The organism is Thalassolituus pacificus (assembly GCF_025318105.1).
GTDB lineage: Bacteria > Pseudomonadota > Gammaproteobacteria > Pseudomonadales > Oceanobacteraceae > Venatoribacter > Venatoribacter pacificus.
In genome coordinates, this window is record NZ_JAOANI010000022.1 from 115,236 (window position 1) to 172,906 (window position 57,671).

General features: G+C 51.8%; 50 protein-coding genes and 1 tRNA gene (2 of these 51 cut by a window edge). 22 read left to right on the forward strand and 29 right to left on the reverse strand.

The genetic code is table 11. The features are described from left to right. The 18 genes from NYR02_RS14175 to NYR02_RS14260 form a co-directional block, all read right to left on the reverse strand. A protein-coding gene (locus NYR02_RS14175) for a Na+/H+ antiporter subunit G (protein WP_260977007.1) crosses the window boundary here: on the reverse strand, window positions 1-23 show its start. Its footprint begins 337 nt before the window's first position; only the first 23 of its 360 coding nucleotides appear in the window; the start codon lies at window positions 21-23; its stop codon lies off the left edge, out of view. A 5-nt stretch (window positions 24-28) separates the two neighbouring features. Then, entirely contained in the window at window positions 29-313 is a 285-nt protein-coding gene (locus NYR02_RS14180) for a K+/H+ antiporter subunit F (protein ID WP_260977008.1), read from the reverse strand. Continuing rightward, window positions 307-795: a Na+/H+ antiporter subunit E gene (locus NYR02_RS14185; protein ID WP_260977009.1), complete on the reverse strand. Its 489-nt coding sequence runs from the start codon at window positions 793-795 to the stop codon at window positions 307-309. The genes NYR02_RS14180 and NYR02_RS14185 overlap by 7 nt, the downstream gene beginning before the upstream one ends. Then, entirely contained in the window at window positions 792-2,312 is a 1,521-nt protein-coding gene (locus NYR02_RS14190) for a monovalent cation/H+ antiporter subunit D (RefSeq protein WP_260977010.1), read from the reverse strand. Before NYR02_RS14190 ends, NYR02_RS14185 begins: the two co-directional genes overlap by 4 nt. Before the next feature lie 2 nt (window positions 2,313-2,314). Further along, window positions 2,315-2,638 carry a Na+/H+ antiporter subunit C gene (locus NYR02_RS14195; RefSeq protein ID WP_260977011.1) on the reverse strand — a complete coding sequence of 108 codons (324 nt, stop codon included), beginning with the start codon at window positions 2,636-2,638 and terminating at the stop codon, window positions 2,315-2,317. Next, complete coding sequence (locus NYR02_RS14200) at window positions 2,638-5,433, reverse strand: monovalent cation/H+ antiporter subunit A (protein ID WP_260977012.1); 2,796 nt, start codon at window positions 5,431-5,433, stop codon at window positions 2,638-2,640. The genes NYR02_RS14195 and NYR02_RS14200 overlap by 1 nt, the downstream gene beginning before the upstream one ends. A 254-nt stretch (window positions 5,434-5,687) precedes the next feature. Beyond that, window positions 5,688-6,755, reverse strand: coding sequence for a uroporphyrinogen decarboxylase (gene hemE, locus NYR02_RS14205; RefSeq protein WP_260977013.1), 1,068 nt, complete (start codon window positions 6,753-6,755; stop codon window positions 5,688-5,690). A 158-nt stretch (window positions 6,756-6,913) separates the two neighbouring features. Beyond that, on the reverse strand, window positions 6,914-8,782 hold the full coding sequence (locus NYR02_RS14210) for an Ig-like domain-containing protein (RefSeq protein ID WP_260977014.1): 1,869 nt from the start codon (window positions 8,780-8,782) through the stop codon (window positions 6,914-6,916). 162 nt (window positions 8,783-8,944) lie between these two features. Beyond that, on the reverse strand, window positions 8,945-10,363 hold the full coding sequence (locus NYR02_RS14215) for an FAD-dependent oxidoreductase (protein WP_260977015.1): 1,419 nt from the start codon (window positions 10,361-10,363) through the stop codon (window positions 8,945-8,947). A 30-nt stretch (window positions 10,364-10,393) separates the two neighbouring features. After that, a complete protein-coding gene (gltB, locus tag NYR02_RS14220; RefSeq protein ID WP_260977016.1) occupies window positions 10,394-14,845 on the reverse strand; it encodes a glutamate synthase large subunit in 4,452 nt (1,483 codons plus the stop codon). A gap of 204 nt (window positions 14,846-15,049) precedes the next feature. Then, the gene (locus tag NYR02_RS14225; protein ID WP_260977017.1) at window positions 15,050-16,576 is read right to left on the reverse strand and encodes an AAA family ATPase; all 1,527 of its coding nucleotides are present in this window, start codon (window positions 16,574-16,576) and stop codon (window positions 15,050-15,052) included. A gap of 30 nt (window positions 16,577-16,606) precedes the next feature. After that, window positions 16,607-17,698 carry a 3-dehydroquinate synthase gene (gene aroB / locus NYR02_RS14230; RefSeq protein ID WP_260977018.1) on the reverse strand — a complete coding sequence of 364 codons (1,092 nt, stop codon included), beginning with the start codon at window positions 17,696-17,698 and terminating at the stop codon, window positions 16,607-16,609. Window positions 17,699-17,703: 5 nt separating this feature from the next. Next, on the reverse strand, window positions 17,704-18,219 hold the full coding sequence (gene aroK / locus NYR02_RS14235; RefSeq protein WP_260977019.1) for a shikimate kinase AroK: 516 nt from the start codon (window positions 18,217-18,219) through the stop codon (window positions 17,704-17,706). Window positions 18,220-18,223: 4 nt separating this feature from the next. Then, complete coding sequence (locus tag NYR02_RS14240; RefSeq protein WP_260977020.1) at window positions 18,224-20,272, reverse strand: type IV pilus secretin PilQ; 2,049 nt, start codon at window positions 20,270-20,272, stop codon at window positions 18,224-18,226. 55 nt (window positions 20,273-20,327) lie between these two features. Continuing rightward, the gene (locus NYR02_RS14245; protein ID WP_260977021.1) at window positions 20,328-20,870 is read right to left on the reverse strand and encodes a pilus assembly protein PilP; all 543 of its coding nucleotides are present in this window, start codon (window positions 20,868-20,870) and stop codon (window positions 20,328-20,330) included. A 1-nt stretch (window position 20,871) separates the two neighbouring features. Continuing rightward, entirely contained in the window at window positions 20,872-21,516 is a 645-nt protein-coding gene (locus NYR02_RS14250) for a type IV pilus inner membrane component PilO (RefSeq protein ID WP_270049632.1), read from the reverse strand. Between the two features lie 4 nt (window positions 21,517-21,520). Then, window positions 21,521-22,069, reverse strand: coding sequence for a PilN domain-containing protein (locus tag NYR02_RS14255; protein WP_260977022.1), 549 nt, complete (start codon window positions 22,067-22,069; stop codon window positions 21,521-21,523). Next, the gene (locus tag NYR02_RS14260; protein WP_338055956.1) at window positions 22,069-23,166 is read right to left on the reverse strand and encodes a pilus assembly protein PilM; all 1,098 of its coding nucleotides are present in this window, start codon (window positions 23,164-23,166) and stop codon (window positions 22,069-22,071) included. The genes NYR02_RS14255 and NYR02_RS14260 overlap by 1 nt, the downstream gene beginning before the upstream one ends. 205 nt (window positions 23,167-23,371) lie before the next feature. On the opposite strand from NYR02_RS14260, the gene NYR02_RS14265 reads away from it, so the two are divergent. Beyond that, window positions 23,372-25,846, forward strand: a complete 2,475-nt coding sequence (locus NYR02_RS14265) for a penicillin-binding protein 1A (RefSeq protein ID WP_260977023.1) — start codon at window positions 23,372-23,374, stop codon at window positions 25,844-25,846. 83 nt (window positions 25,847-25,929) lie between these two features. Here NYR02_RS14265 and NYR02_RS14270 read toward each other — a convergent pair whose 3' ends face one another. Beyond that, window positions 25,930-27,333, reverse strand: a complete 1,404-nt coding sequence (locus NYR02_RS14270) for an FAD-binding oxidoreductase (protein ID WP_260977024.1) — start codon at window positions 27,331-27,333, stop codon at window positions 25,930-25,932. Between the two features lie 232 nt (window positions 27,334-27,565). On the opposite strand from NYR02_RS14270, the gene serA reads away from it, so the two are divergent. After that, window positions 27,566-28,795 (forward strand): phosphoglycerate dehydrogenase, encoded by a 1,230-nt coding sequence (gene serA / locus NYR02_RS14275; protein WP_260977025.1) that lies wholly within the window; start codon window positions 27,566-27,568, stop codon window positions 28,793-28,795. Window positions 28,796-28,896: 101 nt separating this feature from the next. On the opposite strand, the gene NYR02_RS14280 is transcribed toward serA, so the two are convergent. From NYR02_RS14280 to hisB, 6 genes are all read right to left on the reverse strand, one after another. Continuing rightward, window positions 28,897-31,071, reverse strand: a complete 2,175-nt coding sequence (locus tag NYR02_RS14280; RefSeq protein WP_260977026.1) for a TonB-dependent receptor plug domain-containing protein — start codon at window positions 31,069-31,071, stop codon at window positions 28,897-28,899. A gap of 354 nt (window positions 31,072-31,425) precedes the next feature. Then, on the reverse strand, window positions 31,426-31,839 hold the full coding sequence (locus tag NYR02_RS14285) for a hypothetical protein (RefSeq protein WP_260977027.1): 414 nt from the start codon (window positions 31,837-31,839) through the stop codon (window positions 31,426-31,428). A gap of 113 nt (window positions 31,840-31,952) precedes the next feature. Then, on the reverse strand, window positions 31,953-32,717 hold the full coding sequence (hisF, locus tag NYR02_RS14290; RefSeq protein WP_260977028.1) for an imidazole glycerol phosphate synthase subunit HisF: 765 nt from the start codon (window positions 32,715-32,717) through the stop codon (window positions 31,953-31,955). A 1-nt stretch (window position 32,718) separates the two neighbouring features. Further along, complete coding sequence (hisA, locus tag NYR02_RS14295; RefSeq protein WP_260977029.1) at window positions 32,719-33,459, reverse strand: 1-(5-phosphoribosyl)-5-[(5-phosphoribosylamino)methylideneamino]imidazole-4-carboxamide isomerase; 741 nt, start codon at window positions 33,457-33,459, stop codon at window positions 32,719-32,721. Window positions 33,460-33,487: 28 nt separating this feature from the next. Further along, window positions 33,488-34,132, reverse strand: coding sequence for an imidazole glycerol phosphate synthase subunit HisH (gene hisH, locus NYR02_RS14300; protein WP_260977030.1), 645 nt, complete (start codon window positions 34,130-34,132; stop codon window positions 33,488-33,490). A gap of 17 nt (window positions 34,133-34,149) precedes the next feature. After that, entirely contained in the window at window positions 34,150-34,740 is a 591-nt protein-coding gene (gene hisB / locus NYR02_RS14305) for an imidazoleglycerol-phosphate dehydratase HisB (protein WP_260977031.1), read from the reverse strand. 150 nt (window positions 34,741-34,890) lie between these two features. On the opposite strand from hisB, the gene NYR02_RS14310 reads away from it, so the two are divergent. The 7 genes from NYR02_RS14310 to NYR02_RS14340 all read left to right on the forward strand — a co-directional run bounded on the left by NYR02_RS14310 (window position 34,891) and on the right by NYR02_RS14340 (window position 42,162). Continuing rightward, entirely contained in the window at window positions 34,891-35,301 is a 411-nt protein-coding gene (locus NYR02_RS14310; protein ID WP_260977032.1) for a PanM family protein, read from the forward strand. A 109-nt stretch (window positions 35,302-35,410) separates the two neighbouring features. Further along, complete coding sequence (locus NYR02_RS14315; RefSeq protein WP_260977033.1) at window positions 35,411-36,052, forward strand: MlaC/ttg2D family ABC transporter substrate-binding protein; 642 nt, start codon at window positions 35,411-35,413, stop codon at window positions 36,050-36,052. A 428-nt stretch (window positions 36,053-36,480) separates the two neighbouring features. Beyond that, window positions 36,481-38,904 (forward strand): bifunctional diguanylate cyclase/phosphodiesterase, encoded by a 2,424-nt coding sequence (locus tag NYR02_RS14320; protein WP_260977034.1) that lies wholly within the window; start codon window positions 36,481-36,483, stop codon window positions 38,902-38,904. A 61-nt stretch (window positions 38,905-38,965) separates the two neighbouring features. Continuing rightward, window positions 38,966-40,069, forward strand: coding sequence for an A/G-specific adenine glycosylase (gene mutY / locus NYR02_RS14325; protein ID WP_260977035.1), 1,104 nt, complete (start codon window positions 38,966-38,968; stop codon window positions 40,067-40,069). After that, the gene (locus NYR02_RS14330) at window positions 40,066-40,344 is read left to right on the forward strand and encodes an oxidative damage protection protein (protein WP_260977036.1); all 279 of its coding nucleotides are present in this window, start codon (window positions 40,066-40,068) and stop codon (window positions 40,342-40,344) included. Before mutY ends, NYR02_RS14330 begins: the two co-directional genes overlap by 4 nt. 82 nt (window positions 40,345-40,426) lie before the next feature. Continuing rightward, window positions 40,427-40,502 (forward strand) — tRNA-Phe (locus NYR02_RS14335). A gap of 235 nt (window positions 40,503-40,737) precedes the next feature. Continuing rightward, window positions 40,738-42,162, forward strand: a complete 1,425-nt coding sequence (locus NYR02_RS14340) for a site-specific integrase (protein WP_260977037.1) — start codon at window positions 40,738-40,740, stop codon at window positions 42,160-42,162. Window positions 42,163-42,175: 13 nt separating this feature from the next. Here NYR02_RS14340 and NYR02_RS14345 read toward each other — a convergent pair whose 3' ends face one another. From NYR02_RS14345 to NYR02_RS19620, 3 genes are all read right to left on the reverse strand, one after another. Beyond that, a complete protein-coding gene (locus NYR02_RS14345; RefSeq protein ID WP_260977038.1) occupies window positions 42,176-42,922 on the reverse strand; it encodes a hypothetical protein in 747 nt (248 codons plus the stop codon). A gap of 204 nt (window positions 42,923-43,126) precedes the next feature. After that, window positions 43,127-43,588, reverse strand: coding sequence for a RadC family protein (gene radC, locus NYR02_RS14350; protein ID WP_260977039.1), 462 nt, complete (start codon window positions 43,586-43,588; stop codon window positions 43,127-43,129). Between the two features lie 49 nt (window positions 43,589-43,637). After that, the gene (locus tag NYR02_RS19620; RefSeq protein ID WP_414716588.1) at window positions 43,638-43,898 is read right to left on the reverse strand and encodes a helix-turn-helix domain-containing protein; all 261 of its coding nucleotides are present in this window, start codon (window positions 43,896-43,898) and stop codon (window positions 43,638-43,640) included. A gap of 113 nt (window positions 43,899-44,011) precedes the next feature. Between NYR02_RS19620 and NYR02_RS14355 the strand changes: the two genes are divergently transcribed. The 7 genes from NYR02_RS14355 (at window position 44,012) to NYR02_RS14380 (ending at window position 49,158) form a co-directional block, all read left to right on the forward strand. Beyond that, window positions 44,012-44,983 carry a tetratricopeptide repeat protein gene (locus tag NYR02_RS14355; protein WP_260977040.1) on the forward strand — a complete coding sequence of 324 codons (972 nt, stop codon included), beginning with the start codon at window positions 44,012-44,014 and terminating at the stop codon, window positions 44,981-44,983. Between the two features lie 2 nt (window positions 44,984-44,985). Beyond that, a complete protein-coding gene (locus NYR02_RS14360) occupies window positions 44,986-45,657 on the forward strand; it encodes a hypothetical protein (RefSeq protein WP_260977041.1) in 672 nt (223 codons plus the stop codon). Window positions 45,658-45,801: 144 nt separating this feature from the next. Next, a complete protein-coding gene (locus NYR02_RS19625) occupies window positions 45,802-45,948 on the forward strand; it encodes a helix-turn-helix domain-containing protein (protein WP_414716589.1) in 147 nt (48 codons plus the stop codon). Between the two features lie 134 nt (window positions 45,949-46,082). Then, window positions 46,083-47,465, forward strand: coding sequence for a primase-helicase family protein (locus NYR02_RS14365; protein ID WP_260977042.1), 1,383 nt, complete (start codon window positions 46,083-46,085; stop codon window positions 47,463-47,465). Between the two features lie 324 nt (window positions 47,466-47,789). Continuing rightward, window positions 47,790-48,365, forward strand: coding sequence for a recombinase family protein (locus NYR02_RS14370; protein ID WP_260977043.1), 576 nt, complete (start codon window positions 47,790-47,792; stop codon window positions 48,363-48,365). A 301-nt stretch (window positions 48,366-48,666) separates the two neighbouring features. Then, window positions 48,667-49,008 (forward strand): hypothetical protein, encoded by a 342-nt coding sequence (locus NYR02_RS14375; protein ID WP_260977044.1) that lies wholly within the window; start codon window positions 48,667-48,669, stop codon window positions 49,006-49,008. An 18-nt stretch (window positions 49,009-49,026) separates the two neighbouring features. Continuing rightward, window positions 49,027-49,158 carry a hypothetical protein gene (locus NYR02_RS14380; protein ID WP_260977045.1) on the forward strand — a complete coding sequence of 44 codons (132 nt, stop codon included), beginning with the start codon at window positions 49,027-49,029 and terminating at the stop codon, window positions 49,156-49,158. A 767-nt stretch (window positions 49,159-49,925) separates the two neighbouring features. On the opposite strand, the gene NYR02_RS14385 is transcribed toward NYR02_RS14380, so the two are convergent. After that, window positions 49,926-51,065 (reverse strand): aminotransferase-like domain-containing protein, encoded by a 1,140-nt coding sequence (locus tag NYR02_RS14385; protein WP_260977046.1) that lies wholly within the window; start codon window positions 51,063-51,065, stop codon window positions 49,926-49,928. Between the two features lie 155 nt (window positions 51,066-51,220). Between NYR02_RS14385 and NYR02_RS14390 the strand changes: the two genes are divergently transcribed. The 6 genes from NYR02_RS14390 to NYR02_RS14415 all read left to right on the forward strand — a co-directional run. After that, the gene (locus tag NYR02_RS14390) at window positions 51,221-52,090 is read left to right on the forward strand and encodes an AraC family transcriptional regulator (RefSeq protein ID WP_260977047.1); all 870 of its coding nucleotides are present in this window, start codon (window positions 51,221-51,223) and stop codon (window positions 52,088-52,090) included. 893 nt (window positions 52,091-52,983) lie between these two features. Further along, window positions 52,984-54,843, forward strand: a complete 1,860-nt coding sequence (locus NYR02_RS14395) for a Na/Pi cotransporter family protein (protein ID WP_260977048.1) — start codon at window positions 52,984-52,986, stop codon at window positions 54,841-54,843. Beyond that, a complete protein-coding gene (locus tag NYR02_RS14400) occupies window positions 54,840-55,103 on the forward strand; it encodes a VHS/ENTH/ANTH domain-containing protein (protein ID WP_260977049.1) in 264 nt (87 codons plus the stop codon). The genes NYR02_RS14395 and NYR02_RS14400 overlap by 4 nt, the downstream gene beginning before the upstream one ends. Before the next feature lie 118 nt (window positions 55,104-55,221). Then, window positions 55,222-55,896: a hypothetical protein gene (locus NYR02_RS14405; protein WP_260977050.1), complete on the forward strand. Its 675-nt coding sequence runs from the start codon at window positions 55,222-55,224 to the stop codon at window positions 55,894-55,896. Window positions 55,897-55,898: 2 nt separating this feature from the next. Beyond that, a complete protein-coding gene (locus NYR02_RS14410) occupies window positions 55,899-56,528 on the forward strand; it encodes a hypothetical protein (RefSeq protein ID WP_260977051.1) in 630 nt (209 codons plus the stop codon). 61 nt (window positions 56,529-56,589) lie between these two features. Next, a protein-coding gene (locus NYR02_RS14415) for a Dyp-type peroxidase (RefSeq protein WP_260977052.1) crosses the window boundary here: on the forward strand, window positions 56,590-57,671 show its 5' portion. 469 nt of this gene lie beyond the right edge of the window; only the first 1,082 of its 1,551 coding nucleotides appear in the window; its start codon is at window positions 56,590-56,592; its stop codon lies beyond the right edge, outside the window.

The window sequence follows — 57,671 nt, forward strand, 5'->3', positions numbered from 1 at the left end:
ATACTATGAACCACAGATTCCATAAACATTACTCGACGATGTCGCCCCGCAAAAGGTATTTACACAACGCCGCCGTGCTGACAAACCCCAGCATGGCAATCAGCAGCGCGCCTTCAAAATACAGTGCCGAACCGTTGTACAGTCCTAACAAAATAATCAGGGCAATACTGTTAATATAAAGCGTATCCAATGCCAGAATACGGTCGGTAATATCCGGCCCCCGCAGCATACGCCAGACATTTAAAATCAAGGCGATCACCACCAGGGCCGAAGTCAGCAACACCGCTCCCTGTAACAATTCCAGACTCAGCATGAAAAAATCTCCTGCAGGGGTTTTTCGTAATGCTGCTTAATATCGTCAATCAGTGCCTGCTCATCGGTAATGTGCAGAGCATGGATGTACAACCACTGCTTATCTTCTGAAAAATCCACGCTCACAGTACCCGGCGTCAATGAAATCGTACTGGCCAGAACCGTCAATGGAAAATCCCCCTGCAACGCCAGCGGAAAAGCGACAAACCCTGGTTGCAGGCTGTGATTCGATTTCAGTACACGGCGCGCCACATCGACATTAGACAGCACGATATCCAGTAACAAACGCAGAACATAACGGATAACCACCAGCGGTTTTCCGGCCCGGCTCTGGTGATCCGAATACGGTGCCGTCAGCACAGGAATCAACCACGCCAGAAATAAACCCAGAACAAAATGTCCGGCAGAAAAACCATTCAGCAACAGCCAGACCAGCAGCAGCAGCAGACTGTGCAGTGGCATCGGTAATAACCAGCGCTTCATGGCAACACCTCCGGTACAGCCATGTTTGCAGGAATAACCGGCAACGGCTGTTGATGCAGTTCATAAGCCGCAGACAAGCTGAGATCGGTCAGTGCACCGCCCCAGATCACCATCGCCGGTGATGTCAGCAATAATAAAATGATGGCCGTAATTTGCAGTGGATGTGCGACCACCTGATTCTGCGAGACTCCTTGCGCCCGCCAGAACAACGTCGTACCGGCACGGGAAAATATAATAAGCGCAGCCAGGCCGGAAATAAGAATTGGCGGCCATATCCAGGCGGCATCAGAGCCATCGCCCGCCGCCTGTAATAAAAGAATTTTGCCGACAAAACCCGACAACGGTGGCATACCAACCAGGGCCAGTGCTGCGATAAAAAACAAGCCGCCCAGTAATGCAGGTTGATTGACCGGGCGCGAGCGCACAAAACGATCCTGCGCCTGTCCGCGCTGCTCCTGTACCAGTCCGGCAATCAAAAACAAAGCCGCCGACATCAGCGTACTGTGGATTAAATAATACAGACCAGCCGCCGTCGCCTGCGGGGTATTCAGCGCAATCGTCAGCAGCAATGAACCCGCAGAAACCACCACCAGATTGGCCGCCAGCATTTTCAGCGTCTGACTGGCGAGCAACGCAATAATTCCGGCCACCAGCGTGGCCAGCGCTAATGGCCATAACCAGCCCACCGCGATATTCGCCAGTTCACCACCATGCTCACCAAACACGGCAGTATGAACACGCCACAAGCTGTAAATCCCCACCTTGGTCATAATGGCAAACAGAGCCGCAACCGGTGTCGAGGTGTTGGCATAGGTACGGGGCAACCAGAAGTGCAGCGGCAACAACGCAGCTTTGAGTCCGAACACAACCAACAGCAGCAATCCGCCCGCTTTCGCCAGAGCGATATCTTCGCTGTTTAACTGCGCTGCTTTGTACGCCATGTCCGCCATATTCAATGTGCCGAACGTGGCATAAATCACCCCGAGGCCAAACAGAAAAAATGCCGAACCCACCAGATTCAACAACACATAATGAACCGCGGCCTGAGTGCGCTGTTTACCACCACCGTGAATCAGCAGAGAGTAGGAAGCGATCAGCAGAATTTCGAAGAAGACAAAAAGATTAAAAATGTCACCGGTTAAAAAAGCGCCGTTAATCCCCATCAGCTGGAACATAAACAGCGGGTGGAAAAACGGGCCGCGCTGATCATCACCGGCACAGGCATATAAATGCACGGCAAAGCCAAGGACGGCACTGAGCAGCAACATAATGGCCGCCAGCTTATCGTTGACCAGAGCAATACCGAAAGGAGCCTGCCAGTCGCCCATCATGTACATTTGCGGTTCGTGCTGCAGGCTCTGCTGTAACAGCAATACGGCACTGACTAACAGCAGGGCATTAACCAGAAATACAGCTACGCGCTGCCGTCTTGCGTATCCCTGCAGCGGTGGCAGAAGTAAGAAAATACCGGCCAGTAACGGTAATAAAACCGGGAAAAAAATCAGATGCTGCAGCATATTCAGTCGTTATCTCCATCAACCTGATCATTACCCAGATCAGCACGGGCACGCAGTGCCAGAATCAATGCAAATGCGGTCATCGCAAAACCGATCACAATCGCCGTTAGCACCAGCGCCTGCGGCAAAGGATCGGCGTAGACTTCAGATTCACCCAGAATCGCCGCTCCATTCACAACCAGACGTCCGCTGGCAAACAAAAATAAGTTAACCGCATACGACAGCAGCGTCAGCCCCAGCACCACGGCAAAGGTATAACCGCGCAACACCAGAAATACGCCGCCAGCCGTCATAATGCCGACACAGATTGCATAAATTGTTTCCATTATTTTCCTCCCGGCAGCGGTCGCTCGCTGGTTGTTAACTGTCCCAGATTCGCCAGTATCAACAGCGTCGCGCCGATCACGGTAAAATAAACCCCCAGATCAAAGACCATTGCACTGGCCAGCTCAAATTTACCGACCCAGGGCAGTGAGAAATAATCAAACCAGGTGGTTAAGAACGGCCGCTCAAATAACCAGCTGCCCAGACCAGAGAACGTCGCTAACAACAAGCCGATGGCGATCAAACCGTGGTACGGGAAATTCAGCCTGACCTTCATCCAGGCAACACCGTGGGCAATGTATTGCTGGATTAATGCAATGGCAGTAATCAGACCGGCAATAAAACCACCACCCGGCATATTATGTCCGCGCAGGAAGATATAAGCAGAAACCAGCAACGCCAACGGCAGCAGACTCTGCGATACCAACGCCAGCATCATCGGGTTTTTATCTTTGGCCCATGGGCGGCCATCGGAATCAGCTGCCGGAACATACAGGCGCATACCGGCCAGCAGTTTATAAATACCCAGACCTGCAATGGCCAGCACCGTAATTTCACCCAGCGTATCGAAGCCGCGAAAATCCACCAGAATAACGTTAACGACATTGGTACCGCCGCCGCCGGTCTTGCTGTTGGCGATAAAGAATTCGGAAATGCTGTTGAGCGGCCGGGTCAGCATGGCGTAACACAGGGTACCGATGACTGCGCCAACCAGAGAGGAAATACTCAGATCGCGCACAATACGGCGTGGCGAACTGTCTCGCAGAGGTGTTTTTTGTGGCAGGAAATACAATGCCAGCAAAAACAGAATAATGGTCGCCACTTCAACTGACAGCTGAGTGAGCGCAAGATCCGGCGCCGAAAAATACGCAAAGGCAACAGCGACAATAAGCCCCACAATGGAAATCATAATCAGCGCCAGCAAACGCAGATGACTGAACATAACGGTGGCGAGCGTACCTACGATCAATATGCCTGCCGCAACCAATGCAACGCCATTCACCGGCAATTGTGGTCTGCTGCCTGCTGCACCTTCCAATTGCAACAGCGGCCAACCGGCGACCACCAGAGCAAAAACCACCAGCAGAAAGACGTAACGCTGCAGTGAGGCATTATCCAGCCAGCGGTGAATAACGGCGGCTTTCTCGGTGGTCCATTGAATGCCTTTTTCAAATTCAATTTTGGCATCAAAGTCGGTGAACTGCCCCTGAAAGGCAAACAGATGGCGGCGGTTGTAGTACAGCGTAATACCACCGGCGACCGCCAGCAGACTCATTAATAAGGGACCATTAAAGCCATGCCATACCGCCAGGCTGAAATCGGGTAGCGGCTTATGTAATACCGCACTGGCTGCAGCGTTCAGCAAATCACCCACAGCGAAATCGGGCACGATACCCACCAGTAAACAGAGCACCACCAGAATTTCTACCGGAACACGCATATAACGTGGCGGTTCATGCGGTGTACGTGGCAAATTAATGGGTTCACCATTAAAAAATACGTCGTGAATAAAACGCAGCGAGTAAGCCACTGCCAGAGCACCACCGATGGTCGCCAGTAATGGAATCAACCAGGATAACGAACCCAGCGTGGCCTGATGCAGCGTTTCGGCAAACAGCATCTCTTTTGATAAGAAGCCATTCAGCAACGGCACACCCGCCATGGATGCCGCAGCGACCATCGCTAACGTTGCGGTATACGGCATGTACTTCCACAAGCCATTCAGCTGACGCATATCACGCGAGCCGGACTCATGGTCAATAATGCCCGCCGCCATAAATAACGATGCCTTAAACACGGCATGGTTAATAATATGGAATACGGCCGCAATCGCGGCGAGCTCGGTATCCAGACCAAACAATAACGTAATAAGGCCAAGGTGACTGATGGTGGAATACGCCAGCAATCCTTTTAAATCGTGTTTAAACAGCGCGGTATAAGCGCCGAGCAGCAATGTTGCCAGACCCACCATACTGACAATCACAAACCATAAGTCGGTATCCGCCAACACCGGATAAAAACGCGCCAGCAAAAACACCCCGGCTTTCACCATGGTGGCCGAGTGCAGATAGGCAGAAACCGGAGTCGGAGCAGCCATCGCATGTGGCAGCCAGAAATGGAACGGAAATTGAGCAGATTTGGTAAAAGCGCCGAGCAGGAAGAGCACAATAATAATCGGGTACACCGCGCTCTCACGCAGCACATCGCCACTCGCCAGCACGGTGCGCAAATCATAACTGCCAACCGTCTGCCCCATCAGAATGAGGCCGCCAAGCAATGCCAGACCACCGGCACCGGTCACTGTCAGCGCCATGCGCGCGCCTTTGCGGGCGTCGCTTTTATGTGACCAGAAGCTGATTAACAAAAAAGAGCTGATACTGGTCAGCTCCCAGAAAAACCACAGCTGCAGCAGATTGTTGGATAACACCACGCCCAGCATGGCGGTCATAAACAGAATCAGGTATGAATAAAAGCGCCCCATATGATCGCTTTCAGACAGGTAATAACGCGCATAAAGAATGACCAACAGGCCAATACCTAAAATGAGCAGGCTGAACAATAAGCCCAGGCCATCAAGATGAAAGGCGAGGTTCAGACCGATCTGCGGAATCCACTCCGCCTGCCATGTTAATGCTTCCCCCGCAAAAATCGCCGGAATCGCCTGCACGACCAGCAGCAGCGATAGCGCTGGCAACAATGCCGTCAACGCGGCCGTCGCCGTTCGGCCAAAGCGATAACTGAGTAATGGCACCAAAGTCCCCAACAATGGCAGCAACGGAATCCAGAACAGATTCATAAAAATGAGAGCCTCATACCTGAAGGTTGCGGTCATCCACCATGACCTGACCCGCCAAAAGATAGCATGATCAGCGCCAGCGCTACACAAAAGCCGACATATCGATGCAAAGAATTGTCAGCCATCAGAGCCTGCAAACACGGGATAAGAACAAGTAAATCAGATAGTTACAAAAATCTTATGACAAAAAAGCCAGAGCACCCTGCGGTGCTCTGGCTTAGTGTAGTCAGGCTTTTTCAACCGTACTGCGGTCATCAGCCCTGGTGGTATTCCGGACTCAACTCCACGACGGCCTCAACAAAAGCTTTGGCGTGTTCCGGATCAACAAACTGATGAATGCCATGACCCAGGTTAAAGATATGACCACTGCCATTGCCGTAGCTGTCGAGAATCCGCTTCACTTCGGCACGGATGGTTTTTGGCGAAGCATACAATACAGAAGGATCCATATTGCCCTGCAAAGCCACACGGTTGCCCACACGACCACGGGCATTGCCTATATCGGTGGTCCAGTCGAGACCCAGCGCATCAGCACCGGTATCCGCCATGGATTCCAGCCACTGACCACCGCCTTTGGTGAACAGAATTACCGGGATTTTCTGGCCATCGTGCTCACGGATAAGACCAGAAACAATCTGCTGCATGTACTTCAGCGAAAACTCACGATAAGCCACATCACTCAGACTGCCGCCCCAGGTATCAAAAATCTGCACCGCCTGAGCACCGGCTTTGATCTGCGCGTTGAGATAATCAATCACAGACTTGGCCAGCACATCCAGCAACTGATGCATGACTTCCGGCGTGTCATACATCATCGCCTTCACGTGGCGGAAGTCCTTGGAAGAACCACCTTCAACCATATAGGTCGCCAGCGTCCATGGACTGCCGGAGAAACCAATCAGTGGTACGCGGCCATTCAGTTCACGGCGAATGGTGGAAACCGCTTTCAGCACGTAATCCAGATCGGCAGCGGTATTGACCACATTCAGGCTCTGTACATCGGCTTCGGTGCGGATGATTTTATTGAAGCGCGGGCCTTCGCCGGTCTCGAAATACAGACCCAGACCCATCGCATCAGGAATAGTCAGGATGTCGGAGAACAGAATCGCAGCATCCAGCGGGAAGCGGTCCAGTGGCTGAATGGTAACTTCACAGGCCAGTTCAGGGTTCTTACACAGCGACATAAAGTCACCGGCCTGAGCACGGCTGGCGCGGTATTCCGGCAAATAACGCCCGGCCTGACGCATCATCCACACCGGAGTGCGGTCAACCGGTTGACGGAGCAAAGCTTTAAGAAAGCGATCATTTTTCAGTTCAGACATGGAATACCTAAATCAGCACCAGAGAATTTGCGCGCTATCATACCAAAAAATCACCCACGCTATTTTTGACTTTGCGCAGCAAAGGGCAGAAGAACGACGGCAAGCGGATTGCAGACACAAAAAACCCGGCCGGGGCCGGGTTTTGAGTTATAACAGAATCAATTCAACTGCTCTTTGACGGTAAGATCACCGCTCGTGGCAGACACCTCGATAGAAACAGGCGTTGTTTCCGCTACATAACTGACCCGATAGAAAGCACCATAGCTTGGTAACCCCTGCACACCCGTCAGATCCAGTTCACCAACGGAATTACGAACCGGTCCGGCATCGGAGAAAATCTTATAACCGTCGCCGGATACCGCCAGAGTTGCACCATTGGCCGGAATGTTGCCATTGCCATCCTGCAACACGACATAAAACGTTCCACTCGCCGCTAATGCCGGGCCGCCAACGACTTCGGTATAAGTATTTGGACCAGTAGCATTGAAGTAACGGATGCGAACAGAATCAGCAAGCGACTGCATTAATCGTAAACTGCTGCGGACATTCATCAGACTCCCGCAATGGCCAACCCCCCTGGCTGCATCAGTACACATTACGCCCTGATAGGTTGTAGGGGCTGCATCGTATGTACTGTTGTTATTGAAATCAGAGAAGAATTCTACAGGGCGGGTATTCGTTCCCATATCAACAACGCTGTTAAAGTTATCATCCCGAAAGGCTTCCGGGAAGGTAACAAAAGGCTCATCCGCATCAAACAAACCGTTGTTGTTACTGTCTGTAAAACCACTTTCGCCTTGTGTATAAGCCAGGATGGTGGTCATACCGAATACGGTCGTACTCAACTGCTGGTCCGTCTCGTTGACGCGCTGTAAAGCGGCATCATGCTGGCCCGGGCGCACGCCAGAGCTGGACCATTTTACCGAGCAGGTACCAGCTGTCGTTGTACAGCTGGAACCAATAATTCCGCTCTCGGCCGTAAAGTTAACAATGCTGCCGTCAGCAACCGGGTTCTGAAACTGATCCGCCGCATAAGCGGTCACATTCACTTCAACGCCGGATACATTAAAGGCACCAGGGTTAAGAATATCGGCAGCAATGGCAAAACTGTCCTGATCAGCAATCCCGGTCGTCACTGAAATCGGCTGCGAGCTGGTAATAATGCTGGTTACGCCATCGTTCGCTAGCGTTGTCGCCCGGACTGAAGTCACTGTATGGGTCGTACCTGAGCGTACAATCGCTTTAACATCACCATTCTCATCAGTAATCCCGGAATTCAAAGCCAGGTTCACACCACCAGTTATGTTTGTCAGGGTGAAAGAAACTTCTTTACCACCAATAGGGTTGTTGGTGCGGTCAAGAACACGGAAAGTAACCGAAGAAAGTTTAGGCAGAACCGGATCACCGATTGTCGAAATAGAAATCGCTGGTGCGGAAGTTTCTACATAAGTGATCGCGCCAACTTCCGGAGCCTGAACGGTAATGGTACCGGTAGCACTGTGCAACACCTTCGTCTTATCAACGGTACCATCCGTAGATGCATAAAGCTTAAACGAGACAATATCAGTGCCTGAACACCCCTTTGCTTCGTAAGTAACCGATACTTCACCACTGGAAGTAATGCTTTCATCACGACTAAAAGACGCTTTGGCCGGGTCGGCTTCGGAGCAGGTTGAAGAGAATTCAACCCCATACTGCTGAGAAACAATTTTGGCATTACTGCGGTCAGCATCAACGATGGTTGCAGAAATATTGGTTGTACCACCGGCGCTCAGCGTTGTGTCGCTGATATCCAAAACACCAAGAGCAAAGCTTGTACCCGTACCATTACCTAAGCGTGGATTGGTAATATTGGTGCCGGTTGTTACATCGCTGGTAGTGCCATCGCCGTTATCAACGGTATCAGTTGTACCATCACTACCGGAATCCGTATTGGTTCCGCCGACCACCGAGCCACCACCATCGCCGCCACAGGCGGTTAGCAGCAAGGTCAGCAGAAAAGTAGTTAATGCAGTGGGCTTAAACATGCGCGCGCGCTCCATTTGAAATTGTCCCAACAGTATTCTTATTGCTGGCTAGGATAGCATTGGAGCAGTTAAAGAGGCCATAAACAAAAACGCGGCTACCCACCGGGTAAGCCGCGTTTTATGCCGTCTGTCACATTCTGCCCAATTGCGGCAGAAAATGGCTTATACGTCGAGGTAGTCGAGAATACCCTCGGCTGCGTTACGGCCTTCCCAGATGGCAGTAACCACCAGATCAGAACCACGCACCATATCGCCACCGGCAAACACTTTCGGGTTAGAAGTCTGGAACTTGAACTCCTGCTCTTCCGGTGCAACCACACCGTCCCAGCTGTTCAGTTCAATACCAAAATCCTTAAACCAGGGGGCCGGGCTAGGACGGAAGCCGAAGGCTACCAGGACCGCATCCGCTGGCAGGATCTCTTCAGAACCTTCAATTACCTCAGGACGACGACGGCCGTTTTCATCCGGCTCACCCATTTTGGTGGTCACAACCTTCACACCTTCAACCTTGTTTTCACCCACAATGGCAACAGGCTGACGGTTGAACAGGAAATTAACGCCTTCTTCACGTGCATTCACAACTTCGCGCTTGGAACCCGGCATGTTGTCTTCATCACGACGGTAAGCACAGGTCACTTTGGCTGCGCCCTGACGGATAGACGTGCGGTTACAGTCCATCGCCGTGTCACCACCACCCAGAACCACCACTTTTTTGCCTTTAACGCTGACAAAATCCGCGGCGTCTTTTTCGAAGCCAAGGTTACGATTAACGTTGGAGATGAGGAAATCCAGCGCGTCATGAACGCCTGGCAGATCTTCGCCCGGGAAGCCGCCCTTCATGTAGTTGTAGGTGCCCATCCCCAGGAACACGGCGTCGAATTCATCAACAATGCTCTGGAAATCGATATCTTTACCCACTTCAGTGTTCAGGCGGAATTCCACACCCATACCTTCAAAGACGTTACGGCGGTTAACCATCACACTCTTTTCCAGTTTGAACTCAGGAATACCGAAGGTCAGCAGACCGCCGATTTCCGGGTATTTATCGAACACAACCGGAGTAACACCATTACGTACCAGTACGTCGGCCGCACCCAGGCCTGCAGGGCCGGCACCGATAATTGCCACACGCTTACCGGTTGGCACCACTTTCGACATATCCGGCTTCCAGCCCATAGCGAAGGCGGTATCGGTAATGTACTTCTCAACATTACCAATGGTCACTGCGCCAAAGCCGTCGTTCAGGGTACAGGCCCCTTCACACAGACGGTCCTGCGGACACACGCGGCCACAGACTTCCGGCAGGGTATTGGTCTCATGACTCAGCTCAACCGCTTCCAGAATGTTGCCTTCACTGGCCAGCTTCAGCCAGTTCGGAATGTAGTTGTGTACCGGGCATTTCCATTCACAGTATGGATTGCCACACGCCAGACAACGGTGTGACTGGTCGTTAACCTGTTCCTGCTTGAAGGGTTCGTAAATCTCCACAAACTGCGCTTTGCGCAGATTGATGGATTTTTTCGCCGGATCCTGACGACCCACTTCGACAAACTGGAAATTATTGTTCAGACGTTGCGCCATCTCGAACCTCTCTCTCTCGTCCTGTACCGATTACTCAGGACGAGCACGGGTGTTATTCAGCAATTGTTGTAAGTCGGCGGCTTTCGGTTTCACCAGCCAGAACTTGCCGATGAAGCCATCGAAGTCATCCAGAATGGTCTGACCCCAGGCACTGCCGGTTTCGCCCACGAATTCACGCAGAACACTGCGCAGATGACTGCGGTGCGCTTCGGTCAGTTCGTTGGAGATACGGTGGATATCCACCAGCTCGTGGTTGTACTTGTCGACAAAGCTGTTATCGAGGTCGAGTACATAAGCGAAACCACCGGTCATACCTGCACCGAAGTTATAGCCGGTTGCACCCAGGACACAGACCATACCGCCTGTCATATACTCACAGCAGTGATCGCCTGCGCCTTCCACAACCGCATGCGCACCGGAGTTACGCACACCGAAACGCTCACCGGCACGGCCGGCCGCCAGCAATTTACCGCCAGTCGCACCGTACAGACAGGTGTTACCAACGATGGAGGTGTCATTCGAGCTGAAGGCCGATCCTTTCGGCGGGAAGATCACCAGCTTACCGCCGGTCATACCTTTACCCACGTAATCGTTAGCATCACCTTCCAGTACCATTTCCAGACCACCGGCATTCCAGACACCGAATGACTGACCGGCAACCCCGGTCAGGTTCATGCGTACTGGCTTGTCAGCCATGCCCTGGTTGCCATAACGCTTGGCAATTTCACCAGACAGACGCGCGCCGATGGAACGGTCACAGTTGGTGATACGGAAGTTAAATTCACCGCCGGCTTTGTTTTCAATCGCTGGCAGCACATCCGTGACCATGCGTTCAGCCAGCAGGCCTTCATCGTATGGAGTGTTGCGCTCAACCTTAACGGTATGTGGCTTATCGGCAGGAATATGGTCGTTAGCCAGTAATGGCATCAGATCCAGATTACGCTGCTTACTGGTCAGGCCTTCAAGCATATCCAGCAGGTCGGTACGGCCAACCAGCTCTTCCATGCTGCGCACACCCAGCTGAGCCATCCAGCCACGTACTTCTTCAGCGAGGAAGCGGAAGTAGTTTTTCACCATGTCGGCAGTGCCGATGTAGTGCGCTTCACGCAGACCATCATTCTGAGTAGCAACACCGGTCGCACAGTTGTTCAGGTGACAGATACGCAGGTATTTACAACCCACTGCCACCATCGGCAACGTACCGAAGCCGAAGGATTCCGCCCCCAGAATGGCTGCTTTCACCACATCCAGACCAGACTTCAGACCACCATCCGTCTGTACACGGACTTTGCCCCGCAGATCGTTGGAACGCAGTGCCTGATGGGCTTCGGACAGGCCGAGCTCCCATGGCGAACCGGCGTATTTAATCGACGTGATCGGTGATGCCGCAGTACCACCGTCATAACCAGAAATGGTAATCAGATCGGCATACGCCTTGGCAACACCGGCAGCAATGGTGCCGACGCCCGGTTCAGACACCAGCTTCACCGATACCAGCGCAGATGGGTTCACCTGCTTCAGGTCGAAGATCAGCTGCGCCAGATCTTCAATCGAGTAGATATCGTGGTGCGGCGGTGGCGAAATCAGGGTTACCCCGGGTACTGAATAGCGCAGGGTCGCGATCAGATCGTTAACCTTACCACCCGGCAGCTGACCACCTTCGCCCGGCTTGGCACCCTGAGCGACTTTAATCTGCAGCACATCAGCACTGGCCAGATAAGCCGGGGTTACACCAAAACGACCGGAAGCAATCTGCTTGATCTTGGAGTTTTTGTTGGTGCCGTAACGGGCCGGATCTTCACCGCCCTCACCGGAGTTGGAACGACCACCCAGTTCGTTCATGGCTTCAGCCAGTGCTTCGTGTGCTTCTGGAGACAACGCTCCCAGAGACATGGCAGCAGTATCAAAACGCGGGAACAGCTTTTCAGCCGGCTCCACTTCGCTGATATCAATCGGCGTGATGTCTTTACGCAGGCTCAGCAGGTCACGGATCGTCGCCACCGGACGCTTGTTCACCAGATCGGCGAAACGATCATAGGCAGCCTGACTGTTGGTCTGCACGGCTTCCTGAATGTTTTTCACAACATCCGGGTTATAAGCATGATATTCGCCGCCGTGAACGTATTTGATCAGGCCGCCCTGGTCGATTTTCTTACGGTTCTTCCAGGCATTCTTACGGATAAGTTCGAGATCTTCTTCGAAATCGGCAAAGGTCGCGCCCTGAATACGGCTGGTAACACCACAGAAGCACAGATCAACAACTTCTCTGCTCAGGCCCACGGCTTCAAACAGCTGCGAGCCACGGTAAGAAGCCACCGTCGAGATACCCATTTTGGACATCACTTTCAGCAGGCCCTTACGGATAGCTTTGCGGAAGTTCTGCTGCGATTTCAGCGGATCGCCCAGTAATTCGTTGGTGCGGTGCAGGTCGGTCAGCACATCGTACGCCAGCCATGGGTAAACAGCGGTCGCACCGAAGCCCAGCAACACGGCAAACTGGTGAGCGTCACGGGCAGAACCGGTTTCAACGATGATATTACCGTTGGTACGCAGACCCTGCTTAACCAGACGATGATGCACCGCGCCGGTTGCCATAACCGCAGGAATCACCCACTGACTGTCATGGACATCGCGATCCGACAGGATAAGCATAACGTTGCCGTCACGCAGTGCCTGTTCAGCCTGATCAGCCAGATTGATAATGGCTTGTTGCAGACCCACCGCAGGATCAAACGCCAGCGACAAGGTGGTATGAGCAAACGCGTCCAGCCCCGTGGTTTTCAGACCGTGGAATTTCAGCGGCGACAGTACCGGAGACGTCAGGATGATGCGGTTGGCATGATCAGCGCCGGTTTCGAAAACGTTTTTCTCGGCACCGATGCAGGTTTCCAGCGACATCACGATGGCTTCACGCAGCGGATCGATTGGCGGGTTGGTAACCTGCGCGAACTGCTGGCGGAAGTAATCAGCCAGATGGCGAACGCGCTGAGACAGCACCGCCATCGGCGTATCATCGCCCATAGAACCGGTGGCTTCCTGGCCTTCTTCGCCCATCGGACGCAGTACCTGATCACGTTCTTCGTTGGTGACCAATTGCAGCTTCTGATGGGTATTGAGCAGATCGCCGGACAGCGCTTCAGCATCGTCCACTTTTTGCAGCAACAGCTGGCTTTCCATACGGATGGCATTTTCTTTCAGCCATTTTTTGTACGGGAACTCAGACTTCAGCGCATTGTCGATGTCTGCGGCGTTAAGTAACTTGCCTTCTTTGGTATCAATCGCGAGGATTTCACCCGGCCCAACACGGCCTTTGGCAACCACGTCTTCGGGCTTGTAGCCATAGACGCCGACTTCAGACGCAACGGTGATGAAGTTGTCTTTGGTGATGACCCAGCGTGAAGGACGCAAACCGTTACGGTCGAGACCACAAACGGCATAACGGCCATCGGTGATAACCAGACCGGCCGGGCCGTCCCACGGCTCCATGTGCATGGAGTTGTATTCGTAGAAAGAACGCAGATCGGCATCCATGGTTTCGACGTTCTGCCAGGCTGGCGGAATCATCATGCGGATAGCACGGAACAGGTTCATCCCCCCAGTCACCAGCAACTCCAGCATGTTATCCATGGAGGATGAGTCGGAACCGGTGGTGTTAACAATAGGGGCCAGATCACTCAGGTTAGGCAGCAGATCGCTCTGGTACTTACCGGTACGGGCGTTTGCCCAGCTACGGTTACCCTGAATGGTGTTGATCTCACCGTTGTGGGCCAGCATGCGGAATGGCTGAGCCAGCTGCCAGCGCGGCATGGTGTTGGTAGAAAAACGCTGATGGAATACGCAGATAGCGGTTTCCATGCGTTCATCACCGAGATCAAGGAAGAAATTCGGCAGGTCAACCGGCATGGTCAGACCTTTATAGGACAGCACCCGGTCCGACAGACTGGCGATGTAGAAATCCGGGTATTCGCTCAGTGCTTTCTCGGCGAAACGACGCGCGTAGAACAGCTTAACGGCGAAAGCGGTTTCATCCAGCTCAGAATCGGCAGCAATAAATACCTGCTCAAAACGAGGCAGACAGTCGATCGCCATCGGTCCCAGGCAGTCGTTATTGGTTGGCACGGTGCGCCAGCCCAATACAGACAAACCCTGACTGCTGAGAGCGTGCTCAACGGCGGTTTTCTGCTTGCTGAAAATGGCATCATCAAGATCCATAAACAGCATACCAACAGCGTACTGCGCCGGTAATTCAATACCCGCTTGTGCAGAAACTGCGCGCAGGAAAGAATCCGGCTTTTGGATCAACAGACCGCATCCGTCACCGGTTTTGCCATCCGCGGCAATACCGCCACGGTGTGTCATGCAGGTTAAGGATTCGATTGCTGTTGTTAACAGCTTGTGACTCGGCTGCCCTTCCAGATGGGCTAACAAACCGAATCCACAGTTGTCCTTAAAGTCGCCTGGAGTATACAGACCAGTTCTCATAGAACAGCTCTCATTAGTAAAAACAATTGAAAAATCAAGGGCTTACAACGGCCTAATGCTCAAAATTTAAGCAGCATCTAGACAAAAGGACGCTCATTCTACACATCTGAGGCCCCTGTCACAAACATGAGCGTTTTTGCGTATTGTTGTAAGGCGGTAACGGAAGGCCGTCAATGCAGGAGATTAGCGGCTGGAAGAACGGGATCAGCGCAGTATATTTTGCACCGCAGATACATCGCGAATCCAGGGAGACTGCGTACGCAGTTCCCGCGGCAGGGCATTAACCGCAGCCTTGGCCTCATCGCGGTTGCCATAGACGCCTGCCACAACGACAAACCACGGGCGTTCATTATGTTCGGTGCGATACTGGTACAGCGACCCGGCGACCTGAGACTGCCACTGCAGGCGAAATGCGGAGGCATTGTCGACCTGATACGTACCAAACAACTGCACCACAAAACCGCTCTTCACCGCCAGCAAAGCGCGCTCATCGGCACTGCGCGACAGCGTGTTTGGTTGTATGCGTGGTGCAGCCACCTCGCTCACCGCAGACCGGGCCGGAGCGGCGGTGGCTTTTTCCGGCACCGAAGAAGGCGCCGTAACGTCAGCAATGCCGGGCTTAGCTTGCGCTGCCGCGGGTTCATTGACCTGAACCGCCGATTCAGTCTCTGCTACCGCGTAATTGTAATCCGGCGCGTCGCTGGTTACATCGGTCTTAACCACTGGCGGAGCAATCTCCGTCGTCTCAATCGCATCATCAGCGGCGAAAGGTGACAAAGACCCCTCGACAGGCGTGCTGGTATCTTCGTCCTGTGCAAGGCCCTGTTGTGCAATCTCCAGCCTTTGCTCCGGAGAAGCGACCTGAGCCGGGTCATCACCAGCACGGTATAAGAAAGAAACGACCAATGCCGCCGCGACCCCGGCAATAGCCAGCATATGCAGCAGAGGAAAACGGTTCGGTTGCGCAGCGGCCGGCGTTATCGCCTCAGCGTCTGCCACACCGGGCGACAGCAGATAATCTTCGGCATGATGTAACAATGCTTGCGGCCAGCCTGCAGATTGCTGCCAGATAAACAGCAACTCATCCTGAGTCAACGCCAAAGGCTGACCCGGGCTGAACACCTGCTGAATCAGCAGAGCAGCATCATCCAGCGACAAAGGCTCAAGCTTCAGCACATGCACAGGGGCCTGTGCCGGGCTTTCGCGAAACGCCAGCTCAAAGCTTGGCTGGCCAAATAAAGCAAAAGAAATCGCCTGAGGAGCCAGCAGAGCAAAGTGCGCAATGTCATTCAGGGTATCGGCATCCAGCTGGTCGGCCTGATCAATAATCACCAGCAGACTTAAACCATCGTTATAACGCAACAGGGCAATGTCTTTGATTGCTTCACGGGCATGTACGATGTCATCTGACAGCTGAGGCATATCCCAGCAGCGGGCAATCTGATTGAGAATGGCGGGCATTCCAAGCATCAGATCGGCGGTTATAAACAGGCTTTCTTCCGGATCTTCACGCTGCGCCGCCAAGGCTTGTGCCAATACGGTTTTACCACTGCCAGAAGGTCCGGTAACTGCGACCAGAAGTTCACTGTAAGACGCCAGATGCGCCAGTAATTCGAGATGTTTACGTTGCCCGGACAGCAACTGAGGCAGAGGCAAATGGTATCCATGCACCGGATCTTCTGAGCTGCTGTAGCGATGCGTTTCCAGATCCAGATTAAAATCGGTTTCCATAATTGCCTCCTTTAGTGACTCAAGAGTGACTCAAGCCGTGCCCAGTTTATCCCCTGCCAACAGGGTTTGCGTCAACAAGTCTTTCGGAACTTCCGACGTCATGTAGGCTTCACCTATACGCTGTAACAGCACCAGACGGATGCGTCCATCCAATACTTTTTTATCGACCTGCATGCGCGACAGGTAATCATCCGCCGACATATTCAATGGCCCAACAACCGGTAAACCAGACGCCTGTAACAGGGAGCGCAGCTCGCGCAGCTCTTCGCTGCTGACATGCCCCATGCGCCAGCCAAGATCGGCCGCCATCAGCATACCAGTACCAACCGCCTCGCCATGCAACCACTGGCCATAGCCCTGATGAGCTTCAATTGCATGACCGAAGGTATGGCCCAGATTCAGAATGGCGCGGATGCCGGATTCCGTTTCATCCTGGGCGACCACTTCGGCCTTATCCTGACAGGAACGTTCAATGGCATAAGCCAGAGCTTTTGGCTCACGCGCCATCAAGGCCGCAATGTTTTCTTTGATCCACTGATAAAACGCCGGATCACAGATAAGACCATATTTAATCACCTCAGCCAGACCAGCCGATAACTCGCGCTCAGGCAACGTATTCAGTGTACCTGTATCGGCTATCACACACTGAGGCTGATGAAACGCGCCAATCATGTTTTTGCCCAGCGGATGATTCACGCCGGTTTTTCCGCCGACAGAGGAATCGACCTGCGACAGTAACGTGGTCGGTACCTGAATAAAGTTCACTCCGCGCTGATAAGATGCGGCCGCGTAGCCACACATATCCCCCACAACACCGCCACCAAGCGCCAACAGCGTTGTCGTGCGGTTATGTTGCTTCTGCAAGAGGGCGTCATAAATAAGATTCAGGGTGGTCAGGTCTTTGTAGGCTTCACCATCGGGCAGAATGACTTCATCGACCTGATAGCCTGCCAGCGCTTCTTTTACCTGCTGCAGGTACAAAGGTGCTACGGTTTCATTGGTAACAATGAGTACCTGACGGCCTTTTATATAGGGAGTGAATAAAGCAGAATTGCCAAGCAACCCGGCACCAATAAAAATCGGGTAACTGCGGTCGCCCAGATCGACGGTCAGGGTATTCATGTGTATCAGCCTTTTATAAGCCTTTTAAGTTCCTGCACGACCCAGCGCGGATTGCGCTGGTCGGTTTCGATGATAATGTCTGCGATCTCACGATACAGCGGATCACGGGCACTGAACAGATCACGCAATATGCGCTCGGGATTTTCTGCCTGCAGCAGCGGACGGTTTTTATCTTTAGCCGTACGCGCCAGCTGCTGCTCTACAGAGGTGCAAAGATAGACGACCGTACCACGCGCACTTAAATGGCGACGATTGGCTTCACGCATTACGACACCACCACCTGTCGCCAGGACGATGGAGCTCATTTGCGTCAGCTCATCAATAGCCTGCTCTTCGCGCTCACGAAAGCCGGACTCGCCTTCCATATCAAAAATCCAGGGAATATTGGCACCGCAACGCTCTTCGATGACTTTATCAGAATCGAAAAACTCCACTTTGAGTTCGGCGGAAAGCAAGCGACCAATGGTGCTTTTACCAGCACCCATTGGCCCTATAAGAAAGACAGATTGTGATCGCTTCATGGCATTAACGGTTGCTGAGCGAATCCTTAACCAGTCGCGGTGTAATAAACACCAGCAATTCACTCTTATCATCTTTGTGGTTGGTATAACGGAATAACGCACCTATTAATGGCAAATCACCAAAGAACGGTGTCTTGCTGATCGAGGTGATTTCTTCAGAACGGAAAATACCACCCAGTACCACCGTCTCACCGTTATCAACCAAGACCTGAGTTTCTACCGCGTTGGTATTGATGCTTGGGCCTGCCGAGGTCAGTTCGCCAACAGAATCCTGATTGATCACCAGATCCATAATAATGCGGTCATCCGGTGTAATCTGCGGAGTTACTTCCAGACGTAAAACTGCAGATTTAAAGGCAACGTTAGTTGCACCACTGGAGCTGGCCTGTTGGTATGGAATTTCAGTACCAGACTCGATTGAAGCGGTCTGACCATCGGCAGTAATAACCCGTGGTTGCGAAACAATCTCGGCACGACCATCGGTTTCAATTGCTGCCAACTCCAGATCCAATAAGTAATCTGCAGTCTGATAACCCACCGCAAACGTCGTTGCAGCAGCATTGGTAACACCAAAATTAACAACATTAGCACCGGTAAGATCAACGGCATCGCTGGTAGCTGCTGCACCTGTAGCCCGGTTGAATAAAATCTGATTGCCTTCGGTCAGGGTCTGCTGACTGCCACCAACCGTTGTCCAGTTGCTGCCATTATTTTTAAAGCCAGCACCACCCCACTTAACCCCCATCTCCTCGCCGACACTGGTCGTGGCAACGACGATACGTGCTTCAATAAGAACCTGACGAACAGGTACATCCAGCATATTCAGGGCTTCGCGTACTTTTTCCAGATTGCCCGCGGTGTCTTTCATCAGCAGAGTATTGGTACGTTCATCAACAACCGCGGAACCACGCTCAGATAACAACCCCTGTTCAGAAGTCAGCAGCTTTGCCAACTCACTGGCTTTGGCGTATTTCAGCTGCATGTACTCAGTAACCAGAGGAGCCAGCTCTTCAACCTGCTTAACAGCTTCCAGCTCGATTTTTTCACGCGCGGCAATTTCTTCGGCAGGAGCAATCAACAGTACAGAACCCATCTGACGTTTGCCCAGGCCTTTGGTCTTCAGTACCAGATCCAGTGCCTGATCCCAGGGGACGTTCTGCAGACGCAGCGTAATGCTGCCCTGAACAGTATCCGATGCCACCAGGTTTAAGCCGGTAAAGTCAGCAATCAACTGCAGCACAGCACGCACTTCAATATTCTGGAAATTAAGCGACAATTTTTCGCCAGTAAACGGAAATTGCTTCTTACGTTCTTCTTTCTTATCTTCCGGCACTACAGATACATTAATAGAAAGCAGCTTGTCTGTCTGATAAGCCAGATAGTCGAAATCATCGCCCGTAGGTTCAATCACAATACGGGTAGAATTATCTTCACGCTTGGTATCGATATAGCGCACTGGCGTCGCAAAATCGGTGACATCCAGACGGCGACTGAGAGCCTCAGGTAAGCGCACGCCTTTAAGATCGGCGATGATTTTATTGCCTTCACGACGAATATTGGCCGATGCGCGGGCATCATTCAGCATAATCTGAACCTGCCCTTCGCCCAGGTCTCCACGACGGAAATCAACATTCACTACTTTCAGATCATTGTTGAGCATGCCAGACGAAGAACCCTCTTTAACGTCAGCAGCAAATACCTTTTCTCCTTCCGACTGACCGATACGCAACAACAGGGTGTTGCCTTCAACCTTGGTGGTATAGCCCGTCAGACGGGTCAGATTAATCACCAGGCGGGCACGGTCTTTGGTCGAAACCAGCGTTGCACTGCGCGCGTTACCAGAACCAATCTGGTGGCGCTTTGTTTTCAGATTGCTGACGACACCTGGCAAATCAAGCGCGATCCGTGCCGGCTGTTCAATGGTGTAGCCACTCACCTGCGGAGGTGTACCATCAAACTCCATACGGATTTCAGTAACATCCCCAGGCAGGGATGAAAAGCGCAGATCATTCAGTGTCGCAGCAGAAGCGACTGAGGCTACAAGAGCCAGCATCAGGACTGGTAGCGTCTTCATTATTGTGTGAAAGCCCTTCACCGTATTCATAAAATTACTCTCCACCCAGTCCTTCAAGAGCCAAGGTTCTCGGCCGCTCAATCCAGCCACCGAGACCATTAGGTACAATTTCAATTAGATTTATTCTGTATTCAGAAATAGACAGGATACGGCCATGATTCTGGCCCATATAATTGCCTTCTTTCACCCGCACCACACTATTATCGCCATCTTTAATCAGAGCCCAGAGTACACCATCTTCCCGCGCCAGTGTTCCCACCATCGACAATGAACCCAGTACATACTGTTCAAGATGCTCTTTTGGTCGCTCAAGGTCAGGACTGATATCACTGCCCGGCTGTACGTTGATTTCCGTATCGGCAACAATTGGTAATTCAAACGGAGAACGTAAACCGGTAGCACTATAACTAAAGAATTCATAAGGCTTAAACACGGGTATTGGTTCAACACGACCGCGGGGTTTGTTTAAGGTTTGTTCAACAAAACTTTTCAGGTCTGAAGTATCCTCAGGACCTGAACATGCCGTTAACAGCCCGGCGATACCCATAATAGTAAAAGGAAGGATCAGTTTTTTCATATTACTTCACCTCCTCATCACCGCTGTACTGATAGGTTTTAGCCAATATTTTCATTTTCAGCGCACCGTCATTACCAGACTTTTCGATCGAAAAATCATGCAAGGTTACAATGCGGGGCAATGAGGCCACGGAAGAAACAAAAGCGCCCATTTCGTGATAACCGCCAACGACTTCAATATTAATCGGCAGCTCATTATAAAATTCTGTTTTCGTCATTTTCTGCGGGTCAATCGCGTTAAGCTTTAACCCCGCATTTAATGCCGCCGAACTGATATCATCAATTAACCCGGGAACTTCGGTATCGCGGGGCAACTGTTTAAGTAACGAACCGAAACTTTCTTCCATTTCAATCATCTGCGCTTTATAAGCTGCCAGATTTGCAACTCGAAATGCTTTATTTTCAAAGTCTTTTTTCAGGGTTTCTTCTCGTTGAGTCGCGCCATTCAGCACATCAAGATTATTTTCGATCAATCCAAAATAACCTCCTGCCAACACTGCAATAAAAATCAGCACGCAAAAAATCACTTTGCCGGGAAATGGCCATGAGCCCATATTTTCCCAGTCAATGTTATTCAGATCATCAACCTGAAATTCACCAAGCTTAGCCATCATGGCTTTCATATCGATTTTTTTCAGATCAGCCATGCTGTCACTCCTCCGCCGCTTTAGGCTGAACACGCTTCATGGTGACTTCAAATTCATTCACCCCCTCAGCCTTAGACTGGACCCGGATAAGAATGGGGTCAGCAAACCAATCCGACTGATCAAAGTTACGCATTAAGGCTGACACACGATTATTCGATTTAGCCAAGCCCTTAATCGTGAGATCTGTACTCTTAACAGCTACCGAAGAAAAATACAGGTCTTCTGGTACAGACCTCGCCATTTCATCAAACACGCGGACAATAATCGGCCGGTTACCCTGTAACGCCTGAATCAACTCCATTCGCTCAATCAGCTTCTTACGGGTATCGCGCAACTGTCGAATCTCATCGATTTTGGCATCCAAAACTTTCATCTCATTCTGGATGAATCCGTTACGGCCATTCTGTGTCTGAATACTGCTTTCATAGTGACCATTAACAAAATAAATAATCGCTGCGGCAGCGAAAGCCACCAGCGCGATAACCCCATAAAATTCATTCTGCTTTTCTTTCCGCAGCGCCTGGCGCCACGGCAACAGGTTAATATTGGCCATTAATCGAAACTCCTCATCGCCAGCCCGCACGCAATCATTAATGAAGGTGCGTCGCCATTGAGCAGATTGGCGTTCACCTTCTGCGATAACGTCATATTCACAAAGGGGTTGGCAATCACAGTGGCGATTCCCATAGCATCCTGAACCTGGTCGGCCAAATGCGGGATGGATGAAGTTCCGCCAGCAAGGATGATGTAGTCCACATCATTAAACTGGCTGGATGAATAAAAGAACTGCAGCGACCGGCTTACCTGCTGCACCACGGCACGGCGGAAAGGTTCCAGCACTTCACTCTCATAATCATCCGGCAAGCCACCTTCCAGCTTGGCGCGGGTCGCTTCCTCTTCACTGAGACCGTAACGACGCATAATATCTTCGCTCAACTGCTTACCACCGAACAGCTGCTCACGGGTATAAATCGATTTGCCTTCATGCAGCACGCTGAGAGTGGTCATGGTTGCACCGATATCCAGAATCGCGACGGTTTCAACATCATCACCATCGAGTTGTCCGGCCAGCAGAGAGAAAGCACGTTCGGTGCAGAAGGCCTCAACATCCACGACTGCAGCTTCAAGGTTGGCGTATTCCACAGCGTCTTTACGGCGCTCAACCGTCTCAGAGCGACAGGCGGCCAACAAAACATCCACCATGTCATTGCCTGCGTCAGATGGTCCCTGCACTTCCCAGTCGAGCGCCACTTCTTCTAACGGATAAGGAATGTACTGATCAGCTTCGGCCCGGATCTGAAAATCCATCTCATCGTCTTTCAGCTTGCCGTTCATTTGCACGGTTTTGGTAATCACGGCAGAGCCGGCAACCGCGATAGCGGCGCGCTTTGCACCAGCGCGGGAACGGCTTAACGCCCGTCGAATGGCCTCGCCAACCGCCTCGTCATTGCTGATGCTCTGTTCAACCACAGCGTTAGCTGGCAGGGCTTCAGCGGCATAAGCTTCAACCTGATAGCGATCGTTATTGCGACTCAACTCAAGGACTTTCACTGAAGTAGAACTAATGTCCACTCCAAGAATTGCCTTGTTCTTCTTATTAAACAAGTTAGCCAGCACGACAAAATCCCCATCAAATTCGCGAACTTGCACGCACAAGCTCACTCAGATCCTATATAGTCGGAGTCATTATAAGCACATTCCTATTAAAAGAACAAAAAACCCTTATAATGCCGAAACCCGCATATCCACTGGCTTCCCGAGGCGATGACAATCTTTTTTTATGACTAAGTCACACCCGATCCTGCAATTGTTTTTTTGGCTTGTAATGTCCATTTTTGCCGGCGCCGGCATTCTGATGATGGCGATCTATCTGTATCTCTCTCCGACACTGCCGGATACCGAGGAACTTAAGAACGTCGAACTGCAAACGCCACTGCGAGTGTACTCCGCTGACGGCAAGCTGATCAGCGAATTCGGCGAGAAGCGCCGCACACCGCTGACCTATGCCGAAACCCCACCAGAGTTCATCAATGCCCTGCTCGCCTCCGAAGATGACGGATTCTTTGAACATTTTGGCATCGACCTGAAAGGCCTGGCCCGCGCCGTTATTGAGCTGATCCGTACCGGTAAGAAAAAATCCGGCGGCAGCACCATCACCATGCAGGTGGCAAAAAACTACTACCTGAGCGCTGAAAAAACCTTTGCCCGGAAGTTCACCGAGATTCTGCTGGCCCTGAAGATTGAGCAAAGCCTGAGCAAGCAAGAGATTCTTGAGCTCTACATTAACAAGATTTATCTGGGCAAACGTGCCTACGGCATTGAGGCTGCGGCGCAGGTTTACTACGGCAAATCCATCAAGGAACTGAATCTGGCGCAATTAGCCATGATCGCTGGCCTGCCACAGGCACCATCCGCCGCCAACCCGGTCAACAACCCCCGTCGCGCCCTGGATCGTCGTAACTACGTTCTCGCCCGCATGCGCACACTGGAAATGATCAGCGCCGAAGAATTCGACATTGCTGCCCGCGCCCCGATCACCGCGCGCTACCACGGCGCTACCTCCGAAGTGCTGGCCCCCTATATTGCCGAAATGGTGCGCCGCGACATGGTTGAACGCTACGGCGATGACGCCTACACCGTGGGTTATAACGTCTATACAACCATCGATTCTTCACGTCAGGTCGCCGCCAACAAAGCACTGCAGGCCGGATTGCTGAAATATGACCGGGATCATGGCTATCGCCAGCCCAAACCGATGGCTCCGGTCACCACACTGGAAGTTGCTGAAAATCCTGAGCTGGAGCCCTGGCTCAGCAAAGCAGACAAAGCGCACGACATCGACTGGCCACAAACACTGGAGCAGTGGCATGACCTTCTGCGCGCTCAGGACGACATGGGTCTGATTGCTCCGGCCATTGTCCTTACCGTTGAAAGCACCGGCGCCTGGATTTTTCAGAATAACAGTGAGCGCTGGTTGCCATTCAGCGGCATGCTCTGGGCCAAGCCCTATGTCAACGTCAACATTATTGGTGCAGAACCCAAGCAACCCTCCGACCTGCTCAGCATCGGTCAGCGCATCTGGGTAGAAGAAACCAGCAACGGCCTGCTGTTGGCGCAAATGCCAGAGGTCGAAGGCTCTATTGTTTCCCTGCGTCCGAAAGATGGCGCGATACAAGCGTTGGTGGGTGGCTTCTCTTTCGGCAGTAATAAATTTAACCGGGCAATCCAGGCTGATCGCCAACCGGGCTCAGCCTTCAAGCCCTTTATTTACAGTGCAGCTCTGGCCAATGGCTTTACTCCGGCCAGTATTATCAATGATGCACCGGTGGTTTTCGAAGACGCCAGCCTGGAGAACACCTGGCGGCCGCAGAATAACAGTGGCAAATTCTATGGCCCGACCCGCCTGCGGGAAGCGCTGTACAAATCTCAGAACCTGGTATCCATCCGTATTCTGAAACAAGTTGGCGCAAGCAAGGCAGTTAACTATATCGAGCCGTTCGGCTTTCCGCGCAGCAAGCTGAATGCCGACCTGTCTCTGGCTCTGGGAGCATCAGCGGTGACACCAATGGAGCTTGCCACTGGCTATTGCGTGTTGGCCAACGGGGGCTTTGCCGTCGATCCTTATCTGATCAGCCGCATTGAAGACAGCAGTGGCAACATTCTTTTTGCCGCCAAGCCTCGCACCGTTTGTCTTGAATGCGAAAAACAGCAGTCCAGTATTGCTCAGGAACAGCAAGCCGCCAGCGAGTTGCTTGAACAGCAATTGCAGCAGCAACTTGGCCTGAGCAATCCGCTGCAAGCCCAAACCGAAGCCGAACAGCTTCCGGCTGCGCCGCGTGTAATGGATGAACGCACCCATTTCCTGATGATCAGCATGCTTAAAGATGTCGTCCGGCGCGGCACCGGCAGACGCGCCCTGGCACTGAACCGTGACGATCTGGCCGGTAAAACCGGCACCACCAACGATCAGAAAGATGCCTGGTTCTCTGGCTTCAGTCCGGATCTGGTGACCACCGTCTGGATTGGTTTTGACCAGCCCAACACCCTCGGCCGCTGGGCGTTTGGTTCTAACACCGCCCTGCCTGTGTGGGTCGACTACATGGGCAGCGCATTAAATGGCGTGCCGGAACAACCGTTTGAGCAGCCTGAAGGGATTGTCAGCGTGCGCATTGATCCGGAAACCGGCTTACTCGCGGCACCAGGCCAGAGCAATGCGATCTTTGAATATTTTAAAGAGGAAGATGTACCGAGCCAGCCGGTTAAATTATCCTTGCCGGACAACAACGATGGCAGCAGCAATACAGACCTGGTGCCGGAACAGCTGTTCTGAGAGCACAGACGCTGGAGTACAGATATAAAAAAGGCCGGATTTCCCGGCCTTTTTTATGCTTTTTAGCGGAATAAAACCGGCACTTACATATCCACCAGCTTACCTGGATTCATCACATTGTTCGGATCGAACACAGCCTTCACCGCTCTCATATAAGCCAGCTCAGCCGCCGAACGGGTGTATTCCAGATACGGTTTTTTGGTCATGCCCACGCCGTGTTCGGCAGAAACCGAGCCGTCGTATTTCTGCACGATTTCAAATACCCATTTGGATACCTTGGCGCAGCGTTCGAAGAATTCTTCTTTCGCCAGTGCATCCGGCTTAAGAATATTAAGGTGCAGGTTGCCATCGCCGATATGGCCAAACCAGATGATCTCGAAATCCGGATATTCTCGGGTCACGATTTCATCAATATCGTTCAGGAACGGTGGCACTTTGGAAACAACCACGGAAATGTCGTTTTTGTACGGTGTCCACTCGGAAATGGTTTCAGAAATATCTTCACGCAGACGCCACAGGTTAGCCGCCTGGGTTTCGCTCTGACTGATCACACCATCAACCACCCAGCCATTCTCCATGCACTGTTCAAACAGACTCATGGATAAATCCATATCGGCATCGGTTACGGCTTCAAATTCGATCAACGCATAAAAATCGGCACTGCTGTCAAACGGCGCAGGCACATCACCGCGCGCCAGTACTTTGCGCATGGCTTTATCGGAGAAGAACTCAAACGCGGTCAGATCCATGCTGCCCTGGAACTGGTTCAGCACCTTCATTACGTCGTCCAGTTCAGGAATCGCCAGCACCAGTACGGTCAGGTTTTTCGGTGTACGGGTCAGACGCATAGTGGCTTCGGCAATAAAGCCAAGCGTACCTTCACCGCCGATAAACAGCTGACGCATATCGTAGCCGGTGTTGTTTTTCAGCAGGTCTTTATTAAGACGCAGAATCTCACCTTTACCGGTTACGACGGTCAGACCAGCCACCCAGTCACGGGTCATACCCCAGCGGATGACTTTAATACCGCCGGCATTGGTGCTGATATTCCCGCCAATCTGACTGGAGCCCGCTGAAGCGAAATCCACCGGATAAAACAGGCCCTGCTCTTCGGCATAATTCTGCAGCTGCTCGGTAATCACTCCGGCACCGCATTTAACGGTACGGTCAACGGCATTAAAGTCGCTGATCTGATTCATATAATCAAAGGCCACAACGATTTCGCCATTGGCTGCCACCGCGCCGGCACTCAGACCGGTACGGCCACCGGATGGCACCAGTGCCAGCTGATGCTCATTGGCCAGCAGGACGATATCGCGCACTTGTTCGGTGGTTTTCGGGAACACGATCGCAGTTGGCTTGGGCGCGTAGATTTTGGTCCAGTCTTTACCGAAGGTTTCCAGAGAGTCTGCATCGGTACGAACTTTATCGGCACCAACAATGGCCGATAACCGTTCAATCAGGGCGTCTTGAGTCAGGGCAGTCATGGGAGATTCCGCATAGATGAATGTCATTCACCTCAAATTGAGTATTCTTCGCGATGAAAAGCGAGTTTGAGGCTCACGTTAACAGGCCGGGTATGCTAGCATACGCGCCTTATTTTTCGGAGTGGTTTTCGCTCCGGAAGTGAGTCCGGCGCCTGTCGTTACCTGTGCTGTACCGTGCAAGCACCGGCCGGATTCACCGCAACGGTTCTACATACTGCATATAGGTACCATCATGGCTCAAACCTCCCTCGATAAAAGCAAGATCAAATTTCTCTTGTTGGAAGGCGTGCACCAGTCAGCTCTCGAAACCCTGAATGCCGCTGGTTACACCAACATCGAGTACCTGAAGACTTCGCTGCCGGATGACGAGCTGAAAGCCCGCATCAAAGACGCACACTTTGTCGGCATCCGTTCCCGTACTCAGTTGACCGATGAAATCTTTGAAGCCGCTGAGAAACTGATCGCCGTTGGCTGCTTCTGCATTGGTACCAACCAGGTTGAGCTGAAAGCCGCCACCAAGCGTGGTGTTGCCGTGTTCAATGCGCCGTACTCCAACACCCGTTCCGTTGCTGAACTGTCACTGGCCGAAATCATCATGCTGATGCGTGGTATTCCGGAGCGTAACGCACAATGTCATCGTGGTGGCTGGAACAAATCCGCCGATAACTCTTACGAAATCCGCGGTAAAAAACTGGGCATCATCGGTTACGGCTCCATCGGTACTCAGCTGTCTGTAATGGCTGAAAGCATGGGCATGGACGTGTACTTCTACGACGTCGTCACCAAGCTGCCACTGGGCAACGCCAAGCAGGTTGGCTCGCTGAACGAACTGCTGAACCTGGCCGACGTTGTTTCCCTGCACGTACCGGAAACCGCAGCCACCAAATGGATGATGGGCCCTGAGCAGTTCGCGCAGATGAAGCAAGGTTCTATCCTGCTGAACGCTTCGCGCGGTACTGTGGTTGATATCGACGCTCTGGCCGAAGCCATCCGCAGCAAAAAACTGCTGGGCGCTGCGATTGACGTATTCCCGGTTGAGCCGCGCTCTAATGGTGAAGAATTCCTTTCTCCACTGCGTGAATTCGACAACGTGATTCTGACACCGCACGTGGGTGGTTCTACCCTCGAAGCACAGGAAAACATCGGTAAAGAAGTGGGCGAGAAGCTGGCTCAGTACAGCGATAACGGCACCACCACCTCTTCTGTTAACTTCCCGGAAGTGGCTCTGCCGAGCAACAAAAACGTGCACCGTATTCTGCACATCCACCAGAACGTTCCTGGCGTTATGAATGCAATCAACAGCATTTTCGCCGAGAACGGTATCAACATCTCAGGTCAGTACCTGCAGACGGTTGAAGATGTGGGTTATGTGGTGATTGACGTTGCCGCTGCAGCCTCAGAACTGGCTCTGGAAAAGATCAAAGAAGTCGAAGGCACAATCCGCGCCCGCGTTCTGTACTGATCGGCCCTGCCTGATCCTCCCGGATTCAGGCAATAAAAAACGGCAGCCCAGGCTGCCGTTTTTTTATGCGTGTCATTACGTACCCTAAGCCGGAAATACAATTACCAGCTTGCCTGCCAGCCTAAGCGATTCAGCCAGCGCGGTGTTATTTCATACAACACCTGTTGCGGCAGGGCATCGTATTGGCTGCTGACAAACCAGTTCCCGAGTTTTGTTTTCCAGCCCCAGCGGGCCAGCAGGCGCTGCTGCTGATAACGTCCCTGCGCCGCATAGCCCGGATTTTTGTCCTGACTACTGTCATCCCAGAAGGCACCCAGCATTTGTTCCTGCCGCTCTCCGCTACGGGTCCAGACCAGGCGCACGCTACTTTCGGCCCCTAATACCAATTCGCCATCCCGATTGCTGTCACGTTGCTGACGCAACAAAGTCAGCCAGATGCGCTGGTTATTCAGCGGCTGCCACTGCAGTTGTGATTCGATGCCTTTCAGCGTCATCTGACCTTCATTCATCAATGACTGGCTGCGCAGTGTCACGGTACTGCCGATCAGATCATCCAGCTGCTCGCGGAACGCTTTGATATCTAACTGCACCGCGGCTTGTGGCAGATGTAAAAAGTACCCTAATTCCCATGCCTGAATGCGCTCGTCACGCAGACCATCGCGCCAGCCGTCGGCATTGGCGTTAATAAACAACCCGGCCTGATCGAGGCCAAGATAATTATCGTTAATATCACGCAACACTGCGCGCCCATCAAGGTCACGCTCTGCAATATCCGGCGTGCGGCGGCTGCGTGAATACTGCACACGGATACTCTGATCCGGGCCAGGCAGATAATTCAGTGCGGCGCGCGGCGAATAGTTTGCGTCCAACCCACTTTGGTATTGCGCCATCATCCCGGCCGACAACAGCCAGCGCGACGCCGGGCGATATTCGCCACTGACAAAAGCCAGCCACTGATCACTGCGCACATCGCCGCGCAGATAAGTTGCCGAATTCGCCTGATCACGACGCAGGCCGATCCCCTGCACCGAACGCAATTGATCACTCCAGCGGCGGGTATCCTGCAGCTCGATATCAAAGCGTTGCTCATAGACATCCAGATCACCGCGCCCGCACAGCGTCTGCTCCAGAGCATTGGCGATTACGGCGCGCTGCACAATCTGCTGTGCAGCACTGTATTGCGCAGCGCTGATGGAATTTACCAGCCCCAGCCCCTGCTGTAATTGAACTGCACTGAAAGCCCCGACAGCCAACCCCTGATACAGCTGAGTAATTGCACTGCGTTCGCTGCCGCTCAGAGCGGGGTTTTGCAGTGGCAGCAAGCCATAACCGAGTTTTTCTGCTAACTGCGGATGCTGCTGATACAAATCACTCAACTGTGCATCAAAGGCCATCGCCGGCGCACAAGCATGATAATCCACCTCACTGTTATCAGCCTGCCAATAGGCCTGCAGCTGAACTTCATGATCCGCCGAACGCTGACTGCGCCAGCGCAACCAGGCCAGATCAGATATTGCTGTTTGCTGTGGGGAGTCGGTTTGAAAATTACTGTCGGCCAGATAATCGCGCTCCGATTGCTGGCGTCCCAACTGCCAGCGCAGTTCGTTATCGACATCCGCCTGCCAGGCTCCGGACCAGTTCAGACCGCGCACCTGATTCTGATCTGGAAAACCACCCTGATCACCACCATCGGCGTGATATTCACCACTCTCACCTTCCCGCCAACCAAACAAACTGAGACGATTCTGCTGCTGCACGCCCTGCTGACTGATGCTGGCGTAAAACTGCGGTCGCTGTTTCGACCCCAGACTGCCACTAAGGCGCAGCCGCGCGCTGTCAGCCGGATGACGGGTAATAATATGAATCACGCCCTGCAGTGCGTTCATGCCGTAACTGGCAGCACTCGGACCACGGGTGATTTCAATGCGCTCGATATCCTGTAAAGCAATGCCGAGCTGATCCCAATCGACATTAGCAAATGAGGCTTTATAAACCGAGCGACCATCCACCAGCACTTCCAGTCGCCGCGCCAGCGATACCTCACCCGAGTGATAAACCACACTGGCGCGATTGGAATCCAGTTCGCGGGCGACAAACAGTCCGGGGACAAAACGAAATAAAGAGGGGATATCGGCCGTGCCCCAGAGACGGATCTGTTCGGCGGTAATAACGGTAACAGCCGCAGGCACTTCAGCCAGCGGCTGTTGCAAACGAACCGGAGTTAAGACCTGCGGAATATCGGGTTCGAACTCAAAAGCGTCAAACTCGGCCGCCATGGATGTGACCGATATCCCCATGCATGAGCAGAGTAATATCCGGCCCGCACGCCTGCGCCTGTTCCCCGATTTCATTCTGCATCCCTGCCCCACAATAATGGTCAGATAGTACACAAATACAGCGTGCCTGTTAATACTGCCTAAGCCATGGACTGAGCTGTTCGTCACCGGAAAAAGTACGCATGAACAGTGTTAAGAGGGGTGCTGGCAGAATGTTCTGGCGGAGTATTCTGAGTGGAAGGCTAATTATTACGCCTGCAGAGGCTGACGTTATCAAGGTATTTTCAGGTAGAGGATAAAAAAATAGACCGCATCAGATACGATCTATTTTTATGATAAGAAGAGAGCGGCTACTTATAGTGCGTTTTCGATAACTTCTTTAATCGTTTTCGCACGATCCTGAACCTGATTCTCTGCATTGATAATAGGCGAGTGGTTAATGGTTAATACACCATCGCTGTACGATGCACACTTCTCGGAGTTGTGAATATCGCCATCGTTTTCAATGACCAATTTTTTCAGATCGGCCTGGACGGCTTCCTGGCAAAAATCATCAGAGCATAATTCTTTAAGTGCAATAATCACTGGCTCAAAATAAATCAGGGGCCAGGTTTGCTCATACAGGTGTGAATAGCCATCGATGGTAATGGTATCCCACTTGATTTCAATTTCGAACTCGAACTTGGCGGCCTCGAAAATCTGAGCTTTCAATGAGTCCAGACGATCCTGTTCAAAGTCACGCGCCGCTTTTTTTTCCTTAAGTCCCATTGTCATTCCTTATATCTGACAGATTAACTGAAATAAAAAGATCCGGCCTTTTCCGGATCTTTTCCACTTCTCAGCAAAGCCAGCATTATCAGCCTGTTTTTGCAGAAAGTATGTTAATCAAGCCGCATTTCGATGCCTGCAGCAGCCATGTGCTGTTTGGCCTGCTGCACCGTGTATTCACCAAAGTGGAAAATACTGGCAGCCAGCACCGCATCGGCATGACCGATTTTTACACCGTCTACCAGGTGGTCGAGGTTTCCCACACCACCGGAAGCGATTACCGGTATATTAACAGAATCAACAATAGCACGGGTTACACCGAGATCGAAACCCGATTTCACACCATCACGATCCATAGACGTCAGCAGAATTTCACCAGCACCGAATTCCGCCATTTTTACGGCCCATTCAACCGCGTTAATACCGGTCGGCTTACGGCCGCCATGGGTGAAGATTTCCCAGTGATTATCACCGACCTGCTTGGCGTCGATAGCAACGACAATACACTGCGCACCGAATTTATCCGATGCTGCTTTAACAAACTCAGGGTTGTATACCGCCGCCGAATTAATCGACACCTTGTCGGCGCCAGCGTTCAGCATGCGGCGAATATCGTCCAGCTCACGAATGCCACCACCCACCGTCAGCGGTATAAATACCTGCTCGGCAATGGCTTCCACCATATGCACCGTGGTATCACGACCTTCATGGCTGGCGGTAATATCGAGGAAGGTAATTTCGTCGGCGCCCTGGTCGTTATAACGCTTGGCGATTTCCACCGGATCACCGGCATCGCGGATACCAACAAAGTTCACGCCTTTAACCACGCGGCCTTTATCGACATCCAGACAAGGAATAATACGTTTGGCGAGCGCCATATCAGGCTCCTGTTAACTCGTCAGCAAGCTGCTGGGCTTCAGCTACGTTCAGCGTACCTTCGTAAATCGCACGGCCGGTAATAGCACCGAGAATGCCCTGACCTGCCACTTTTGACAGCGCACGGATATCTTCGATATTAGTCACGCCACCGGACGCAATCACCGGAATGCCGCCTTCAACCGCCAGCTGCAGCGTGGCTTCCACGTTCACGCCCTGCATCATGCCGTCACGGGCAATATCGGTATAAACGATGGAGGTTACACCGTCGTTTTTGAACTGCTTGGCCAGATCGACCGCTTTGACGTCTGAGACTTCAGCCCAGCCATCGGTCGCCACAAAACCATCCTGCGCATCCAGACCAACAATCACCGTGCCGGGGAATGCCTTACAGGCTTCTTTAACAAATTCTGGTTCTTTAACCGCCTTGGTGCCGATAATCACATAGCTGACGCCGGCTTTGATGTAATGCTCGATGGTTTCCAGCGTGCGGATACCGCCACCGATCTGAATCGGCAGGCCCGGAAAGGCTTTGGCAATGGCGGTTACGGCTTCACCGTTGACCGGCGTACCGGCAAACGCACCGTTCAGATCCACCAGGTGCAGACGGCGACAACCGGCATCGACCCAGCGTTTGGCCATTGAAACCGGATCATCACCAAAGACGGTGGAATCTTCCATACGGCCCTGACGCAAACGCACACACTGACCATCTTTTAAATCAATCGCAGGAATTACCAGCATTGTTTTACCTTACATTCTGAATTTGGAATCAGGCCTGACCATCCCAGGCGAGGAAGTTTTTCAGCAACGCCAGACCAGCGTTGTGGCTTTTTTCTGGGTGAAACTGCACCGCAAAGACATTGTCTTCGCCCATCGCAGCAGCAAAGTCGACGCCGTAATGGCCACGGCCTTTCACCTGCGCGACATTAGCCGCCTGCACGTAGTAGGAATGCACAAAGTAGAAGCGGCTGTTATCGGCGATACCGGCCCACAGCGGGTGCGCAACCTGCTCAACACGGTTCCAGCCCATATGCGGGACTTTCAGCTTTTCGCCGTTCTCCACCAGATCATTGCCGAAGAATTTCACTTCGCCGGGAAACAACCCCATGCATTCGACGCCGCCGTTTTCTTCGCTGCGCTCCATCATGGCCTGCAGGCCTACACAGATGCCCAGCAGCGGTTTGGTTTTGCGGACCTCCGCCACCACCTGATCAATTTCCTGACGGCGGATTTCCGCCATACAGTCACGAATCGCACCAACACCCGGCAATACCACGTGGTCAGCCTTGCGGATAACTTCCGCATCGCTGGTAACCACCACCTTCGTATCCGGCGCCACCGTTTGCAGTGCGCCGTGGGCGGAGTGCAGGTTGCCCATGCCGTAATCGATCACTGCACAGAGTTTACTGCTCATTCATTTATCCTTTGTGCTTAAAGGCAACCTTTGGTGGAGGGCATCACGCCTTCCATGCGGGGATCCAGCTCCAGCGCCATGCGCAGAGCGCGGCCAAACGCTTTGAAAATGGTTTCAGCCTGGTGATGGGCATTAAAACCCTTCAGATTGTCGATATGCAGCGTCACGCCGGCATGATTCACAAAGCCCTGAAAGAACTCCCAGAACAGCTGCGTATCAAGTTTACCGATACTGGCGCGAGTGAACTCAACCTTCATATCCAGACCCGGGCGACCGGAGAAGTCGATAACCACCCGTGACAAAGCTTCATCCAGCGGCACGTAAGAGTGGCCGTAACGGACGATGCCTTTTTTATCACCCACGGCTTTGGCAAATGCCTGACCGAGGGTGATGCCAATATCTTCCACGCTGTGGTGATCGTCGATGTGATTATCACCTTTGCAGGTGATATCGAGGTCGATCAGACCATGGCGGGCAATCTGATCCATCATATGTTCCAGAAAAGGTACGCCGGTATCAAAGCGTGACTTACCGGTGCCGTCCAGGTTGATGGTGACGCTTATCTGGGTCTCCAGCGTATTACGCTCGACCGTTGCGCTGCGGGCCATGGGCTTGCTCCAACTCTCGCAAAAAGGAAAAGAAAGCATTATAAAGCAAAGCGCTTAAGAAAATAGGCCGGGCTTTGAGCTACAGGTAAATTCCCGCCGATTTCAATCCCATCACGGCCACTTCCCCGCCATTGCCATGGAGCCAACGCTGTGCCAGTTAAATTGGAACATATCCAGTCACCAACAGACGCCGACTGGAACGATCTCGAAAAAATTCATCAGGAAACCGCAACAGACGGCCTGACCTTTGGCCGTGCGGCACTGGAACAGCACCTGCAAAACGGTGGCTGGATTATGGCCGGACGTTTTAACGACCGTATCATCGGTGTGATTCTGGCAAGCGAAAGCCGCGAGGGAGTGCTACTGCAGCAGGCTGCTGTACGCACCATTACCCAGCGCCGTGGCGTTATGCACCAATTACTGCATTTTATTCAGAGCTGGGCGGCCACTGAGGGTAAAAGACTGTGTGCAGGAGCCTGTCCCGACGCCCTGATACCGGCTCTGCAACACCGCGGCTTTAGCGCCAAAGGCACCTTTTGGATGTACAATCCAGAGAAATAACCTCTCGTTGTTGCATGGATGCAACAAAAAATTCACAGAACGCCACCTTTTCATATCCGTCGCTGATAGCCATACTGGTCAAACTGTTCGACTCCCGGCGGAGAACGTTATGCGAATTGCCCTTCAGACATTATCAACCTTTGCGATCTTTCTGGCCGCATTGCTGGCTTGTGCCAGCGCCAGTGCCAATGAGGCTGATGCCACACCAGTAAGTGCATCAGCTCCGCGTGATGTGGTTGCCTCGGCAACACTTGGTATTATTAACGAGCTGAACAAACTGCAACCGGAACAACGCAGCGAAGATGAAGTTCGCCGCCTGGTGCAAACTTACATCGTGCCAGCCATCGATCAGGAAAAAATTGCCATGGGCGCGCTGGGGAAATACTGGCGTCGTGCCAACCCTGAGCAACGTCAGGCTTTTATTGATCGCTTCCGTGAACTGCAGATCCGAACCTACAGCGGTGCTTTCAAAGCCTTTAATGGTGAGCAGTTCGTCTTTGAAGAAGCGCGCTTTAACAACAGTGGCGACAAAGCACTGGTTAAAGGCACGCTGAAGCAAAACAACGGCAATACGATTCCTGTTGATTTCCGCCTGTTCCGCGATGATGAAACCCAGCAATGGCGCATCTATGATGCGGTCATTGCCGGTCTGGGTATGGTGAAAACCTACCGCGAACAACTGAGCGAGCGTTTACAAAATATCAGCATGAATGAACTGCTGGCGGAACTTTCCGCTGAGGATGCCAACTAAACGTACAGCAAGTCTCTCTTTCTTGTTTTTTTCCTCCCCTATTACTGGCCCTTGTGGCCAGTTTTTTTATGCCGCCGGTTCAGCCTGCGATGGTAATCCCCGCTCTCCTTACCTAAGCTGGACTATGTGCCAGAACATAAACGGACAGACAAAGCAGAGTCCGCATCCATGGCAAAGGAATCTCTTCCGCAATCCGGCGCGGCGGTTTATTGTCTGCCTCCGGCTTTACAAAATGAGATCGCCTGTTCAGCCGGCCCCCAAACACAATGTTGGCAGGTGTTAATAACGGACGGGCGCATTGCCAGTAGCAGGGAATCGGAGAATTTTGTGCAGCAGGGTCGCATGAGCAGTTTTACGCAACAGGAGAATCGCAGCCAGCCGTTGACTGGCGCGCACGACCGCCACAACCGGCGTCAGGAGGGCATGCTTTGATCCGCAGCCTCAGCATGCAATCGTTACGACGCAAACTGGTCATCATTGCCATGATTACCACCGGCCTGACGTTGCTGGTTTCTAACCTCGCGTTTATTTCACTCGAATACTATCTGAGCCGTCAGGATACCGAGAAAAAACTGACCGTCCTCGGCGAAGTGATTGCCAGTCGCGCCACCGCAGCCCTGACGTTCAGCGACTTCACTTTATTGAGCACCAATCTGCACACTTTACGCGCCGATACCAGCGTGGTTCGCGGCTGCATCTACACGGAAAACCAGTCGTTGGCCGCCGCCTATATGTCGGAGGAAGACGGTATTGAATGCCCCGTCCGGCTACCGGAATTGCAGCGTAAACAGCTGCATAATTTCACTCAGTTTTTCCCCATCCTGCTCGATGGCGAACCGATCGGCATGCTCTATATAGAAATCAGCCATAAAGACCTGCTGCACCGCATCAATCAGTTCCTGATCTTTTCTTTGATTATTCTGGCTGCGGCGGTGTTGTTGGCCATATTCCTCGCCAATAAATTGCAGGGCGTGGTTGCCCGGCCAATGAAGGATCTGGGTAATACGCTGCGCCACATCATGCTCAACAAGGATTACTCCATCCGCGCAGCGAAAGAAAACAACGACGAACTGGGCGATCTGGTTGATCTGTTCAACAGCCTGCTGCTGACCATTGAGGAAGAAAATGCATCGCTCAAAACCAGTGAAGAGCGCTTCCGCAAACTGACAGCATTATCCCCGGTGGGTATTTTTCAGGTCGATGGCAAGCAGCGCCTGCAGTATGTCAACCAGCGCTGGCGCGATATTCATGGCATTCCCGATGAGCTGCCCAGCCTGCAGGACTGGTTTGCACGCATCCATCCGGATGATCTGAATACCACGCAACAAGCCTGGAACCGGCTGATCTGCGAGCAGGAAAGCATCGCCCTGGAGCTGCGTCTGGTGCGTCGCGATCACAGCCATACCTGGATTCAGCTGCTGGCCAGTGCGCTGCATGACCGTAATGGCGAATTGCTGGGCTATTTAGGGGCTATTTCAGATATTTCCGAACTGAAAGCCGCACAGATTCAGATGGAAAACCTCGCCTTTTACGATCCGCTGACCGGCCTGGCCAACCGCCGCTTATTTAAAAATCGCCTGGAAAAAGCCGTTAAAAGCGTACTGCGCTCAGGCTCTTCGATGGCGCTGATGTTCCTCGACATGGATCAGTTCAAACGTATCAACGATACCCTTGGCCACGATGCCGGCGATATTCTGCTGAAGGAAGTATCCAACCGTTTAAGTGCCACTGTACGTGAAAACGACACCGTTTCGCGTATTGGCGGCGATGAATTCACCATTCTGCTGACCGATGTACACCACACCGCCGATGTATTGGTGGTCGCCGAGAAGCTGTTACTGGCGCTGGCCAAGCCTATCCGCATCAAAGGCCAGGACATCGTGACGACCGTCAGTATTGGTATCACCCTGACACCGGATGACTCGACCGACGTTAACACCCTGATGAAAAACGCCGACCTGGCGATGTATCGCGCCAAAGAACTTGGCCGCAACAACTTCCAGTTTTTCTCGGAAGATATGAATCAATCCATTCTCGAGCATCTGTCGCTGGAGAAAGAGATCAACGAAGCCATAAACCGCGAACAGTTCAGCCTGGTATTCCAGCCCAAAATCAGCCTGTTCGACTACAGCGTTACCGGTGTTGAAACCCTGATCCGCTGGCAGCATCCGGAAAAAGGCATGATTACCCCCGACCGCTTTATTCCGGTGGCCGAAGAAACCGGGCAAATTATTGAAATCGGCAGCTGGGTGCTGGAGCAAAGCTGCCGGCAGATCAGCTCGTTGATCCGCAGCAACGTACTGCCCAATACCGCTAAGGTTGCGGTTAACCTCTCCGCCCGCCAGTTTACCGACCCAAGCCTGCTGGCACGCATTAACAGTGTGATCGAAATCAGCCAGATCCCGCCCCATTGCCTGGAGCTGGAAATTACCGAAAGCACGCTGATGAAAGACGTCGAAAGCGCCATCCAGATCATGCAGGAAATCAAAAAAATCGGCGTTGCCATCGCCATCGATGACTTCGGTACCGGCTATTCATCGCTGGCCTACATCAAACGCTTCCCGATTGACGTGCTGAAAGTCGACCGCTCTTTTGTTATGGATATTCCGGACGACAAAAACGATATGGCCATCACCGCCGCGGTAATCGCTATGGCACACAAACTGAGCATGACCGTGGTAGCAGAAGGCGTCGAAACCCAGGAGCAGCTGCACTTTTTACGGCAGAATAACTGCGATGAGGGTCAGGGCTACCTGTTCAGTCGGCCTCTGTCACTTGGCCAGCTGCACCAGTTCCTCAACGAAAACGAACGCATGCGTAAGCAGGGCAACCATATCGGCCTGCTGCAATAAGCCCTCGTTCCGCGCTGGTGAAATACCTATACTGGCGCCCAAATCTTAATCTTCTGTATTTATGACGCGCTCATTTTCTTTCGCCGATGCCGTGCTCGGCTGGTATCACAAACACGGCCGCAAAGACCTGCCCTGGCAGCAACAGATTAACCCTTACCGGGTCTGGGTTTCCGAAATCATGCTACAGCAAACCCAGGTCAGCACTGTCATTCCCTATTTTGAACGCTTTATGCAGCGTTTCCCTGATGTGCAGGCACTGGCCGCTGCAACTCAGGACGAAGTTCTGCACCTGTGGACCGGCCTTGGCTACTACGCCCGCGGACGCAACCTGCACGCCTGCGCTCAGGCCGTGGTACGCGATTTTAACGGTGAATTTCCGCGCAGCGTCGAAGCCTTAAGCGAACTGCCGGGCATCGGCCGCTCCACCGCCGCCGCCATCGCCTCCATCAGCATGAATATCAATGCGCCTATTCTCGACGGCAACGTCAAACGCGTACTGACCCGCTTCTTCGCGATTGAAGGCTGGCCCGGCGAAACCAAAGTACAAAACCAGCTGTGGACTCTGGCGGAAGAGCTGACGCCGCAACACAGCTCACGCGAATACACCCAGGCAATGATGGATCTCGGCGCGACGCTCTGTACACGCAGCAAACCCGCCTGCGGTATCTGCCCGCTGCAGCCGCAATGTGAGGGCTTACAAACCGGCAAGCCGACACAGTTCCCGAACAGCAAACCGAAAAAAGAAAAACCGGAAAAGCACAGCCTGTTGCTGATGATTCAGAACCCGGCAGGCGAATACCTGTTACTGCAGCGCCCGCAAAAAGGCATCTGGGGCGGTTTATGGAGCTTTCCGGAAGCGCAGGACATACAACAGGCCCGGCAACTGCTGCAGGAACAACTCAATCATCACAGCGGTGATGATGAAGAACAGTGGCTGACGCCCTTCCGCCATACCTTCAGCCACTATCACCTGCATATTCAGCCGATACTCATCCGTCTGCCGCACAGCCATCTCGCCGTAGGCGAAACTGGCGACCAGCAGCAACACTGGTACAATCCCCGCAACCCCAGCACGCTGGGCCTGGCAGCACCGGTAAAAATGCTGCTGCAAAGCATGGCCGGCACCAGCGCCGAATCCGGCATACCGTCCGAGGAATTGTTATGACCCGCACCGTTTTCTGCAAAAAGTACCAACAGGAACTTGAAGGCCTGAACAGCCAGCCTTTCCCCGGCCCGAAAGGCGAAGAAATCTTCCTCCATGTCTCGCAAAAAGCCTGGGATGAATGGACCGTTCACCAGACCCGTCTGATCAACGAGAAGCACCTCAACATGATGGACATACAGGCACGCAAATATCTGACCGAGCAACGGGACAAATTCTTCAGCGGCGACGAGTTCGACATGGCTGAAGGCTATGTTCCTGAAAATAAAGATAAATAAACCGATTGCGGGGGGTTGACACTCCGCCAGCCAACGGGTTTAATACGCGCCACTTGACGAACACAACGTTGTTCAACAAGACGCCCAGATAGCTCAGTCGGTAGAGCAGGGGATTGAAAATCCCCGTGTCGGTGGTTCGATTCCGCCTCTGGGCACCACACTTTCTAAGAGCCTCGCTAATGCGGGGCTTTTTTATGTCCACCCTTCAGGCTGTCACACATATGGTACACATTTGTGACACACTATCTGATCCGGCGTGGCTCTATCTACTATTTCAACCGTCGCTTGCACGGTAATCTTATCCGCCTATCCCTGAAACTAACTGATAGAAAACAGGCACAAGAACACGCCCTCCTTATATACATACATCTGAATCGTTGCGTCCGGCAAAAAATGAAACCAAAGCAAATAGAAAAAGAAGCTCAAAAGCTGGCTAAAGAACTGTACGAGGACTGGCTGCTGAAATTTGAGGCACTAGATATACCTGAACGGGAGCGGCTCTCGTATCTGGATTCGATGCTACAGAGCGACGATGGCGGCTATTCCGACCTGTGCGATCTTGTCTACGACGGAAAACTGGATAATGAAGCCCTGCGAGACGCAAAGGCTGATCTGCTATACGTGGATATGAAGCGTGCATACGTTCGGAAGTACCGCAACCCACGATTACAACTGGAGTCCGACACTGCCAGCGTCTCGGCTCCCGCCACGTCTGCCAAGGTGATTCTGATAGGGGATGCTCTGGAAGAATTCCTGCAAGAGAAGCAAGCCAAAGACCCTAACGTCAAGGCTGCGACTCTGGACGAATACAGGGCAGCCGTTCGAGACTTCTGCGAAATCACTGAGATTCAGACGGTATCTGAAGTTACTCACGACTCAGCCAAACACTTCCGAAATACGCTGAAGGAACTGCCCAAGCAGCACAGGGCCAAAAGCCAATATAAAAGCATGTCGATAGCCGACCTGCAGAGCCTGAATCTGCCAGATAGCCAGAAGCCTTCACCCAAGACCATTAATGGCAAGCTGGCCAACCTGTCATCGCTGTTCGACTATCTGATTCAGACAGATGCGGCATCTAAGAATCCATTTACAGGGCTGCAGCTTAGAGCCGAAACCAACAGCTATGAAGCATTCACCAGTGCAGATCTGAAGACCATTTTCAGTTCAGCCATCTACAGCGATCCGAAGTACAGACGCAGTACCCGGACAGGTACACAGTCTCATTGGTGGTTAATGGTGCTGGCAGCATTTACCGGCGCCCGGATTGGTGAACTGGTACAGCTCCGTACACAAGACATCAATGAAACCGCTGACATCCCAACGCTGACAATCACGGATGACGGCGAGGATATGTCAGTAAAGACTAATGCTGGTATTCGTACTTTGCCTATACATGCGGCACTGGTAGAGCTGGGGTTCCTTGACTACGTTGAGCGCTTGAAAAAAGCAGGAATTAACCGGATTCTTCCTCAGATTAAAATGGGAACGAAAAAACCCGGCGAGGTTGCATCTAAATGGTTCAATGAGCGCTACCGCGAGCGATGCTTCCCTCAATTCAAAGAGGATAAGAAAGTATTTCACTCATTCCGGCACGCTTTCATCAGTCAGTCACTGCGCTGTGACATGGATATTCATAAGCTACAACAGATGGTTGGGCACGAACCTAAGTACCTGAACGAAACCGCAACCTATTCAGACGGCTTCTCTATTCAACAGCTAAAAACTGAAATGGATAAATTCCGGTACGATGACTTCAGTATCACTGACATCAAGGAAAGCTGGCGCGAGCTTCACCAATTTACAGTGAATAACGTTTGAGCTATCAAAGTATTTAAGAGCCCAAGCTACTTAGTAGTTTAACAGTGTCTGGGGCTCTTAAGATAAATTCCTGCGTAATATGCAACACACCTACACATGCGGCTATATCAGTTACTGCTGCACGGATTTTATTTCCAACCGATGTTTCCTTTACGGCTGAATATACATGAGGGTCTAGAATAATACGTCCTGCTAGTTCTTGGGTTGTGCGTAGCACTTCAGCCTGACCAGTGATTTTATAGTTGTTCAACGCTAATATTATTTGATTTAGCGAATACATGAAGTATGAACGAACCAATGGCGTCAGTTCGGTAGAGGTGGACACCTCTTCAAATAACTGCATGAGATTATCTAGTAACGCCTCTAATGCTGATTCATCAACATTGGCTTTCCCAATGCTCTTTCCAATCAGCGAGTCAGCCATCGTTAAGAAAACCATAGATGAATTAGTCTCCGCTATGAATCCCGCCATTAAGAGATTACTGGGATTATGATAAGGAGTGAACTTCATCAAGGTCAGTAACAGCTTTGTTTGCCATTCAGTCGCCACAGCTTCTACTGCAGGTGAATCAACTCTTACAAGTTCGGCCGTATCAGAAACCAAACGAAGAACCTGAGTATAGCCTGCGGCCACCTCCTCTTGCGAATTGCCACATCGAAGACCTGCCTGCCACCCTCTCAGAATATTAGCCTCAGCTTTTTCCCCTCTCATCAGTTCCATGATCATAAGTAGGCGTTTAGCTGGACTATCTGCAAACATAAAAATCCCTAACATATTGATAGTAGTATTCAGCGATTCTATTTCTCTTACTATGGATAGCCAAGTATTTAAAAAGTACCCGAAGGTACTTTTTTCTGCCTATTCTTCTGACTTTTCCTCCTCCATCGCTCGTTCAGCCAAGTAAGCAGCCAGTGCCACCAGCACAACGCTGGCAATCCGCATTGCTATGTTCATTTCAGTTCCTCATAGGTATCCACGTTCAGCAAAGGACACCGAGCACTGGTCACCTATCACCAGATGATCCAGTACCCGGATGTCCACCAGCCCCAGAGCCTGAACCAGACGATCCGTAATCGCCCGGTCAGCCTGCGAGGGTTCAGCTACACCTGAAGGATGGTTATGAGCCAGAATCACAGCCGCTGCATTGAGCCTCAGCGCCTCCTTCAAGACCTCTCGTGGGTATACAGCCGCTGCGTCGATAGTCCCTCTGAACATCTCCCTATACTCAATCAGGCGATGCTGACTATCTAGGAACAGCAAGGCGAAGACCTCATGCTCATAGTGAGCTAATCGGTCTGTCAAATAGCGACGGCTTGTATGAGGGGAAGTGAACGAGTCACCCCGCTTGTAGCGTTCTGCCAGCAGCCGAGCAGCTACCTCCAGAACTTCGCGGGCGGTCATTGGTTTGGTTGTTACATAGTCCATAAGTACTCCTCATGTGTATCCAGAGTACTTGTAACAACGATGATCAGCCTTATTGATCGTCTGCTATGACTGGGGAACTACTCACCAATTCCAGAATTCTGGATGGCTCCGTTTCCAGCGCTCCTGCCAGTCTGAACAGGCTGACAACTGTCAGATTCCGTTTCCCCCTCTCGACCTCGGATATATATGTCGGATGCAGCCCTGAGCGGGCAGATAGCTCTTCCTGAGTAATATCCAACAATAAGCGTTGTCTGCGGACATTCCTTCCTATTGCGAGTAGTAGCTCTCTGTCTGTCATTGTTCGGACCATTGCGTGCAGTTGTGCAATGTTCCCGGCCTATCCCATCTTCCTCCACAGGCCATGAGTGAGTATTATTCACTTATAAGTGAATAATGTTCTATTCTTAGTAAAAAGGAAGCGCTATGAAGTACCTAACTGCTCTCTTAATGAGCCTCTGCCTGACTGGCTGCCTGAAGGAAGACCCCAACACTCTGGTTCACCTAGCTCTTACTGCTGTCGATTCTGAGCAGTATCAGAAGGCAGAACAGCTTCTCAGGGAGGCAACCGAACAGGACTACCTGCCTGCTTACAACGTACTGTTCAATTTAAAGACTAGGGGGCTGATTACCGCCAACGACGAGGACTCTGCACTCTGGCTAGCCAAGAGTGCTGAACACGGCAACAGACGCAGTACATACACGATGGCCCAGCAAGCTAAGGCTGCGAATAAGCATGATGAGTACATCATGTGGCTGGATAAGTCAGCGTATGCCGGCAATACATTCGCTCAGAATGAGCTGGGCCTGTTCTATATGAACGAGGGGAACAATCCAGAAGAAGGCCTCCATCTGCTCTGGCTATCGCTGGATATGCCCTATGACCTGACGCCTTCAGAAGTATTCACGTCCTTCCTCCACCTGTATGAGACGGGCGATTCCGCTATGCGTCTGACCGCATTTTATGCAGTGGGACAGCTTCTGCAGAGCGACGAGGTGAAGTTCAGCTTCAGAGACGACCAGCTATTCATAACCCAAGCCGGTACAGAGTATGAGATTCCACAATTCAAGCGTTTCGCTGAATTCGCTCAGAAGGGGGACTTCCGATCCAGCCTGATTCATGAGATGGCCTATATCAAGGCATCCAATGACATTCCCGTCAGTCGATTCCTAGGCACAGGCAAAGATGTCCGCACCCTGAGACAAATTGCGGTGTTCTTCATGTACGAAATGAAGAACAACCCTCCTATGGGCGATGAGCCCTCTGAAGCCAGACGAGATACCTTCGTTAGCATCAACACCAACTTCATTAAATACATGAATAAGCACTGCGCCGATGGCTATATCAAGTGCCCGATTATTAGCGAATACGTGTCAGGACTCTTACCAAGGACGTAACTATGAACCTGAAGCTCAATACCGCAATGCTGATTCTTATGCCTGTTATTCTGACACTGGGAAAATATGGCCTGTCCCTGACGAACGGCACCCTGCCACATTTACCGATGTCATCACTGGCCATTCTCATTCCAGTCCTAATGGCTGGTGGAGCGGCATGGCTCATCAGCCGCTCGCCAGCCTTCGCTATCGCATGGGCGATGGCTACCCTGCCGCTTTCCGTTGCCGTGAACTCCCGACTGATTGCCATGAAGACCGGCCCACAATGGATGCAAGGCCTAGCCAAAGCAGAGGGAATGCAGTTCTTCAATACTTTCCTAAGTAATCTGGGCTGGGTCGCTATTATCGTGACCGTCATTGTACTGCTGGTGTTCCGAGAAGATGTGAAGGCCACACTGCAGAACAAGCTGATACTGATCGCCACTATCGTTGCACTGGCTCTGCTGGCTCTGGAGCATCATTGGATATTCGTATTCATGATGACCGCTCCTCTCTTCACTTCGTATCGCTCGTGGGGCAGCGTTCTGCCCTATCTGGCTCTGGTAGCCTTGGGAAGCTCGCTCATGTTCAAAGGCAATAGCCTGTTTGCCATTGGCGTTGTGCTCTTCCCTGCGTCCCTTGGCATAGCCTGGCTTATTCACTGGCTGAAGAAGCCGACTGAAGCCACCGCCTGATCCTCCCTCTAAGCGGGCGCTCTCTGCCCGCTATGCTCATACTCCCTATCGACCTATTCATTTTAATTCTTTTTTGTTTTTTTCAGTTCAGTTCTGTGCGCTCACCTTAAAATAATTACAGGAAGCTATTAAGGAATAAACACATTGAAAACCAACCGTATTACACGAGTCAGGAAGGCTCAAATTATCGCCCTCAGAGATGAGGGATACACCCACCAATACATTGCCGAGAAGGTCGGATGTCATCGCAACACCGTCGGCACGGTACTCAGAGACGCGAGAATTAAATGAGGACAGCATGTACCTGAAATTGAAGGGAGGGACATATACGTCCCTGCTCACAGAAGCCAATGCACACGGAATGTCGTTGGCCGCATATATCAACCGCTTACTAGAAATAAAATTAATCCAACAAGGATGTACTGATGGAACTGCACGAATTGAACGAGCTGGCCATGACGGCCAGAGCCAACGAATGGGCTGACCAAGAACACGCAAACGGCTGGTGCTGGTACACCGGAGAAGAGCGCATAGCCCCGTATCTCTGGAACCCCAGAACCGGCACCCGGAATACCGTTGAGGCAATGTTGCTGAAGGCACACCAACTGGGTATAGAAAAAACGAAGGCGTATGACGCTCTCCGCCGAGAACTACAAACTGTCGATGGCGTCCGTTTCGCTCCGGGAATGCCACAATTTTTAGAAGAAAATGGCTGCGTATTCCTGAATACCTTCCGAAGCATGGAGGACGCCGTATCTGATATATATGGAGAAGTTGAGGAAATCGAAGTCGAACCATTCATGGAATTCATTAATCGCCTAACCATGAATGATCACGATAGAGAGTGGCTGCTGTGCTGGATGGCCCACATGATCCAGAAGCCACAGGAAAGGCCGAGTGTGCACCCTCTGTTTCGAAGCCAGCACGGCATAGGCAAGAACGTGCTCGTGGAGCATGTCCTGAACCGGCTGCTGGCAGGCCATACCAGCACCAACAGCCTACGTCAGATCAACAGCGAGCACAGTGAGAGTGTGGCGAACAACCTGCTGGTATTCGTCGATGAGAGCAAGGCAAAAGGGCTGAATGTCTATCTACAGCTGAAAAGCATTCTGGCATCGAAGTTCGCCACAATCAGTCCGAAGTACGTCAGAGAGTATCAACAGCAGATATACGCACGCTTCATGTTCGCGGATAACACTGAGGGGCGAGCCTTCACTATCGAGCAGGATGACCGCCGCATCTACGTTATGGAGTATGTAATTCATGAACTGGACAAGCAGGAGACTCAGGAATTCATCCGCGACTTCCTCGCGTGGTGGCCACACGGATGGGCAGATGTGTACTGTTATCTTAAACAGTACGACATCTCAGCGTGGAACCCTTTTGATTGCCCAATGACGCCAGCCAAGCGTGACTACTTGGATATGTGTACAGACCAATTGGAGAACCTGATTGCTAAATATCAGGCCGACACCCAACGCATGACAATTACTGAACATAGCTGGAACAGCTTCATCAATACACAAGGCTTCTCATATGAAGAAAGTGAGAATTACCGGTGGACGAAGCTGCATCTCAACAGGGAGCTATCCTTCCGGCGAAAACTGGAGGATGTTGGCTTCAGAGAAAAGAATGCGTCAAAAAGGATTAATGGCCGCCAGCGGCGGAAGAAGGCGTGGATTCTGACTAGTCACGGACAGCCCAGCGAATATGACCTGATTGAACGAGAGGACTCCCGCATCCTGAGGGAAAGTGAGGAAGCCATTCCCGAGGATGCGCTACCAGAAAGTCAGATCTACACGGTGTAACCATCTATTAGGAAGGGAGGCCGCAACCCCGATCACCCCTATCACAGAAAAGGGCCGGAGATATTGCCAATCCGGCCTTTGGAAAAATGACTGAGGATCGTGGGCAACACCTATCACTCACTGGATCAAACCCATATCAAGGGGTATCACTTTCCTCTTAGGGCCGCGTTATAAGTACAACGGTAAGCACCCTGCCTACCGTCATTCTTTGAACCATGCCCTAGTGGGAGACTTCTCCCGACCTGAAATTATCTCCCAATAGAGTCCATTCCAGGCTTTTGAGAGACATCTCCCACTGGGCCTAGAGTCTATTGGGAGGCCACTATGGCAATCATCGGTTACGCCCGCGTATCAACCACCGGGCAATCACTCACCGCTCAACTCGAAGCACTGTCATCCTGCGACAAGGTCTTTCAGGAAAAGGTCAGCGGTAGCAAGACAGACCGGCCTGAACTGGTCGCGGCACTGGACTACATGAGGGACGGAGACGAGTTCATCGTCACTAAGCTGGATCGACTGGCGCGCAACACCAGTCACCTGCTGGAGATCGTCGATAAACTGAACGCGAAGGGTATCACCCTGAAGATCCTGAATATCGGCATTGATACCGGTACGCCAACCGGCAAGCTGATGCTCACTATGATCGGAGCCATCGCCACCTTCGAGCGGGAAATGATGCTGGAACGACAGGCTGAAGGTATCGCTCAGGCCAAAGCGAAGGGTCTGTATAAAGGGAGGAAGCCGACAGCACGGAGTAAGGCCAGCGAGCTGAAGGCTCTGTTGGCAGCCGGTGCATCTAAGCGGCAGGCTGCCAAAGAACTGGGAGTCAGCGAATCTAGCATCTATAGGTTACTCTTAGGAGTAGCAACTGAGAATAAACCCGAGCAGCGCCCTTCGTAGGCTTGAAAAGCCTAGAGTACCTCTGAATCATTCTGTATAGCTTCGCCGAGATCGCCACTGAATGATTCAGAGGTGCCCTAGAGTAGACTTTAGTCTTCCATCTATTAGCAGATACACTGAGAGCTAGATAGTAAAAAAACATGAAATGTATAGTTAGTCGCAATCAACGCACTTAAGCTCATGGTAAAAATGGGCTGATGGGTCTAGGATCAAAGCTGAGATTAACCAGTTTTGAACTTTTGATTGACGGATCGGTCAATACTTGTACAATGTCGCGCCTGTTAGTGAAAGGAGTCAGGTTGTGAACAGTGTATTGAGGGATCCCCGTGAAGAAGTTTCTGAGCTTCATCATGAGATTGTACGTGTTGGAAACATGTTTCTAAAACAAGTGGAAAAGTATTCGATCTTAGAGCTCAAGGAGCATGACGATCCCACGTATGAAGATGTAGCAAAGGCTGCTCGATTGATGTCGCAGCTTCTTGAGGAAATTGCTTCTATCGGTGTCTACGGGGAAGAGAGGTTAGCATCAAATGCAGCTCAGGCTGCACTTTTCATGGAAAGAATGGCTATAGCCATTAGTAAGTGCAATCAAGAAGCTCTAGATGTGGCTGTATCAGAGCTCAAAGGTATGGCCTTAATTTAAAACTAAAGGGGTAATAGTATGAAACAACTGTCTAGTCACGAACGTGCACGGCTGCAAAAGCTGATCCGTGAGGGAAAAGCTGCTGTATCCCGTATTGAAAAGAACCTGACCATGGTTAACGAGCGTCTATCAAGAAAGAACGCCGCCTAATACAGGTTGCATGGTTTAGAAAGCCTCCCTTAAGGAGGCTTTTTTTATGTCAAAATGAAATAAGAATACATGGTACACTTTTGGCACACATCTCCATCAACCACGATGGTCTGAAGGGCTACCAACCCGCATGATACGTGGCTTCTATGATAGCTGTGCCCTGTCCGCCTCTGGGCACCACGAATATTAAAGAGCCCGCATAGCAATATGCGGGCTTTTTTATTGCCTTTATGCAACGTCATCTCACTGTTCGATTCATCAGGGCCATCCATGGCCCTGCCCCTGCGGGCAGCCTGCGGCTGTGCAAATCAGTGCCGGACAGAGTGGTCCGCCCCTAGCACCAACCATTTCAAGAGCCGCACTAATGCGGGGCTTTTTATGCCCGCCGTTCAGGCTGCCACACATATGGTACACATTTTCTGATCAGGCGCGGTTCGGTTTCCGACTTCAATCGTCGATTACACGGTAAAGGCCTCTGCTTCTCTCTGAAAGTTACTGAGAAAAAGCAGACCAAAGAGCACGCGTTTTTAAAAAAGAACAAGACCAGAACGCCAAGAGGCAAACGGGACAAATAAAAAACAACAGCCGAACCGATAGCCCGAGAGTTGGTAATGATGTCAAATTTACTGGCCCTAACATTGGCGATGCACGCTATTTCAATAACAACACCAACGACAGTTATTTCAAAACATCGACTCATTCACTACATAATTTTAACGCAATCATTTTTATTATTCATAAAGTCATTTCACTCTATCCATGAATAGCTAAAAAACCCTTGCTAATAACTGAATTGCTGCATTTAAATCTTCTGGCTTGCAATAACTAAAGTTAAGTCTGATGGCCGGAGATTTAATGTCATCAGCACTATAAAAAACATCTCCTGGCACAACGGCTACGCCTTTCTCCAAAGCCTTTTTTGCAATTTCCATTGGATCTCCCTGAGCAAGCCTCAGCCAGAGAAACATCCCACCCTCAACTTCCGCATATGATACCTCTGGCGGAAGATGCTGATTAATTGCCTGAGCCAGCGCCAGGTAACGCTGGCGATAGTGGATTCGAACATTACGGAGATGCGCTTCAAATTCGGGGTGAGTGAAAACTTCCAGCATAACAGCCTGCATCGGTAAACTGCTATGCAAATCAGATGTCTGTTTAACTCTTATCAGGTGAGCAATCCATTCTTCGGGCCCGGTTACAGAGCCAAGCCGTAAACCCGGCGCTGATATTTTTGATGATGACCGTAACACCATGGCGTTCTCGGGGCAGAAAGATGATACGAGGGGAAGATGTTCACCTGAAAACCGCAAGTCCCGATAAGGGGCATCTTCAATCAGCGTAACATTAAAAGCCTGGCACAATTTTGCGACGTCTTTCCGTGTTTGTAATGACCAGCTGATGCCCGTTGGGTTATGGAAATCAGGTACGGCATAAAACAGTTTGACCGACCTTGATGCAAATAATTGTTCCAGCGCCATGAGAGCCGGGCCGTTTGACGTCTGCACTACAGTATTAATGTTTGCCTGTGCCAGAGTGAATACCTGCAAAGCACCGAGATAACTCGGAGCTTCCAGCACAATGTGATCCCCTGGATTAATGTACGTTCTGGCAATAAGGTCTAATCCCTGCTGAGAACCGGTTGTCACCAGCGCGCCATGCGACGTTTTAAGATCGCTAGTTACTCTCAGGTGGTCCAGCAGCGGCGCATACCCACGCGTCTCGCCATACTGAAAAACCTGTTTATTACCTGCCACCTTAATCAGCGCTTCCTGCAACAAGGCATGGGGAAATAAATCCGCCGCAGGCAGACCTCCGGCTAAGGATATAACGCCATCAGCAGTGGCCGCCCGGAGAATTTCACGTATATAGGATGAGCGAAGCTGTTGTACATGTCTTGCCGTCTGCATATGGCTCTCCGCCTGTCTCAATTCTGTTATTAGTACTAAAAGACGGTATTGATAATATACTCCTCAAATAATCGATAGATTGTTGGTATAACGCACATCCATTGTCGAAATATGCGCTTTCACATGTCGATATATGATGTCAGGGAGGAAATCTGTTGGACTATCATCAACGATCGCGGATAAATAATGTGCTGTACGCTATCCACAAAGACATCTCAGCAGAACTGACCGCTAAAACATTGGCAGACGTTGCCTCTTATTCCGAGCAGCACTTTCACCGGATTTTTCGTCAAGTTGTTGGTGAATCTGTTCATCAATACATCCGCCGCACACGGCTGGAACATGCCGCCAACCAACTGATATTTGAGCACCGCAGCAGCGTTCAGGAAATTGCCGAAAAGTGTGGCTTCCATTCGGTATCCTCATTCAGTCATGCGTTTAAGCAACTGTTTTCCGTTTCACCAGGAGCCTGGCGCTCTACCGGAAGCAAAAGCAGCGAGCCGCCTTATCTGAACGATCCGGAAATTGCAGCCGGCTATCAGCGGGTACAGAGTCGGGAGTTACCTCAACCGGATATTGTTACCCTGAAAAACCAGCCCGTTGCCTATGTCAGACACCAGGGCTATGGGCGAAACATTCGTCAGGCCTGGCAGACACTACAAGCCTGGGCGGCATCAGAAGGACGCAATAGCACACAACAAATCGCACTCCACCATAGCAATCCGGCCTGGGTGCCTCTGCCCAAATGCCGTTATGTTGCATGCATTGGCATTGAAAAGCCGCTCACTCGCAGCGGAGTTGTGAACAGCATGGTTATTCCTGGAGGTGTGCATGCAGCATTTCGTCTGGAAGGCTGCTATGGCGATTTATTACCTTATCTGAGTCGTATTATGGAGGAATGGCTCCCTCAGTCCGGTTTTAAAATGCAAACGACTCCAGCATTGGTCTGCTATGAAAAGAATCATTTTTTAGCTGAAGATGCTCATTTCAGGCTGGTCTTCAATTTGCCGGTTTCACTGATGTAAAGCCGTGGACAGATCAAACCAACACTGGCTGATGCTGCAACTCAGGACATTTGCCAAACACAAGGCATAAGCCCTCTATAGCAGAACAGACCGATTCAGCACCTCAGGAACTTCCGCCTAAGGAGCGATAACAGAAGTGAGTTAGCACGCTCAGAGGCTATATACCGTGCTCTTCAATATACTGATACACCTCAAGCATAATCAGACTGAACTTAATAGCTTTAATCTATAAGCTGTCCAATATATAAACTTAAAAAGCATTTGGGCTTTGATCACAAGCAGTCATCAAATCCAGCGTGATGCAGCTGCATGAGCCAATCTCCTAGCCTCCTTCACTCGGATTTTCATCAGGCCCCTGATTGATCATTTTTTAAACAATTTAAACGGGTGTTACAAAGCGTGCGGGACAGGGGGATTTTTCTTCAACTTATGCTCAAAGTTATCCACAGATTCTGTGGGTAACGCGTAACACGAACGCCATATAAAGTGTTTCAGTGCTAAAAACAACACTTAATTCTGCCCGATTTTAAAAAATATCCCTTGCATTGATGCCCTGCCGGCAAATCGGTCCTAAGCGCAAAAAAATACTGGAAAAGCCTTGATTTTCAAGGCTTTCCGCCGATTTGAATAATGCGCCGCCGGCGTATTCGGCGTGCGTGTCAGGCATTCTGCGGGCTGCAGACAGTTATCGTCAGCTTATCCCTTAGTTATGCACAACACACTGTGCGTAAGTTAACAGGCTTTCACTGAACAACCTGCCTGTGCATCCGCCTCCAGACACAAAAAGTTACCTTTTCAGAGACTTAGCTCAGCTTCCTTGAGCAATATCCCTTGCTGAATGAAAGGCCATTCGATTAACTGAGGAGTCTGCCGGCACCACAGGATTACCCGCTTTGGAATTGCTCAAACGTATGCTCTTTCCGGTCATTATGCTGTTGCTGGCGGTCAGTTTCTGGAGCCGCCCCCAGCTACAGCAGATTGCAGCCGGTGTAGCCATCTTTCTGTTCGGTATGCTGTCGCTGGAGCGCGGTTTTCAGAGCTTCAGTGGCGGACTGATAGAGCGCATCCTGCAACGCTCAACCAGTACGACGGCAAAAGCTCTGGCCTTTGGTGTAGTCGCTACCACGTTAATGCAATCCAGCTCGCTGGTCTCAGTGCTGAGTATCTCGTTTCTGTCGGCCGGGCTGATTAACCTTGGTGCCGGCCTTGGGGTTATCTTCGGTGCCAATCTGGGCACCACCACCGGTGCCTGGCTGATTGCCGGCTTCGGTCTGGATATCAATCTGGCACAGCTGGCCATGCCGATGCTGGTGTTTGGTGTGATGCTGTTATTCCAGCCGAATAAGAGCCGCGCCGGAATTGGCCATATTCTCGCCGGTATGGGCTTTCTGTTTCTCGGCATCGATTACATGAAAGATGGCTTTGCTACCCTGCAGGGCAGTCTGGATCTGAGCGCCGTCAGTCCGCAGGGCATCGCCGGGCTGCTGCTGTTTACGCTGTTTGGCATTATTGCCACGGTGGTGATGCAATCCAGTCACGCCACGCTGGTGCTGACCCTGACGGCGCTGGCCGCCGGTCATGTGCAGTATATGGATGCGCTGGCTCTGGCCATCGGTGCCAACGTTGGTACGACTGTTACCGCCATGCTTGGCAGCCTTGGCGCCAACACCGCCGGTAAGCGGCTGGCACTGGGGCATCTGTTGTTTAATCTGGCCACGGGGGCTGTCGCCTTACTGTTAATGCCCGTGCTGTTGTGGCTGGTCGAGCAGCTCAGCACCCTGCTCGGCATCAGCGCAGAGAACTACACCCTGAAGCTGGCACTGTTTCACACCTTGTTCAATCTGCTCGGTGTTGCCCTGATGGTGCCACAGTTGCCGCGTCTGCAACGCTGGTTAATGCGCCTGGTGCCAGAGCGCAGCAGTAACCGCATGCAGCCGCAGTATCTGAACCAATCGGCCATGGAGTCACCGTCGGCAGCGGTTGCGGTAACGCGCAGCGAAAGCATCCGCCTGTATGGTTTATCCACCGATCTGATTTTGCAGGGGCTGGGCTGGCAGGTTGACGAATTTCATCGCGGCCAGCCGATTGCTTTACTCAGTGATCAGAGCCGCTCCGCCGTACATGCCAACCTGCAGCAGCTGTACGAACAACAGGTAAAAGGCATTTACTCTGCCATCATCAGTTTTATCAGCAGTGCGCGGGAAAAAGCCAGCGGCCGTCAGGATGAACAACTGCGCGAGCTGCGCGCCGCCGACCACTATCTGATCGAGGCGATTAAAGGCGTAAAACACCTGCAGCGTAATCTGTTGTTTTATATTCACAGCGAAAATCCGGACATGGCGCAAGCCTACCAGCAGTTACGGCAGCAGATTGGTGATGTATTGCGGGCCATCCAACACGTCCGCCAGATTGATGATGTGGTGGAAAGCCGCCTCGCCCTCGACCATCAGCTGCTGCTGACAGAACGCGACCGCGAACAATCCGACAGCCTGATCGAAGGCCTGATCCGCACCCGCAAAATCAGCGCCGAGATGGCCACCTCACTGATGACCGATAAAGGCTACAGCCAGGAAGTGTGTCGTGCGCTGATTCAGGCTGCCCGCTATCTGTTTATTGATGATCAGAGCCCACAGGGAGAAACGCCAGAAAGCCTGCAGCTGGAGCACGCCGATCTGTCGGCGATTAACAAACAACTGGAACAGCAACGCAGTGAAGAAGACGCCGCCACACCGCCACCGGAGCAAGGCCTATGAAATTTTCCAAACTGGTAAAGACGCTTAATGCGTTATTTAACAGCGGGCAGCGCCACAAACGGCGCCAGCGTGAAGAGCTGGCCGCAGCGCTGATTAAACTGAAACACAAGCAGCATGAACTGAAAGAAAATCTGCACCAATGTGACAGCGAGCTTGAGCGGGCCGAGCTGGAAGAAAAAATATCCATACTGGCGGCCCAGCGGCGCAAGGGGCTGGATATGCTGCGCGAACTGGACAATAGCGAGGACGATAAAGTTTAGCGCTGCCAGCGGCATAAAGAGGTCATCTGCGTCCTTTACCCGCATCGCAGAAACCGCTAGAGTCTTTGCCGCTTGCATGACTGCAACGCTACATCTGGCACCAGAAAAGGAATTCACCATGTCGAACGTCGCCGGCAAAGCCTATGGAATGAACGTGCTCACCCCCCTGCGGTGGTGGACTGCCCTCTGGCAAAAACTGATTTTCTGGGTGGTGGTAAAAACCTTCCCCTATTTCCTCAAGGGCCTGCTGACCCTGTCTCTGATTCACTATGCACGCTGGACCATCATCAACCGCTGGTCGTTCCCTCGACTGGACAAGAGCCAGCCGAAAGAAAAACTCAGCTACAGCTACATGCTGTTTGAAAGTAATTTTAACGGCAGCTGGGATCAGTATATTGACTCCTTTTCATTTGCCATTCCCTCCGGCCTCGATATGTTCTGGCGCTGGAATATCAAATACCCGAAATCGATTCCACTGCACGACTTTTATAATTACATCCGCTTTAACCAGATTGAGAGTGGGCACTATTACAATGCCTACCCGCTGGCCGCAGCCAACGATGTAAAAACCGCACAGAAATTATTCACCAACCTCGGCACCTTCCAGCAAAATATTGCCAATCTGAATGATGAAGAATTTCTCCAGGCCTACCAGCAGTTCCTCGCCGACAATCAACACAGCCTGGGCAGCATGGGTGAAAGCCCGCTGATGAGCGCCTCGCATGAACTGGTGCAGGAACATCAGCACGCCAATATTATGATGGCCCGCGCGGCCGGCAAGCAGGAGGCCTGAGCATGGCGAACACTTTCGGAAATTCCTACGGCCTGACCACTCTGTGCCCGTTAATTAATGGCGTGCACGACGAGCAGTCCTCATACGATAAAATTACCCGCCGTCGTATCCAGCGCCTGGAAGAAGATGCCGGCAGCCCGTTTGCCCGCATTCCCAACACCTATTTTGCCCGTCTGTTTATCCTTAACGATGTGTTTTTTCAGCAGGGTAACGACGTTGCCCGCGACCACCTGAAATCCAAGTACCTGGTATTTACCAGTAACTTTCACGGCGAGCTGGAACCCTATCTGACAGGTATGTGGAACAACGCCGAAGCCGATATCCGCAGCCTGTGGCAATACGCCGTCGCTTTCGACAAAGTGCAGAATGCTGACGACTTTGTCGCCTATATTAAAAAGTGCCAGCTGACCACCACGCTGTTTTTTAATGGCTCAAACGATGTAGCGCTGAAAGAACAATTAAAGGCGCTGTATGTGAAACAAGCCTTCAGTGAGTTTGCCCTCGCCCATCAGGGGCAGGATGCAACCGCATTACGCACCGCATTCAATAACTTTATGGCAGAAATAAAACTGGATGACCTCAACCAGCCAAGCTGGACACCCGGTCAGACCCGCCTGCAAAACATGTACTGATATTTCAGGGATTATTTCCGCACACGGCCTGATACCGCCGCTGGGCGCACAAGGATTGATTATGAACCGACCTCTTGATCTGTACGATATTCAGGGCAATATCTGTAAAGGCTACGGCCGCTTTGGCTTCCCCAAGGCACGTTACTTTTTTCTCGAATTTCACGACTACGCCGGTGGCCGCAATTTTCTGCAGCAATTAATTCCGCTGATTACAACCGCCGAACCCTGGACCGGGAGAAAGCAGCCGGACCAATCGGATAAGCCAGCAGCCACCACCAACATTGCTTTTACCTATCACGGCCTGTGCGCACTCGGCTTGCCGCGCCGCTCACTCGATGGATTCCCGCAAGAATTCAAAATGGGGATGAAACCACGCGCCGCCATTCTCGGTGATAACGGCCCCAGCAGCCCGCAACACTGGGACCCGGTATGGCAGGGCGACACGGTACATGCATGGGTATCCATTAATGGTCAGACGCAGGAAACCGTAGAACAGCGTTTTGCCGACATTGAAGCCCTGATGCAAAGCGTGCAAGGCAGCGTCAGTATTCGCCCAGGCCATAAGGGGCCGGACGGAAAAATGCTGCCCTATCAGGATGCCTCGGCTGTTTTTGAAAACGGTAAAGCCACTCCCAAAGAACACTTTGGTTTTGTCGATGGTATCGGCAACCCTTACTTTGAAGGCTGCGGCAATGATCCGGAGCGCCTGCCCGGGCGCGGTAAACTGAACCGTGATGGCAAGTGGGAACCGCTGGCGACCGGTGAATTTATTCTCGGTCATATCGATGAAGCCAAAGAATACCCGCTGGCACCGGAACCGCACCTGCTGGCACGCAACGGTACCTTTATGGTGTACCGCAAGCTGCATGAAAACGTAAAAACCTTTAATGACTACGTCGATAACATGGCGAAAGATTTTGACGGTAGCCGCGAATTATTAATGGCTAAATTTTCCGGTCGCTGGCCCGATAACGGCGCACCACTGGTGCTGGCACCGGATGATAAAGCCAAGGCCGAACTGGATCAGAAAATGGCGGAGTTACAGAAAAAAGCCGCTGAAGGTGATGCCTGCGCTATTGGTCAGTTAAAAGCTCTGGAAGAACAGTGGATTAATTTCACCTATAACGACGATAAGCACGGAGC

Bases quoted from the DNA above. Each gene is read 5' to 3' on its own strand.
- NYR02_RS14180 (WP_260977008.1), bottom strand. From the start codon at position 313: ATGCTGAGTCTGGAATTGTTACAGGGAGCGGTGTTGCTGACTTCGGCC.
- NYR02_RS14185 (WP_260977009.1), bottom strand. From the start codon at position 795: ATGAAGCGCTGGTTATTACCGATGCCACTGCACAGTCTGCTGCTGCTG.
- NYR02_RS14190 (WP_260977010.1), bottom strand. From the start codon at position 2,312: ATGCTGCAGCATCTGATTTTTTTCCCGGTTTTATTACCGTTACTGGCC.
- NYR02_RS14195 (WP_260977011.1), bottom strand. From the start codon at position 2,638: ATGGAAACAATTTATGCAATCTGTGTCGGCATTATGACGGCTGGCGGC.
- NYR02_RS14200 (WP_260977012.1), bottom strand. From the start codon at position 5,433: ATGAATCTGTTCTGGATTCCGTTGCTGCCATTGTTGGGGACTTTGGTG.
- hemE (WP_260977013.1), bottom strand. From the start codon at position 6,755: ATGTCTGAACTGAAAAATGATCGCTTTCTTAAAGCTTTGCTCCGTCAA.
- NYR02_RS14210 (WP_260977014.1), bottom strand. From the start codon at position 8,782: ATGTTTAAGCCCACTGCATTAACTACTTTTCTGCTGACCTTGCTGCTA.
- NYR02_RS14215 (WP_260977015.1), bottom strand. From the start codon at position 10,363: ATGGCGCAACGTCTGAACAATAATTTCCAGTTTGTCGAAGTGGGTCGT.
- gltB (WP_260977016.1), bottom strand. From the start codon at position 14,845: ATGAGAACTGGTCTGTATACTCCAGGCGACTTTAAGGACAACTGTGGA.
- NYR02_RS14225 (WP_260977017.1), bottom strand. From the start codon at position 16,576: ATGGAAACCGATTTTAATCTGGATCTGGAAACGCATCGCTACAGCAGC.
- aroB (WP_260977018.1), bottom strand. From the start codon at position 17,698: ATGAATACCCTGACCGTCGATCTGGGCGACCGCAGTTACCCGATTTTT.
- aroK (WP_260977019.1), bottom strand. From the start codon at position 18,219: ATGAAGCGATCACAATCTGTCTTTCTTATAGGGCCAATGGGTGCTGGT.
- NYR02_RS14240 (WP_260977020.1), bottom strand. From the start codon at position 20,272: ATGCTGGCTCTTGTAGCCTCAGTCGCTTCTGCTGCGACACTGAATGAT.
- NYR02_RS14245 (WP_260977021.1), bottom strand. From the start codon at position 20,870: ATGAAAAAACTGATCCTTCCTTTTACTATTATGGGTATCGCCGGGCTG.
- NYR02_RS14250 (WP_270049632.1), bottom strand. From the start codon at position 21,516: ATGGCTGATCTGAAAAAAATCGATATGAAAGCCATGATGGCTAAGCTT.
- NYR02_RS14255 (WP_260977022.1), bottom strand. From the start codon at position 22,069: ATGGCCAATATTAACCTGTTGCCGTGGCGCCAGGCGCTGCGGAAAGAA.
- NYR02_RS14265 (WP_260977023.1), top strand. From the start codon at position 23,372: ATGATGGCGATCTATCTGTATCTCTCTCCGACACTGCCGGATACCGAG.
- NYR02_RS14270 (WP_260977024.1), bottom strand. From the start codon at position 27,333: ATGACTGCCCTGACTCAAGACGCCCTGATTGAACGGTTATCGGCCATT.
- serA (WP_260977025.1), top strand. From the start codon at position 27,566: ATGGCTCAAACCTCCCTCGATAAAAGCAAGATCAAATTTCTCTTGTTG.
- NYR02_RS14280 (WP_260977026.1), bottom strand. From the start codon at position 31,071: ATGGCGGCCGAGTTTGACGCTTTTGAGTTCGAACCCGATATTCCGCAG.
- NYR02_RS14285 (WP_260977027.1), bottom strand. From the start codon at position 31,839: ATGGGACTTAAGGAAAAAAAAGCGGCGCGTGACTTTGAACAGGATCGT.
- hisF (WP_260977028.1), bottom strand. From the start codon at position 32,717: ATGGCGCTCGCCAAACGTATTATTCCTTGTCTGGATGTCGATAAAGGC.
- hisA (WP_260977029.1), bottom strand. From the start codon at position 33,459: ATGCTGGTAATTCCTGCGATTGATTTAAAAGATGGTCAGTGTGTGCGT.
- hisH (WP_260977030.1), bottom strand. From the start codon at position 34,132: ATGAGCAGTAAACTCTGTGCAGTGATCGATTACGGCATGGGCAACCTG.
- hisB (WP_260977031.1), bottom strand. From the start codon at position 34,740: ATGGCCCGCAGCGCAACGGTCGAGCGTAATACGCTGGAGACCCAGATA.
- NYR02_RS14315 (WP_260977033.1), top strand. From the start codon at position 35,411: ATGCGAATTGCCCTTCAGACATTATCAACCTTTGCGATCTTTCTGGCC.
- mutY (WP_260977035.1), top strand. From the start codon at position 38,966: ATGACGCGCTCATTTTCTTTCGCCGATGCCGTGCTCGGCTGGTATCAC.
- NYR02_RS14330 (WP_260977036.1), top strand. From the start codon at position 40,066: ATGACCCGCACCGTTTTCTGCAAAAAGTACCAACAGGAACTTGAAGGC.
- NYR02_RS14340 (WP_260977037.1), top strand. From the start codon at position 40,738: ATGAAACCAAAGCAAATAGAAAAAGAAGCTCAAAAGCTGGCTAAAGAA.
- NYR02_RS14345 (WP_260977038.1), bottom strand. From the start codon at position 42,922: ATGTTTGCAGATAGTCCAGCTAAACGCCTACTTATGATCATGGAACTG.
- radC (WP_260977039.1), bottom strand. From the start codon at position 43,588: ATGGACTATGTAACAACCAAACCAATGACCGCCCGCGAAGTTCTGGAG.
- NYR02_RS19620 (WP_414716588.1), bottom strand. From the start codon at position 43,898: ATGGTCCGAACAATGACAGACAGAGAGCTACTACTCGCAATAGGAAGG.
- NYR02_RS14355 (WP_260977040.1), top strand. From the start codon at position 44,012: ATGAAGTACCTAACTGCTCTCTTAATGAGCCTCTGCCTGACTGGCTGC.
- NYR02_RS14360 (WP_260977041.1), top strand. From the start codon at position 44,986: ATGAACCTGAAGCTCAATACCGCAATGCTGATTCTTATGCCTGTTATT.
- NYR02_RS14365 (WP_260977042.1), top strand. From the start codon at position 46,083: ATGGAACTGCACGAATTGAACGAGCTGGCCATGACGGCCAGAGCCAAC.
- NYR02_RS14370 (WP_260977043.1), top strand. From the start codon at position 47,790: ATGGCAATCATCGGTTACGCCCGCGTATCAACCACCGGGCAATCACTC.
- NYR02_RS14380 (WP_260977045.1), top strand. From the start codon at position 49,027: ATGAAACAACTGTCTAGTCACGAACGTGCACGGCTGCAAAAGCTGATC.
- NYR02_RS14385 (WP_260977046.1), bottom strand. From the start codon at position 51,065: ATGCAGACGGCAAGACATGTACAACAGCTTCGCTCATCCTATATACGT.
- NYR02_RS14400 (WP_260977049.1), top strand. From the start codon at position 54,840: ATGAAATTTTCCAAACTGGTAAAGACGCTTAATGCGTTATTTAACAGC.
- NYR02_RS14405 (WP_260977050.1), top strand. From the start codon at position 55,222: ATGTCGAACGTCGCCGGCAAAGCCTATGGAATGAACGTGCTCACCCCC.
- NYR02_RS14410 (WP_260977051.1), top strand. From the start codon at position 55,899: ATGGCGAACACTTTCGGAAATTCCTACGGCCTGACCACTCTGTGCCCG.